Annotated in this window: 49 protein-coding genes and 2 pseudogenes (2 of these 51 cut by a window edge); 16 read left to right on the top strand and 35 right to left on the bottom strand. The window is 71.1% G+C overall.

The window, feature by feature from the left end:
* The 4 genes from MRBLWS13_RS15690 to MRBLWS13_RS15675 form a co-directional block, all read right to left on the bottom strand.
* Nucleotides 1–1984: the 5' portion of a CHAT domain-containing protein gene (locus MRBLWS13_RS15690; protein ID WP_349426263.1), read on the bottom strand. Its footprint begins 509 nt before the window's first position; 1984 of the gene's 2493 nt are visible here — the first part of the coding sequence; the start codon lies at nt 1982–1984; its stop codon lies off the left edge, out of view.
* Between the two features lie 69 nt (nt 1985–2053).
* On the bottom strand, nt 2054–3766 hold the full coding sequence (locus tag MRBLWS13_RS15685) for a S8/S53 family peptidase (protein WP_349426262.1): 1713 nt from the start codon (nt 3764–3766) through the stop codon (nt 2054–2056).
* A 71-nt stretch (nt 3767–3837) separates the two neighbouring features.
* A complete protein-coding gene (locus MRBLWS13_RS15680) occupies nt 3838–4305 on the bottom strand; it encodes a hypothetical protein (protein WP_349426261.1) in 468 nt (155 codons plus the stop codon).
* A complete protein-coding gene (locus MRBLWS13_RS15675; protein WP_349426260.1) occupies nt 4295–4912 on the bottom strand; it encodes a sigma-70 family RNA polymerase sigma factor in 618 nt (205 codons plus the stop codon). Before MRBLWS13_RS15675 ends, MRBLWS13_RS15680 begins: the two co-directional genes overlap by 11 nt.
* A gap of 124 nt (nt 4913–5036) precedes the next feature.
* On the opposite strand from MRBLWS13_RS15675, the gene MRBLWS13_RS15670 reads away from it, so the two are divergent.
* A complete protein-coding gene (locus tag MRBLWS13_RS15670) occupies nt 5037–5780 on the top strand; it encodes a GMP synthase (RefSeq protein ID WP_349426259.1) in 744 nt (247 codons plus the stop codon).
* Nucleotide 5781: 1 nt separating this feature from the next.
* Here the strand turns inward: MRBLWS13_RS15670 and MRBLWS13_RS15665 are convergent, their stop codons facing one another.
* The 4 genes from MRBLWS13_RS15665 to MRBLWS13_RS15650 form a co-directional block, all read right to left on the bottom strand.
* Nucleotides 5782–6582 (bottom strand): tryptophan-rich sensory protein, encoded by an 801-nt coding sequence (locus MRBLWS13_RS15665; RefSeq protein WP_349426258.1) that lies wholly within the window; start codon nt 6580–6582, stop codon nt 5782–5784.
* 76 nt (nt 6583–6658) lie between these two features.
* The gene (locus MRBLWS13_RS15660; protein WP_349426257.1) at nt 6659–7144 is read right to left on the bottom strand and encodes a glutaminase; all 486 of its coding nucleotides are present in this window, start codon (nt 7142–7144) and stop codon (nt 6659–6661) included.
* Nucleotides 7141–8340 (bottom strand): cation:proton antiporter, encoded by a 1200-nt coding sequence (locus MRBLWS13_RS15655; protein ID WP_349426256.1) that lies wholly within the window; start codon nt 8338–8340, stop codon nt 7141–7143. Before MRBLWS13_RS15655 ends, MRBLWS13_RS15660 begins: the two co-directional genes overlap by 4 nt.
* A gap of 45 nt (nt 8341–8385) precedes the next feature.
* Nucleotides 8386–9561: an ABC transporter permease gene (locus tag MRBLWS13_RS15650; protein WP_349426255.1), complete on the bottom strand. Its 1176-nt coding sequence runs from the start codon at nt 9559–9561 to the stop codon at nt 8386–8388.
* Between the two features lie 65 nt (nt 9562–9626).
* Here MRBLWS13_RS15650 and MRBLWS13_RS15645 point away from each other — a divergent pair, with 65 nt between their 5' ends.
* Nucleotides 9627–10217 (top strand): TetR/AcrR family transcriptional regulator, encoded by a 591-nt coding sequence (locus tag MRBLWS13_RS15645; protein ID WP_349426254.1) that lies wholly within the window; start codon nt 9627–9629, stop codon nt 10215–10217.
* A gap of 27 nt (nt 10218–10244) precedes the next feature.
* Here the strand turns inward: MRBLWS13_RS15645 and MRBLWS13_RS15640 are convergent, their stop codons facing one another.
* The 6 genes from MRBLWS13_RS15640 to xylA form a co-directional block, all read right to left on the bottom strand.
* A complete protein-coding gene (locus tag MRBLWS13_RS15640) occupies nt 10245–11030 on the bottom strand; it encodes a GTP pyrophosphokinase family protein (RefSeq protein ID WP_349426253.1) in 786 nt (261 codons plus the stop codon).
* A gap of 73 nt (nt 11031–11103) precedes the next feature.
* Complete coding sequence (locus MRBLWS13_RS15635; RefSeq protein ID WP_349426252.1) at nt 11104–11949, bottom strand: transposase; 846 nt, start codon at nt 11947–11949, stop codon at nt 11104–11106.
* A 79-nt stretch (nt 11950–12028) separates the two neighbouring features.
* On the bottom strand, nt 12029–13141 hold the full coding sequence (locus MRBLWS13_RS15630; protein ID WP_349426251.1) for a methyltransferase domain-containing protein: 1113 nt from the start codon (nt 13139–13141) through the stop codon (nt 12029–12031).
* Nucleotides 13142–13315: 174 nt separating this feature from the next.
* Nucleotides 13316–14941: a LuxR C-terminal-related transcriptional regulator gene (locus tag MRBLWS13_RS15625; RefSeq protein ID WP_349426250.1), complete on the bottom strand. Its 1626-nt coding sequence runs from the start codon at nt 14939–14941 to the stop codon at nt 13316–13318.
* Between the two features lie 122 nt (nt 14942–15063).
* Nucleotides 15064–16368, bottom strand: a complete 1305-nt coding sequence (gene xylB, locus MRBLWS13_RS15620) for a xylulokinase (protein WP_349426249.1) — start codon at nt 16366–16368, stop codon at nt 15064–15066.
* Nucleotides 16369–16482: 114 nt separating this feature from the next.
* Nucleotides 16483–17670: a xylose isomerase gene (gene xylA / locus MRBLWS13_RS15615; protein ID WP_349426248.1), complete on the bottom strand. Its 1188-nt coding sequence runs from the start codon at nt 17668–17670 to the stop codon at nt 16483–16485.
* Between the two features lie 100 nt (nt 17671–17770).
* On the opposite strand from xylA, the gene MRBLWS13_RS15610 reads away from it, so the two are divergent.
* On the top strand, nt 17771–18934 hold the full coding sequence (locus MRBLWS13_RS15610) for an ROK family protein (protein ID WP_349426247.1): 1164 nt from the start codon (nt 17771–17773) through the stop codon (nt 18932–18934).
* A 16-nt stretch (nt 18935–18950) separates the two neighbouring features.
* Here the strand turns inward: MRBLWS13_RS15610 and MRBLWS13_RS15605 are convergent, their stop codons facing one another.
* The gene (locus tag MRBLWS13_RS15605) at nt 18951–19946 is read right to left on the bottom strand and encodes a LacI family DNA-binding transcriptional regulator (protein ID WP_349426246.1); all 996 of its coding nucleotides are present in this window, start codon (nt 19944–19946) and stop codon (nt 18951–18953) included.
* A gap of 175 nt (nt 19947–20121) precedes the next feature.
* Here MRBLWS13_RS15605 and MRBLWS13_RS15600 point away from each other — a divergent pair, with 175 nt between their 5' ends.
* From MRBLWS13_RS15600 to MRBLWS13_RS15585, 4 genes are read left to right on the top strand one after another with little or no spacing between them, the layout of a single operon-like run.
* Nucleotides 20122–21411, top strand: coding sequence for an extracellular solute-binding protein (locus tag MRBLWS13_RS15600; protein ID WP_349426245.1), 1290 nt, complete (start codon nt 20122–20124; stop codon nt 21409–21411).
* 17 nt (nt 21412–21428) lie between these two features.
* Entirely contained in the window at nt 21429–22427 is a 999-nt protein-coding gene (locus tag MRBLWS13_RS15595; protein WP_349426244.1) for a sugar ABC transporter permease, read from the top strand.
* Between the two features lie 14 nt (nt 22428–22441).
* Nucleotides 22442–23320, top strand: a complete 879-nt coding sequence (locus tag MRBLWS13_RS15590) for a carbohydrate ABC transporter permease (protein WP_349429083.1) — start codon at nt 22442–22444, stop codon at nt 23318–23320.
* Nucleotides 23317–25620 carry a glycoside hydrolase family 3 N-terminal domain-containing protein gene (locus tag MRBLWS13_RS15585; protein WP_349426243.1) on the top strand — a complete coding sequence of 768 codons (2304 nt, stop codon included), beginning with the start codon at nt 23317–23319 and terminating at the stop codon, nt 25618–25620. The genes MRBLWS13_RS15590 and MRBLWS13_RS15585 overlap by 4 nt, the downstream gene beginning before the upstream one ends.
* 75 nt (nt 25621–25695) lie before the next feature.
* Here the strand turns inward: MRBLWS13_RS15585 and MRBLWS13_RS15580 are convergent, their stop codons facing one another.
* The 5 genes from MRBLWS13_RS15580 to MRBLWS13_RS15560 form a co-directional block, all read right to left on the bottom strand.
* Nucleotides 25696–25830, bottom strand: a complete 135-nt coding sequence (locus MRBLWS13_RS15580; protein WP_349426242.1) for a hypothetical protein — start codon at nt 25828–25830, stop codon at nt 25696–25698.
* Nucleotides 25831–26006: 176 nt separating this feature from the next.
* Nucleotides 26007–27512 carry an alpha-L-arabinofuranosidase C-terminal domain-containing protein gene (locus MRBLWS13_RS15575; protein WP_349426241.1) on the bottom strand — a complete coding sequence of 502 codons (1506 nt, stop codon included), beginning with the start codon at nt 27510–27512 and terminating at the stop codon, nt 26007–26009.
* Nucleotides 27509–28618: a Gfo/Idh/MocA family oxidoreductase gene (locus tag MRBLWS13_RS15570; protein ID WP_349426240.1), complete on the bottom strand. Its 1110-nt coding sequence runs from the start codon at nt 28616–28618 to the stop codon at nt 27509–27511. The genes MRBLWS13_RS15575 and MRBLWS13_RS15570 overlap by 4 nt, the downstream gene beginning before the upstream one ends.
* Nucleotides 28615–29307, bottom strand: coding sequence for a ThuA domain-containing protein (locus tag MRBLWS13_RS15565; RefSeq protein ID WP_349426239.1), 693 nt, complete (start codon nt 29305–29307; stop codon nt 28615–28617). Before MRBLWS13_RS15565 ends, MRBLWS13_RS15570 begins: the two co-directional genes overlap by 4 nt.
* Complete coding sequence (locus MRBLWS13_RS15560; protein WP_349426238.1) at nt 29304–30521, bottom strand: Gfo/Idh/MocA family oxidoreductase; 1218 nt, start codon at nt 30519–30521, stop codon at nt 29304–29306. Before MRBLWS13_RS15560 ends, MRBLWS13_RS15565 begins: the two co-directional genes overlap by 4 nt.
* A 207-nt stretch (nt 30522–30728) precedes the next feature.
* On the opposite strand from MRBLWS13_RS15560, the gene MRBLWS13_RS15555 reads away from it, so the two are divergent.
* The 3 genes and pseudogenes from MRBLWS13_RS15555 to MRBLWS13_RS15545 all read left to right on the top strand — a co-directional run.
* The gene (locus tag MRBLWS13_RS15555; RefSeq protein ID WP_349426237.1) at nt 30729–31715 is read left to right on the top strand and encodes a substrate-binding domain-containing protein; all 987 of its coding nucleotides are present in this window, start codon (nt 30729–30731) and stop codon (nt 31713–31715) included.
* Nucleotides 31716–31959: 244 nt separating this feature from the next.
* On the top strand, nt 31960–33381 hold the full coding sequence (locus MRBLWS13_RS15550) for an aspartate aminotransferase family protein (RefSeq protein ID WP_349426236.1): 1422 nt from the start codon (nt 31960–31962) through the stop codon (nt 33379–33381).
* Between the two features lie 37 nt (nt 33382–33418).
* A pseudogene (locus MRBLWS13_RS15545) lies at nt 33419–33709 on the top strand (hypothetical protein); the annotation flags it as partial.
* A gap of 234 nt (nt 33710–33943) precedes the next feature.
* On the opposite strand, the gene MRBLWS13_RS15540 reads toward MRBLWS13_RS15545, so the two are convergent.
* Both MRBLWS13_RS15540 and MRBLWS13_RS15535 read right to left on the bottom strand, forming a co-directional pair.
* The gene (locus MRBLWS13_RS15540) at nt 33944–34270 is read right to left on the bottom strand and encodes an ATP-dependent DNA ligase (protein ID WP_349426235.1); all 327 of its coding nucleotides are present in this window, start codon (nt 34268–34270) and stop codon (nt 33944–33946) included.
* A gap of 20 nt (nt 34271–34290) precedes the next feature.
* Nucleotides 34291–34866, bottom strand: coding sequence for a helix-turn-helix domain-containing protein (locus MRBLWS13_RS15535; RefSeq protein WP_349426234.1), 576 nt, complete (start codon nt 34864–34866; stop codon nt 34291–34293).
* 51 nt (nt 34867–34917) lie between these two features.
* On the opposite strand from MRBLWS13_RS15535, the gene MRBLWS13_RS15530 reads away from it, so the two are divergent.
* Entirely contained in the window at nt 34918–35448 is a 531-nt protein-coding gene (locus MRBLWS13_RS15530) for an SDR family oxidoreductase (protein ID WP_349429082.1), read from the top strand.
* Between the two features lie 117 nt (nt 35449–35565).
* On the opposite strand, the gene MRBLWS13_RS15525 is transcribed toward MRBLWS13_RS15530, so the two are convergent.
* The 4 genes and pseudogenes from MRBLWS13_RS15525 to MRBLWS13_RS15510 all read right to left on the bottom strand — a co-directional run.
* Complete coding sequence (locus tag MRBLWS13_RS15525) at nt 35566–37125, bottom strand: SLC13 family permease (RefSeq protein ID WP_349426233.1); 1560 nt, start codon at nt 37123–37125, stop codon at nt 35566–35568.
* Between the two features lie 74 nt (nt 37126–37199).
* Nucleotides 37200–39239 carry an NAD(P)-binding protein gene (locus MRBLWS13_RS15520; protein WP_349426232.1) on the bottom strand — a complete coding sequence of 680 codons (2040 nt, stop codon included), beginning with the start codon at nt 39237–39239 and terminating at the stop codon, nt 37200–37202.
* A 220-nt stretch (nt 39240–39459) separates the two neighbouring features.
* Nucleotides 39460–40620: a cystathionine gamma-synthase gene (locus tag MRBLWS13_RS15515; RefSeq protein ID WP_349426231.1), complete on the bottom strand. Its 1161-nt coding sequence runs from the start codon at nt 40618–40620 to the stop codon at nt 39460–39462.
* Between the two features lie 206 nt (nt 40621–40826).
* Nucleotides 40827–41774 (bottom strand): annotated as a pseudogene (locus MRBLWS13_RS15510) (pyridoxal-phosphate dependent enzyme); the annotation flags it as partial.
* A 361-nt stretch (nt 41775–42135) separates the two neighbouring features.
* Here MRBLWS13_RS15510 and MRBLWS13_RS15505 point away from each other — a divergent pair.
* Nucleotides 42136–42741 carry a hypothetical protein gene (locus tag MRBLWS13_RS15505; RefSeq protein ID WP_349426230.1) on the top strand — a complete coding sequence of 202 codons (606 nt, stop codon included), beginning with the start codon at nt 42136–42138 and terminating at the stop codon, nt 42739–42741.
* A gap of 130 nt (nt 42742–42871) precedes the next feature.
* On the opposite strand, the gene MRBLWS13_RS15500 is transcribed toward MRBLWS13_RS15505, so the two are convergent.
* On the bottom strand, nt 42872–45004 hold the full coding sequence (locus tag MRBLWS13_RS15500) for a DEAD/DEAH box helicase (protein ID WP_349426229.1): 2133 nt from the start codon (nt 45002–45004) through the stop codon (nt 42872–42874).
* 668 nt (nt 45005–45672) lie between these two features.
* On the opposite strand from MRBLWS13_RS15500, the gene MRBLWS13_RS15495 reads away from it, so the two are divergent.
* Both MRBLWS13_RS15495 and yidC read left to right on the top strand, forming a co-directional pair.
* Nucleotides 45673–46002, top strand: a complete 330-nt coding sequence (locus tag MRBLWS13_RS15495) for a DUF6412 domain-containing protein (RefSeq protein WP_349426228.1) — start codon at nt 45673–45675, stop codon at nt 46000–46002.
* A gap of 100 nt (nt 46003–46102) precedes the next feature.
* Nucleotides 46103–46855: a membrane protein insertase YidC gene (yidC, locus tag MRBLWS13_RS15490; RefSeq protein ID WP_349426227.1), complete on the top strand. Its 753-nt coding sequence runs from the start codon at nt 46103–46105 to the stop codon at nt 46853–46855.
* On the opposite strand, the gene MRBLWS13_RS15485 is transcribed toward yidC, so the two are convergent.
* From MRBLWS13_RS15485 to MRBLWS13_RS15475, 3 genes are read right to left on the bottom strand one after another with little or no spacing between them, the layout of a single operon-like run.
* Nucleotides 46834–47022 (bottom strand): DUF2871 family protein, encoded by a 189-nt coding sequence (locus tag MRBLWS13_RS15485; protein ID WP_349429081.1) that lies wholly within the window; start codon nt 47020–47022, stop codon nt 46834–46836. The genes yidC and MRBLWS13_RS15485 overlap by 22 nt on opposite strands.
* Complete coding sequence (locus MRBLWS13_RS15480) at nt 47022–47288, bottom strand: hypothetical protein (protein WP_349429124.1); 267 nt, start codon at nt 47286–47288, stop codon at nt 47022–47024. The genes MRBLWS13_RS15485 and MRBLWS13_RS15480 overlap by 1 nt, the downstream gene beginning before the upstream one ends.
* A gap of 13 nt (nt 47289–47301) precedes the next feature.
* Nucleotides 47302–47925: a helix-turn-helix domain-containing protein gene (locus tag MRBLWS13_RS15475; RefSeq protein ID WP_349426226.1), complete on the bottom strand. Its 624-nt coding sequence runs from the start codon at nt 47923–47925 to the stop codon at nt 47302–47304.
* Between the two features lie 129 nt (nt 47926–48054).
* Here MRBLWS13_RS15475 and MRBLWS13_RS15470 point away from each other — a divergent pair, with 129 nt between their 5' ends.
* Both MRBLWS13_RS15470 and MRBLWS13_RS15465 read left to right on the top strand, forming a co-directional pair.
* Nucleotides 48055–48861 (top strand): sugar phosphate isomerase/epimerase, encoded by an 807-nt coding sequence (locus tag MRBLWS13_RS15470; RefSeq protein WP_349426225.1) that lies wholly within the window; start codon nt 48055–48057, stop codon nt 48859–48861.
* Nucleotides 48861–49988 (top strand): Gfo/Idh/MocA family oxidoreductase, encoded by a 1128-nt coding sequence (locus tag MRBLWS13_RS15465; protein ID WP_349426224.1) that lies wholly within the window; start codon nt 48861–48863, stop codon nt 49986–49988. Before MRBLWS13_RS15470 ends, MRBLWS13_RS15465 begins: the two co-directional genes overlap by 1 nt.
* Before the next feature lie 211 nt (nt 49989–50199).
* On the opposite strand, the gene iolD is transcribed toward MRBLWS13_RS15465, so the two are convergent.
* The 5 genes in view from iolD to iolC are tightly spaced (at most 41 nt apart) and all read right to left on the bottom strand, a layout consistent with a single transcriptional unit that may run on beyond the window.
* Entirely contained in the window at nt 50200–52113 is a 1914-nt protein-coding gene (gene iolD / locus MRBLWS13_RS15460) for a 3D-(3,5/4)-trihydroxycyclohexane-1,2-dione acylhydrolase (decyclizing) (protein WP_349426223.1), read from the bottom strand.
* Nucleotides 52113–53027: a 5-deoxy-glucuronate isomerase gene (gene iolB, locus MRBLWS13_RS15455; RefSeq protein WP_349426222.1), complete on the bottom strand. Its 915-nt coding sequence runs from the start codon at nt 53025–53027 to the stop codon at nt 52113–52115. The genes iolD and iolB overlap by 1 nt, the downstream gene beginning before the upstream one ends.
* Nucleotides 53028–53068: 41 nt before the next feature.
* Complete coding sequence (locus MRBLWS13_RS15450; RefSeq protein WP_349426221.1) at nt 53069–54622, bottom strand: CoA-acylating methylmalonate-semialdehyde dehydrogenase; 1554 nt, start codon at nt 54620–54622, stop codon at nt 53069–53071.
* A gap of 28 nt (nt 54623–54650) precedes the next feature.
* Entirely contained in the window at nt 54651–55547 is an 897-nt protein-coding gene (locus MRBLWS13_RS15445) for a deoxyribose-phosphate aldolase (RefSeq protein WP_349426220.1), read from the bottom strand.
* Nucleotides 55544–56497, bottom strand: the 3' portion of a protein-coding gene (iolC, locus tag MRBLWS13_RS15440) for a 5-dehydro-2-deoxygluconokinase (RefSeq protein WP_349426219.1). It continues 6 nt past the right edge of the window; the window shows 954 of its 960 coding nt (coding positions 7–960); the start codon falls outside the window, past its right edge — the gene reads right to left on this strand; it ends in the stop codon at nt 55544–55546. Before iolC ends, MRBLWS13_RS15445 begins: the two co-directional genes overlap by 4 nt.

The raw sequence follows: 56497 nt of genomic DNA, 5'->3' as shown, positions 1-56497 counted from the left end.
GGCCGGCGGCGAACCCGGCAGTCGCGAGTCCTTCCGGCGCCGATCTGCGTGCCCGCACCCAACTGGATGCTGACGAGGCGAGGGTCACCGCGCGAGCGTTCAGCCCGGGAAGCATCGACCACGGGATGCCCGCGAGCACGCCGGGAGCGGTGATCAGGATGCGCCGTCCGTCCCCGTCACCGATCGCCGCGTCCACGAGCAGCCGCGAGAGCACCCGGAGCCGATCGTCGAGCGAGCTCCGCACCACTGCCGCCACCGGCCCCGTTCGGACGGATGCCGCCATGTCGAGGTCCGCACGCAGGCCCCGGAGCGCAGCTCGGACGCCGTGCCAATCCAGCGACAGGAACCGCGCTCCCGCCGCCGACGCGACCACGAGTCCGAGTCCCACACCGTCGAACACGTACGAAAGCGAGATCTCACCGGCGTCGAGCTCTCCGCGCAGGTCTTCGAGTTCTATCCGGTCGTTCAGCGTCCGTCCGGCGGTTGCGGACCATTGACGTTCCCGCGCCCGGTCACGGAGGAGAGAGGCGCGGGGCCCTGAGAGCCAGTCCGTCCCTCCGTCGTCCACGCGGAGGACCCGCAGCTCGGCGAGATCGGCGGCAAGCTCGGGGTCGGGCGGTGGTCGCAGTGGCACGATCTGCTGGTTCAGGTGACGGGCGCGCTCCGACCACTCGAAGACGACGCTCGGTCGGCCGGACCGCATCGCGGACGAGAGACCCACCGTGATGACCCCCAGCCCCTGCATCGTCGTCGACCCGGAGAGGTCGAGGCTGCCCACGGCGCGCCGAGTCGTCACCAGTAGGTCCAGGCCCCCCGCCGCGTGACGTCGGACTCCGCGTTCGTCGCCCCGAGCCCGTGCGCGCTCCGCACGGACTTCATGCACGAGCAGTCCGAGCTCCAGCGGCGCCCAGCGTGGCGTCCGGGGCACCCTGATGGTCTGCGGGTCGGCGCCCCGTCGCACGCGGGCGAGCAGCTCGCTCATCCGAAGCAGTGCCGCATCGCTGTGGTGCCCGTGTGCGTCGAGTGCATCCGCGACATCTGCCACCGTCGTCGTGCGGGGCAGGGCACGGGGCGTCGCCACCGGTGCACCGGACCGGTCGACACGGCCGATGGCCAGCTGCGCGCGCAGCTTGATCGCCTCCGCTCGCATCCCCCACCCGTCGCTGCCGATCGATCGGAATCGCCTCGCCGCCATCGACGCGACCCGTGCCGCACGTTCGGGCGAGTGGTTGAGCAGTGAGCGCGCGAGATGGAACTCCGCCTCGGCGCGGTCCTGCCGCGCGCCGTGCCGGGCGAACGTCCGCGCGACCGACTCGAGCGATCGCTCCGCCTCACCGACCAGCCCGGCGTCTCGGAGCACCTCGGCGCGGTCGAGCTCATTGATCGCGGCCCACACATCCGACTCCTCATCCAGAGGCGCGCGGACTCCCTGCATCAGCCGCAGCGCGCCGACGAGATCTCCGCCAAGCATGCGAACGTAGGCACGGTTATGCACCGCCTGGTCGGCCTCGAGGTCGAGCGCGGCGCCCCGGTAGGCCGCCTCGGCGTCGAGCAGATCCGCTGAGGCGTCGTCGAGTCGTCCTCGCCGCATGTTCACCATGCTGCGGTTCATGCGCATGTTAGCCGCCCGCACCGGATCACCGCTCAATCCGTCGATGCTGCGGGTGAGCGAGTCGGCGGCCGGATCCAGGTGGCCCCGCTCCATCTGGATCGAGCCGAGCTGCCCGTGGAGGATCGCCAGCGTCTCCGGGGCCAGTCCGGGCCGTGCGAGCGCTTCACGGCACAGTCGCTCCCCTTCGACCGCATCGGACTGCTGTGCGAGCAGGTAGGCGGTCGTTCCGGTGACGCGCGCCTCGAGATCCACATCGCCCGCGGCCGAGGCGGCACGGGCGGCGCGCGCCAGCACACGACGGGCGTCTGCGAAACGCCCTCGGTTCGCAAGGTGCACACCGCGCTGATACAGGTCGCGGGGGTCGGAGCTCACTCCCTCATGATGGCGAACTCGGCGCGGCTGCGGCATCCCCACGCGCGAACTGCGTGAGGATGCCGCGCTTCACGCTGTGCTGCCACCCTTGATCGAGCCGTCCAATTCCTCGAGGTCGTGGATCGCCTTGCCCGTCGCGGCCTCCACGGCGGCGACACCACCCGCACCGCCGGCCATCAGCACGGGAGTGAGGTGCGCGGCGATCAACCCCGCGACATAGGGGGCCGCGAACGACGTGCCGCTCCACACTGCGTACCCGCCACGCATGTCGTCGGGGTCGATGGTCTCCCGGACGCGGCCGTAGAGATCATCGCGTGAGCCCGCTTGCACGCCGCCGTTCAAAGGCGGGACGGTACTGACCACGGATGTGCCGGGCGCGTAGGCCGTGACCCATGGGCCGATATTGCTGTAGAGCGCGACGGATCGGAGGTTGGGGTTGAGCGCACCGATCGCGAGATGTCGTGCTCGCTCGCCCTCCGTCTCATCGATCCGCAGGTCGGTGTCGCCGGTCCACGGCCACAGCGCTGCGGGGAAGGTGGGGCGATCGGTCGCGTCATTGCCGGCAGAGCACACCACCGCGCAGCCCTGATCGCGCAAGCGCCGAAGTGCGCTGTAGAGGCGCGTGCTGTACAGACCGTCCTCCGGGGTCTCGTGGTAGTAGCCCAGCGACAGATTGAGCACATCGATGTGGCGGTCCCCGCCTTCACCGTCATGCTCGACCCAGTCGGCCAGTTCCTCGATCGCTTCGATCAACTCGCTCTCGAGGACGGTTCCGTTGCTGTCGGCGACCCGTATCGAAATGAGATCGGCGTCGGGTGCGATCTGGCGGATGATGCCCGATACGAACGTCCCGTGTCCTGCCCCGCCATCCAGGTATCCGTCCAACGCACCTGCCTGATCTCCGTCGACCTCAGGATCCGTCGCCGGGTTCTCGACGCCCAGGATGGTCGTGCCGATGACGGTCGGCACACGCCTTCGCACGATCGGCCTGCTGGACGCTGCGACGCCTTCGCCAGGCTCCCCCGGCAGCCACTTGTGGCTTCCGCAGCCGGTGTCGACGATCGCGACCACCGGCCGACGAGCGTCCTTCGGAGGGTCGTCGGACCGGCGGGGCTCGGGACCGATGTACGAGACCATCTCGAGGCCGCCGGTGCCGGGGTCGGAGTATCCGCCCGTTCCACTCGGGTTGGTCTTGGAGTGCGGATTCGTCTTGGAATGCGGATTGGTCTTGGAGTGGGGGTTCGTCTTGGAGTGCGGGTTGATGCCGATGGGGTCGATCGACAGCACATGGTCGAGCCCGACCTGCCGCAGCGGGTGGTCGGTCGGCAGTTCGAAGCGCCGCCGATCCGCAACGCGCGAGATCCCGCGCGCGGAGGCCTTCGCCGCGTCCAGCGACTGCTCTCTCCGCTCGCCGCCCCGCACCGCGAGCGCGCGCGCGTGCTGCAGCAGGCGCCACGCGTCCACCGGAGGGACGGGCTCGTCGTCGCGTCCTTCCTTCGGCGCTGGGAAGATGCGCGCGCGCGTCAGCTCGGCTCCGCTGCGTGTGCTCACGGCCTCCTCGGCCACTTCCCAGCCGAGTTCCGCTCCGGCTGCCGTGAGAGTCTCGATCGCGGCATCCGTGCGACCCGTGATGATGAGGTGTCCGGGCGCGTAGACGGTGCTGAACGCCTGGATGCCGGGCACCGGATCGCGGGTGGGCTCAAGCGGCACGCCCCTGGGCTCATCCGCTGCCTCACGCTCACGCCACGGGCGCAACGGTCGTTCGCGGTCATCGTCAACCATGTCTTCTCCTCACACAGCGGATCCGCGGCCCCCAGGCCGCGGCATCCGTTTCTCGTACTTCGAACTGCTTGTCAGACCTCGAACTGAGGCGTCTGGAAGTCGTGCAGCGCGCCGTCGGCGTCGCGCACGACGAGACGGAGTCGCGCCACCCCTGGCGTGACCTCGTCGAAGGCGAACCGTCCGTGCTCGCCCGGTTCCGCAGACCATTCGCGGTCGCCCTGCACCAGCCGGATGGCGAGTGCGGCGGCATCCACCCATCCGTCCACACGCCGATCGCCGCTCTCGGTGGCGGTCACGTGCAGCAGCACGCTGGTCGTGCCGTCGCTGAACTGCAGCGTCGCGGTGTCGGTCTCGCCGCGGACGGCGGCGAGGGTCCCCTCGACGAGCGTCAGCAGCGCGTACTCGCGCGACAGGTCCTCGACGGCGACGGCGGCGACCATCCGGTCGACCAGCTCGGCCGGCACCGGATCCACGTCCTCCCACATCCGGCGCATACGTGCGAAGAGCGCGGCGTCGGCCGCGAAGTCCTCAGTTTCCATCGTCGTCACCTCTCCATCCGTCGTCCTCGAGGACGGCGCGAAGCTTTGCGAGGCAGCGCTGGCGGGTCGGTCCGATCGATCCGATGGGCATCGCGAGGTCCTCTGCGATGCGGGCATAGTCGGGGCGGTCCTCGAACGCGACGATCCGCAGCAGGCGCTGGCATCGATCGTTGAGCGTGGCGACCGCCGTCCAGAGGCGACGGTTCTCGTCGCCCTGCGCCGCGGTCTGCTCGGCGGATTCGTGGACAGGAAGGTGCGGTTCGAGCGACTCGGCCTCGGTGGCATCGGCGCGCCGATGCTGCTTGCCGACCCGCCACGCCTCGCGGCGCGCGCACATCGTGAGCCAACCCGACACCGCGAGCGGGTCGTTGATGGTCTCGTGACGGCGTACGAGCGTCAGCCAGGTCGTCTGCACGACGTCCTGGGCCAGCGCAGGGTCGACTCCGTACGCCCGCACGACGTGCCACAGCGGCGGCGTCATCAGGCGGACGAGCTCGTCCATCGCACGGCTGTCACCTTCACGCCACCGCACGAAGAGTGCGGCGGCGCGCTCCCATCGCGCCGGCTCCGCGGAGTCGACGGATGGCTCGGCGCCGGCCTGCGTCATAGCGCCCATTCTGTCCACACCATGCCCGAGCGCGATAGTGCGGGTTTGATACACGAATACCGGGCGAAGACGGCGGATGTCGCCGCTTTCGCGCGTGCTCGGACCGGAGACCTAGAATTCCTGCATGACGACCGCGCCGCTGCTCTATGTCTGCGTGCGCCCGCAGCTGGGCGCGGCAGCCGCCGAGTACGAGTCGTTCCGGGCCGCGATGCGCCTCGACGAGAGCCTACTCGGACGTCACGACCTCGTGCGCGAACCGCTGCCCGACGACGTCTTCGAGCGGTACGCGGGCTTTCTCATCGGCGGCAGCCCGTTCAACGTCACCGACCCGGAGTCGACGAAGACCGACGCGCAGCGCCGCCTCGAGGCCGACCTCGCGCGCATCGCCGAAGCCACGGCCGACGGCGCAGGGCCCGCGTCGCTGTTCACCTGCTACGGCATCGGCATCGCGACGCGCACACTCGGCGGCACCGTCAGCCGCGCGTTCCCCGAAGACACCGGGCCGGTGGCCGTGCAACTCACCGCGGGTGCCGCGACCGACCCGCTGTTCGGCGCCCTGGCACACCGCTTCACCGCGCTCACCGCGCACAAGGAGGGCACCGAGTCGCTCCCGCCCGGTGCGGTCCTGCTGGCGCGGAACGACGGGTGCCCCATCCAGGCGTATCGCGTGGGCGACAGACTCTACGCGACCCAGTTCCACCCCGAGCCGACCACCAAGGCGTTCACCGAGCGCATGGCCGTGTACCGCGACGACGGCTACTTCGACTCCGCGGACTACGAAGTCATCGCCGGACGTGTGCTCGCGGCATCCGTCACGGAGCCTGCCCGTCTGCTGCGCGCCTTCGCCGACCGGTTCTCGTCGGTCTGACTCAGGTCTCGGCGTTTCGCATGGCCGTCGCCTCGCGCAATATGGTTCCGATGACGCCGGCGGCGAGGATCAGGACGGCGACGACCACAGCCGTCCAGCCGATCGCGACGCTGGAGGGCTCGCCCGTGAGGCGGCCCACCGCGAGCCAGCTGAGCCCCCACGCCAGGGCAAGCGCGGGCGCCAGTCGCCAGCGGCTCGCCGCCTCGATGCCGAGCCCCACCACACCCACGACGATGAGCACGATGACGCCCCACAGCGCGGCGGCATCCTCCCACTCCGGCGGCGCGATGGACGTCAGCCACGCGGCGATGTTCGCGACGGTCGCCAGCGTCACCCACCCGAGGTGCAGGCCGGTGACGCCGTCGACCAGCAGCCGGTCCGCCCAGCCGTCGGCCGGCTCGATGACGGTGCGGTGGAAGGTGACGCCGAGGAGGGCCAGCAGCACGATGATCGCCAGCACGGTGAGTGCCAGCGAACCGAACTGGGCGGTGACCAGCCACAGACCGTTGAGAGCCATGGTTCCGGCGATGAGCCAGCCGAGCGCGCGCTGTCGGTCACTGCCACGCTGCCGCGGCAGCGCCTGCCAGATCGTGTAGGCGAAGAGGCCGATGTAGATCACCGACCAGATCGAGAACGCCGGGCTCGCGGGGGCGAGATACGAGCCGTCCTCATCGAGTGCGCCGTCCTGCAGGTCCTGGACCGGCGTGCCGCCGAACAGACCGGTGCCGACCATCGCGGCGACGATCATGAAGCAGAACGCGCTGATGACGACGATCTGTCGTGTGAGATCTCGTGCGGCCATGCTCACACGCTAGGGCGAACCCCCGCCTCGGGCGAGCGCATTGACAGGCTGTCGTCCGGCCGATATCGGACCGGCGTCACGCGCCGGCCGGAGGTTCGAGCAGCAGGGCCACCCGCTCGGCGAGATACGCCTCCAAGGACATGAGTCCTCCTGCCGCACTCCACCGCACGCGCGCGACGCCGGCGGCCGCGACGAGCGGGCCTGACTCTCCGCCGGCATCGACGAGGTCGGGCTGCAGCATCCGCCATCCGATGTGCACGGTCTCGCCCTCCGCGAACCCGCCGCGGCGAGCGGCGGCGGCGAGCTCGGCGCGCTGCCGCTGGGACTCGGCGGTATAGCCGCGCCGGGCCTCCTGCCGGGCGCGGACGATGTCTCCCGTCGCGAGCACGCCGTCGTCGGTCAGCAGCAGCACGCCCAAATGCCACGCGGCACCCCAGCGCTCGACGCGGGGGGCGCGCGCGACCCCGAGGATGCGCCGCGGCACGACGAGCTCGCCGAGCGCTTCGCGCGGCGCCTCGGCGAGCCGCGCGCGGGCGGCGTTGAAGAGCTCGAGGGCGCTCACGCCATGTCGTCCTCGAGAGCCGGCGTGGCCTTCAGCCGCTCGCCGCGCAGCGCCATGCCGATGAGGGGGAACAGGAGAACCGACAGCATGCCGCCGGCGACGAGCACGGTCTGGTGCGAGGTCGTCAGGATGTCCTCGTCGACGCCGATCTGCGTGACCGCGACGATGATGGGCAGCCCGGTGGCGCCGAGCAGCGCGATGGACAGCCGATCGCGCCGTGACGATCCTTCGGGTGCGGCGAGGGTCGACGGCAGCCCACGCACCAGCAGCAGCGCCACGAGTACGACCGGGACCAGCAGGAACGTGGCCGGCTCCTCGAGGAGCGCCTCGAGGTCGAAGGTGACACCCGTGTAGATGAAGAAGATCGGCACGAGGAAGCCGAACGCGACGCCCTCGATCTTGCTCTCGACCGCCTCGCGGTCGGGTTCGGACGCATCGCGCATGAGGAGGCGCCAGATGATGCCGGCGGTGAAGGCGCCGAGCAGCATGTCGAGGTCGAGGACGATGCTGAGCGCGACGAGCGCCGCGAGGATGACGAAGACCACTCGGATCGCGAACTGCCCGGACGTGTGCAGGGTGGAGCTCACGAACGCGTGCATCGCGCCCCGCGGCACTCTGAAAGCGAGCCAGATGGCGAGTGCCGCGAACCCGGCGAAGACGGCGAGCACGACGGTGGACAGGCCGGGCTCGCGGCCGCCGAGGAAGATCGAGATCGCGATGAGCGGGCCGAACTCGCCGACCGCGCCGATGGCGGCTACGGCCTTGCCGAACGGCGTGGGCAGCTCGCCGGCGTCGCGGAGGATGGGCAGGAGGGTTCCGAGCGCCGTCGAGCACAGCGCGACGCCGATCACGATCGCCGCCTCCCCGGACGCGAGCAGGAAGCCCGCGGCGATGCCGGCGGCGAGGCTGATGAGCCACCCGAGGGAGGCGCGGCGGCCCAGGCGGCCGCGGAAGGAGCCGAATTCGATCTCGGTGCCCGCGACGAAGAAGAGCATCGCGAGCCCGAACTCCGACAGCGCGTCGACGAACTCGCTCGGCACCGCCCACCCGAGAACGGCAGGGCCGACCAGGATGCCGAGCAGGAGCTCGAACACCACCACGGGGACGCGCATCCACCGACCGATCCCCCGCGCCAGCAGCGGCGCGAGGACCGCCAGGATCGGGATCACCAGCAGTGTCGGTTCGAGGTCGTCCACGCGAACAGACTAGCCAGCGCGAGGCGCTCGGATACGAGCGACGGGTCAGCGCACGAGCGGCTCGGCGGGTTCGAGCGGCGCCGCCGAGGTCGCCGGCTCCGCGGGCTCGAGCTGACGCTCGGGCGGCGTGAGCTCGGCGCGCGTGCGCTGGTGTCCGATGAGCGCGAGCACGACACCGCCCACGAGCCAGGCGCCCAGGATGATCCACTGCGCCGCGGTGGCGGCATCCGGGAAGTACATCACCGACCGCAGCAGCGTCGCCGACGCGCCCGGCACGAAGAACTGGCCGACCGCACCCCACGGCTCGGGCAGGAACTGCGGTGGCATCGCGGCGCCGGCGATCGGGTTGGCGATGAACATCGTGATGATTGCGCCGACAGCGATGCCGGGAGGACCCATCAGCGCCGCGAGGCCGATGATGAGCGCCGACGTGGCGCTCACGCCGAGCCCGATGACGGTGGCGTTCAGCAGCCAGTCGCCGGTCAGCATCCCGAACCAGGTCTGCATCACGAGCGTGATCAGCGCCCCCGCGGCAACACCGAAGACGACGAGCCCGATGAGGCGCCGCACGACGCCCTGCACAAGCAGCGTCAGCAGGATGCCGCCCAGCATGCCGCCCAGCACGAGCGGGAAGACGGAGGCCGCGAGACCCGCGCCCGTGCTGTCGCCCTCGGCGAGAGGGACGACGTCGGTGACGGTCACGGTCGGGATCTCGGGCGGTGCGCCCGCAGCGCCCTCGGGCAGCTGCGGCCGCTGGCCGGATTGCAGTGCGCCGACGATCGCCTGCAGTTGATCGGTGAGCGCCGTCTTGGCCGCGGTGTCGATCTGCGACTGCAGCTGCGTCGCCACACCGCGCAGCGCTTGTGCGGCGACGGGGCTCGCAGCGGTCGCGATCAGCACCTCGGGCCCGTCGCCGAGCAGGATGGCGCCGTAGAGCTCGCGGGATTCGATCTGAGCCACGGCGTCGTCGCGGGAGTCGACCTCGCTGAGGTCGAAGGGCGCAGGGTCCTGCTCGGCGAGCTTGTCTTCGACGGCACTCACGGCCTCGGTCGGTCCGGAGATGCCGACGGGCAGGTTCTGCGGCTGCGATGTGGCGGCCGGCCAGACGAAGGCCATCACGATGACGGCGACGATGACGGATCCGAGGAGCCCGAACGCCGCAGCGACGGGCCAGCGGGTGGGGCGCGCCGGGGTGTCCCGGCTCTCGCGGTGAAGGGACATCGCGACCTCCTTAAAGAGAATAGCTGTTCTGTTTGCAACCATAACAGAATCGCTATTCTGTTTCCATGCCCAGAGTCTCGGACGCGTACCGCGAAGCCCGCCGTGACGAGATCGCACGTGCCGCCCTGCGGGTCCTCGAGCGCAACGGCGTGCGCGACACCTCCATCGCCGACATCGTCGAAGAGTCGGGTCTGTCGACCGGGGCGATCTACTCGCACTTCTCCAACAAAGCCGAACTCGCCCGCTACGTCGTGGGGCGCTTCCTGCTGCCTCGCATAGACGCCCTGGAGGCGGCCGGCGCTCGCGGCGAGATGGTCACGCCGCGCCAGGCGCTGCGCGGCATGCTGTCGACCTTCAGCGAGGCCGGGCTGTCAACCCCGCTCGTGCTCCAGTTCTGGGGCGAGGCGATGGTGGAGCCCGGACTGCACGAAGAGATGCTCCGCACCGCCGGGCGCCTCCGTGCGTCGCTCTCACTCGCCATCGGGCCATGGGCGCGTACGCAGACGACGGACGAGGCGGATGCCGAGACCCTGGCCGCCGACACCGCGCGGTCGATCGCGGCCCTGGCGCAGGGATACATCGCGAACACCGCGGTGTTCGGCGCGCGCGCCGTCGACGACTACCTCACCAGCGCCGGCGCCGTCCTCGCGAGCTGACCTCGCCCGCCGGTCCGTCGACCGGTGTCAGACCGGGCGGACCTCGTCGTCGCCGTGCGGGGCCGCGGGCGCCGGCGCGGGAGCGATGCGCTCGGTGATCTCGCGGACGGCCAGCGGTGCCGTCTGCCCGGCGCTGCCGCCGCGGATCTGCCGGTGCAGGCGCTCCATGCGAGCGTCGAGCTCGGCGGCAGTGTCGGCGGCGTCCTTGAGGCTCGCCAGCAGCTCATCGGGCACGCGCGTGGCGTACTTGTAGTAGATCTTGTGCTCGAGGCTCGCCCAGAAGTCCATCGCGATGGTGCGGAACTGCACCTCGACCGGCACCTCGATGCGCCCGGTCGAGAGGAAGACCGGCACCTCGAGGATCGCGTGCAGGCTCTTGTAGCCGTTGGACTTGGGCGAGGCGATGTAGTCCTTGACCTGCAGCACCCGCACGTCGTCCTGAGCGGTCAGCAGGTCGAAGAGACGATACACGTCGGCGGTGAAGCTGCACGTGATGCGGATGCCCGCGATGTCGGTGATGCGCCGCCGGATCGACGCGAAGTCGCCGTCGATGCCCTTGCGCTGCACCTTCTCGACGAGGCTGTCGGGCGACTTCACGCGACTCGAGACGTGCTCGATCGGGTTGTAGTCGTGCGTCAGCAGGAACTCGTCGCGCAGGATCCCGATCTTCGTCTCGACCTCCTGCAGCCCGAAGCGGTACTCCATCATGAAACGCTGCAGTTCGTCGCGCAGCTCCCTGAGCTCGCTCGGGGAGACCGTGATCTCACCGTCGTCGGACGCCGTCGCGGGCACCAGAGGTGCGGGAGTCGCCATGCGATTCACGCTAGGCGGCGGTCCTACGAGAGTCCTGTGAAAGACGGATGCCGCGCCTCGGCGCCGCAGGACCTCACTCGTCGTCGAGGGCGCGCTGCGCGCGCTCGGACTCCTTCGCCGCATCGCGCGCCTTCGCCGCCGCGTCGGCGTGCTCGCGCTCGACGGCGTCGAGCTTCTCGGCGGCGCTCTGCTCGTCCTTCTCGAGCGCGGCGAGGTCGCGGCGCAGGTCGTCGATGCGCTCGCGCACGTGGTCGACGCGCTCCTGCGCCTTCGCGCGGCGGGCATCGACCCGGGCGAGTTCGCGCTCCGCCTCGTTCGCCAGGCGTTCCGCCTCTCGCGCGGCCTTCTCCGCGGCCTTGCGGGCGCGGCGCTCCGCGAGGTCGTCGCGCGGCGGCGGCGTGACGACGCCGGGCACCGACCCGCCCACCGCGTCGGCGATCGTGTCGGGCTCGATGTCACCGGCCTCCAGCGGTGTGATGAGACGGCCCGTCAGGACGGCAGCGGCGGCTGCGGCATCCATCACCGCCGCATTGATGGTCTTCTCGACGTCCTCACGCGCGGCGGCGCTCAGCGTGCCACCGGCGTTCTCGGCGAGGCCCACCGCCTGCTTCGCGAGCGCGGCGACGAGCTGGCGCCGCTGCTTGCCCAGGCGCGCCAGCTCGGCGCCGTCGAGGTCGTCCTGCGCCTCGCGAAGCGCCGCCGACAGGTCGATCGCGTCGGCCAGCTGCCCCTCGCGGGCGAGCAGGTTGACGGCCCACGCCGCGACGGTCGGCTTGCGCAGCGCCTTGATCCGCTTGGCGACGGCTCCGGCAGCCATGCCGGCGCGCGCATTGCGGCTGGCCGTGAACTCCGACGGCGGCAGGGCGTAGAGCTCAGCTGCTACGGCGTCCAGCTCTGCGTCTGCGTCGGCCTCCGGCATCCGCCCATTCTTGCGTTCGGAAACCGCCGAAGACCAGACCTCCGCACGTACTCGACGCGCGGAGGCCTGCTCTCCCGCGTCAGACGATCTCGTAGAAGCGCCAGAGCCCGAACTCGGGGACGAGCACGCGGATGTCGCTCCAGCCCGCCGCGTGCGCATACCCGCGCAGCGTGGCGGGACGCATCACGGTGCCCGTGGCGGCGCTCGGGCGATGCGACCTGCCATCGGGCAGGCAAACGAAGAGACTGAAGCCGTACAGCAGCCGCTCGAGCTCGCTCGCGTCGGGGGTGAAGCGCTCCTCGGTCGCCTCGTCCATGATCACCACGACGCCGTCGTCTCGCACAGCCTCCCGCGCGGCGGCGAGGACCGCCACGGGGTGGGGCATGTCATGCAGGCACTCGAACGCGAACACGGCGTCGAAGCGGCCCTGCGCGGCGACGAGTGCGGCGTCGGAGAGCAGGAACTCGACGCGGTCGGCGACCCCGGCCTCGACGGCGTTCCGCCGCGCCATCTCGACCGACGCATCGTCGATGTCGAACCCGACCACGCGCAGCTGCGGATAGACCTTCGCGAGCGCGATCGACGACCAGCCTCCGCCGGCGCCGAGATCGGCGATGCGAGCCCGCGGACGCCGCAGCACGTCGTCGAGCCGATCGATCCCCGCGAAGACGGACGGCAACCGGTCGAACCACGGGCGGTTCATGTCCGCCTGGGCCTCACGGGCGTGCGCGCCGAGCTGCTCCCAGCTCACCCCGCCGCCCGTCCGGTACGCCTCCAGCAGAGCGTCCAGCTGTCCGGAGACGGCCGCCGCCATGCGTGCGAGGGGTTCGAGGTACGACAGGCTGTCGCGGTCCAGCAGGACCTCGCCCACGCCGGGCGCGAGGAGGAAGCGCCGGGAGTCGGCGAGGCTCCCGCCAGAGCCTTCCCGCGACGGCGCTTCTTCGGACAGCAGAACGCCGCTCGCGGCCTGCTGCTCGAGCCACTCCCGGGCGTAGCGCGCGTCGCAGCCCGTCCGCGCGGCGAGCTCACTCGCGGTGAGTCCGCCGCTGCGCGACAGCTCGGCGTACCACCCGAGCTGGGAGCCCAGGTGGATGGCCATGATGTCGAACCAGCCGAGCGTCGCGCCCATGAGCCGGTCGGCGAACTCGGCCGTCGCGTCCGGAGCTGTTTCGGTGATCGTCGTGGTGGACATCGTCGTCTCCTTCGTGAATGTCCTTCGGATGTCTGGACACGACGCTACGGAGCGCACGGTCGTCGGCGCGTCGGGCGAACCACGCAACCTCGCCCGCGCGCTCTGCACCATTCGGTGCACGTTGCTGCGCTCCGACGCGGTGCCGCGGCGGCGATCAGCGGGACCGACGACGGATCAGCGCCCGCGGCGGCTGGTCTGCTCGTGCCACCACGCCGCCGCCGCCGTGCGCGAGCCCACCTCGAGCTTGATGTAGATGTTGGCGAGGTGCCGGCTCACGGTCTTCTCGCTGATGTAGAGTTCGTCCGCGATCTGCCGATTCGCCTTGCCCTGCGCGACGAGCTCGACGATCTCGCGCTCCCGCGCCGTCAGAGGACCGCCGTCGACCGGAACCGAGCCGGAGCGGACGACCACCGGCGGCGCGCCGAGACGCTCGAAGATAACGCCCGCCTGGTCGCGCAGCTGCCCGGCGAGCGCCGCATCACCGCGCTGCTCCTGCGCGGAGGCGAGCCAGTACAGCACGTTCGCCTGCTCCCACGGCTGCCGCAGCCGCCGGAAGAGCTCGAGGGCGGCGTGCAGCCGGCTGATCGCGCCGTCGGCATCCCCGGCGTGGAGCATCGCCATACCGCCGGCATGCGCGGCCCAGGCCCGGAATCCGTCGCTGCCGAAGACGCTGGCGTCGGCCTCGAGCTCGTCGAGCAGCTGCCGCGCCCATTCCGGCCGCCCGGTGGCGAGCGCGATCTCGACACCCGGACGCAGCAACCGCGCACGCCCCATGCGGTCGCGCTGCTCGAGCGACGTCGTGATCATCGCCGCGGCGCGCGCCGGCTCGCCTTCTGCGAGCACCAGCAGGGCCTCACCGGGGACGGGATCGACGCCCGCCGATCGCGCCTGGCCGTACGCGGCGCGCGCCCCCGCCGCGTCACCGCGCAGCCGGCGGATCTCGCCCAGCTGGTGCCAGCCCTCGCCCGCGACCCACGGATGGTCGGATCCGAGATCGTCGCATGCCCGCTCCAGCGCCGCCTCGGCGGCATCCCACTCCCCGCTCGCCGACTGCAGTTCGAGCCGGTGGACGCGGCAGACGCCCGCGTACACGACATGCGCGCCGCGCGCCGCGCACCATGCCTCGGCGGCGCGCGTCCAGTCGGCCATGCGGCGGAAGTCGGCGAGCTCATGGCAGACGTGGATCGTCGTGCAGAGCACGTCGCCCGCCCACTCCGGCTCGAGCTCGTCCGACACGACGCACAGCATCGCCTCGTCGAGCTGGGCGAAGCCGTCCGCGGTGCGTCCGGCGCGGATCGCGTGCATCCCCGATACGACGGCGCTCAGTGCCGACACCGCCGGAAGCTGCAGCTCGGCGGCCAGCTGCTGCATGCGCGAGACGCTCTCCGCGGGCCAGAGGGCTCCGGTGCCGTCGAGATCCATGCTCGCGGCCAGGTAGACGTCGTACGCGTGGCCCCGCCCGTCGGGGAGGTCGGCGAGAATCCGATGGGCCCGCCGAGCCCACGCGGTGCCGACGGTCAGCTCGGCGCGCGTGAGTCGCGCCAAGGCGATGACGAGAGCCGTTTCGGCCGCGGCCATCTCGGCGCCGTCGCGCGTGAGCATCCGGAAGGCGGACTCGAGGTGCTCCAGGCCCGCCTCCTGGCGACCGAGCCACCACTCGCACGACGCGAGCGCGCGGACGTCGTCGCCGGTGGCCGCCTCCCCATCCCGGGCCGCCGCGAAGCCGTCCCGTGCCGTCTCCCAGTCACCGGACCGATATGCCGCCCGAGCCCGTTCGAGCTCGGCGATCGTGTCCGCCATGCGGGAATGGTACCGCCGCACCGCCGCCACCGCCCGGTGCGGACGCAGGCCCGGGCGCGCGACCCTCGACCCATTGCAGAGGATGAGGGCGCTCGCGCCGTACGACCGGAGGTCCCCGGCGATCAGGCGGAGAGGACGGATGCCGCCTGCCGCGCGGCGCCGAGGGCGACGTACTCCCCCGGCTCGGGCACCTCGACGGGAAGCCCCAGCACCAGCGGCGCGATCTCACGCACGGCCGCCGACTGGGCGCCCCCGCCGACGAGCAGAGCGCGCTCCAGCGGAACGCCCAGGCCGCGCAGCGCCGCGAGTCCGGCGGCGAGCCCCGACAGCATGCCCTCGACCGCGGCACGGGCGAGGTTCTCGCGGGTCGTCGAGGCGAGAGTCATGCCGGTGAGCGATGCCGTCGCGTCGGGCAGGTTCGGCGTGCGCTCGCCCTCGAAGTACGGCACCAGCTGCAGGCCCGCGGCGCCCGGCTGGGCGGCGAGGGCCAGGCGCGAGAGCTCCGCGTGGTCGACGCCGAGCACGCGCGCGATCGCGTCGAGCACGCGTGCGGCGTTGAGCGTCGCGACCAGGGGCAGGAATCGTCCGGTGCAGTCCGCGAACCCGGCGACCGTGCCGGTCGGGTCGGTCGTGCGCTCCTCGCTCACCGCGAAGACCGTTCCGCTCGTGCCGATCGAGACGACCACATCGCCGGGACCCGCCGCGAGGCCGAGCGCCGCGCCCGCGTTGTCGCCGGCACCGCCGCCGACACGGCGGCCGTCGGCATCCGTCACCCATTCGTCGGGACCGAGCACCCGCGGTAGCACCGCATCGTGACCGAGCGCCGCGACCAGGAGTTCGCGATCGTAGCCGCCGGTCGCAGGGTCCCAGTAGCCGGTGCCCGAGGCGTCCGACCGGTCGGTGACGAGCTCGTCGAGGATCGGGCCCCGTGGCGACGCGCCCGCGGGGCCGAAGCCGCGCATGCGCCAGGTGAGCCAGTCGTGCGGGAGGGCGACGGCGGCGACACGAGCCGCGTTCTCGGGCTCATGGTCGCGCAGCCACCGCAGCTTCGTGATCGTGAAGGATGCCACCGGCACGAGCCCGGTCCGCCGCGCGAGCTCATCCGCGCCGAACTCCGCCGTGAGGTCGGCCGCCGCCTGCGCCGAGCGGGTGTCGTTCCACAGCAGGGCGTCGCGGACCACGCGCCCGTCGGCATCGACCGCGACCATGCCGTGCTGCTGGCCGCCGACCGCCCAGGCCTCGACGTCGTCCACGCCTCCGGCATCCGCGATCGCCGCCTGCAGCGCCGTCCACCACGCCTCGGGATCGACCGAGGTGCCGTCGGGGTGCGACGCACGCCCCTGCCGCACGACGGCGCCCGACGCGGCATCCGTGATCACGATCTTGCACGACTGCGTCGACGAGTCGACGCCCATCACGAGGGTCATCTGCGCTCCTTCACGCGTCTTCTCCCCCGTTCACTTGCGCTGAATGTACGTCGCGACGCGTGATTCGCGTACGTTCAGCGCAAGTGAACAGGGAGGGAGAGGGAACCGGGTGCGTCAGCGGGCGCCGAGCAGGTGCTCGGTCGCGAGCTGCTGCAGCCGGACGAAGCCGAAGCCCTTGCCGCCGAGGTACACGTCGGTGTCGAAGTCCTCGTACGCGGAGCGGTCGGCGAGGAAGTCGTCGTACGACTCGCCCTCGTTGAGCGTCGGAATCGACAGCTCGGCGACGCGGGCGGCCTCGAGCGCCTCCTGCACCTCGGGGTCGGCGCGGAAGGCCGCAGCGCGCTCCTTGAGCAGCAGGTAGGTGCGCATGTTCGCGGCGGCCGAGTCCCAGACGCCCGTCTCGTCCTCGGTGCGCGACGGCTTGTAGTCGAAGTGGCGCGGGCCGTCGTAGGCGGGGACTCCGCCGGGGCCGCCGTTCTCGAGCAGGTCGACGAGCGCGAACGCGTTGTGCAGGTCGCCGTGGCCGAACACGAGGTCCTGGTCGTACTTGATGCCGCGCTGGCCGTTGAGGTCGATGTGGAAGAGTTTGCCGTGGTACAGCGCCTGAGCGATGCCGGCGGCGAAGTTCAGGCCCGCCATCTGCTCGTGGCCGACCTCGGGGTTGAGGCCCACGAGCTCGGGGCGCTCGAGCGAGTCGATGAACGCGATGGCGTGCCCGAGCGTCGGCAGCAGGATGTCGCCGCGGGGCTCGTTGGGCTTCGGCTCGATCGCGAAGCGGATGTCGTAGCCCTTGTCGGTGACGTAGTCGCCGAGCAGGTTCACGGCCTCGCGGTAGCGCTCGAGCGCCGCGCGGATGTCCTTCGCCGAGTCGTACTCGGCGCCCTCGCGGCCGCCCCACATGACGAAGGTCTTGGCGCCCAGCTCGGCACCGAGGTCGAGCTGGCGGAACACCTTGCGCAGCGCGAACCGGCGCACCTGGCGGTCGTTCGACGTGAACCCGCCGTCCTTGAAGACGGGGGCTGAGAAGAGGTTGGTCGTCACCATCGGCACGATGAGGCCGGTGTCGGCGAGTGCGCCCTTGAGGCGGTCGATCTGGGTCTGGCGCTCGGCATCCGTCGAGCCGAAGGCGAACAGGTCGTCGTCATGGAAGGTGAGGCCGTAGGCACCGAGCTCGGCGAGCTTCTCGACGGCGTGGACGACGTCGAGCGCGGGGCGGGTCGGTCCGCCGAAGGGGTCGGTGCCGTTGTAGCCGATGGTCCAGAGACCGAACGAGAACTTGTCGGCGCGGGTAGGGGTGGGCATGACGCTCCTTTGCGAGAAATGTTGCTGACGACAACCTATACCAGAACCGATGCCGCGTCCACTGTGCGATCGCGTCCCGGGTCGCCTCTACAGTGAGGGTATGAACGAGCCGGTGGGCAGTCGCCAAGCGAACCTGTCGCGGCTGCTGCGCCTGGCGCACCTGGACGGTCCCGTCTCGCGCGCGACACTGACCGGAGCGACCGGCCTCAACCGCTCGACGATCGCCGACCTCGTCGGAGACCTCGTCGCCCTGGGAGTCGTGGAGGAGCGCGCGCCCGACCCGAGCCGCCGCGTCGGTCGGCCGTCTCCGCTGGTGGCGCCGCACCCGCGCGTCGTGACGATAGCGGTGAACCCAGAGGTCGACGCGCTCTCGATGGCGGCCGTCGGGCTGGATCGCACAGTGCGTCGGCGCGAGCGCCTCGAGATGTCCGGCCTGCTGGGCCCCGAGCGGACGGCGCAGCTGATCGGCGAGCGCATCGACGCGTGGCGCGAGGACGACCTCGCCGAGGCGGCGATCGCGGGGATCGGCGTCGCGGTGCCGGGACTCGTCCGGGCTTCCGACGGCCTGGTGCGAGACGCGCCGCACCTGAAGTGGAGCGACACCGCCCTGCGCGAGCTCATCGAGACCGCGACGGGCCTTCCCACCGTGGTCGGCAACGACGCGGCGCTGGGCGTGCTCGCGGAGCACCTGTTCGGCGCCGCGCGCGGCATCGACGACGTGGTCTACCTCAACGGCGGCGCGAGCGGCATCGGCGGCGGCTTGATCGTGCACGGGATGCCGGTGGCCGGCGCCTCGGGCTACTCCGGCGAATTCGGGCAGAACCGCCCCGGCATCGCGTCGAGCGCCGATCGCCGCGCGAGTGGCGGCGTGCTCGAGGACGAGGTGAGCCGCGCACGCCTGCTCGCCGTCCTCGGTCGCGACAACGCCGACGAGCCTGCCCTCGCCGAGATGCTGCGCGCGGCGCGCTCGCCCGAGGTCCGCGACGAGATCGCACGGCAGCGCCGCATCCTGTCCACAGCCTTGGCCAATGCCGTCAACGTGCTCAATCCGGCCGTCGTGGTGCTCGGCGGGTTCCTGGCGATGCTCGCCACCGATGACCTGGACGGGTTCACCGAGGCGGTCGTCGCCCAGACCATGCCGGCGAACGGCGAGGACCTCGAGATCCGGCCGGCGGCACTCGCCGAGGATCGCCTGCTCATCGGCGCCGCCGAGGCCGCGTTCGCGGAGCTGCTGCGCGATCCGGCGGGTGTCGCGCTGAACTGAGCGGGCTCGGTCGTCGTCAGAGCGGCGGAGCGGTGGTGCCCCGCGGGATGAGCCGCGTCGGCAGCGTCACGTGCGTCGCCGCCGGCGTCTCGCCGTCCATGAGGGTGACCAGCAGCCGCGCCGCTTCGGCGCCCAGGGTCTGCATGGGCTGGCGGACCGTCGACAGGGCCGGCGTCGACTTGGAGGCCTCCGGGATGTCGTCGAATCCGATGATGGAGAGGTCACGCGGCACACCGAGCCCCAGCTCCGCGGCGACCTTCACGATCTCCATCGCCGAGATGTCGTTGGCGGCGAAGACGGCGGTGGGGCGATCGCCGCGTCGGAGCATCTCGAGTGCGGCGACGCGCACGGCGTCCTGGCGGTAGCTCCCCGAGCCGACCAGAGCCGGGTCGACCGTGATGCCGGCATCCGTCAGCGCCCGCCGGTACCCTGCGTCGCGCGCGATCGACGAACGCAGGTCCGGGCGGCCGGCGATGAAGCCGATCCGCGTATGGCCGAGCTCCAGAAGGTGTCGCGTCGCCTGCAGGGCGCCGCCGTAGCTGTCGGATTCGACGGTGGGCAGGTCGGCCGGCCCGGTATGCGGATCGATGGCGACCACGGGGACCTCGGCGCCGACGTTGACCACCGTGGGCGTGACCATGATGGCGCCGTCGATGAGCGTGCCGCTCAGGCGCGAGAGCGAGCGCCGCTCCCACCCCTCCGCCGAGCCGTGCGAGCCCGAGTACGCGAGGAGGTCGTAGCGCGAGTCGCGCAGCGCCTGCCCGACGCCCTTCAGGATCTCGGCGCTGAACGGCTCGAAGTCGGCGACCAGCACCCCGATCACACCCGTCGTGCGCGAGCGCATGCTGCTGGCGATGAGGCTCGACTCGTAGCCGAGTTCCGCGACGACGGCGAGGACGCGGTCGGCCGTCTCACTGGCCACGCCGTAGCGGCCGTTGACCGCCTTCGACACGGTGGCGACGGAGACGCCGGCCGCAGCGGCGACATCCGTGATGGTGGGACGACGCTTCATGATCTCGATAGCGTAACGGCATTGAAACCGTTTTCGAAAACGTTTGACAAACTATTTGTTGCGCACGCACACTTTTGCTTGCTCGGTCGCAGCGCCGAGCAGTGCGCGACCCGATCGCGCCGACCACCGCACCCCGGAGCAGAGGTGCTCCTCGATGAAGAGAAACGGGAATCACATGATGGGCAAGAGAATCCTCGCGGGTTCCGCAGCACTCGTCGTCGGCGCGCTCGCGCTCGCCGGCTGCAGTGCCGGCGGCTCCGACGAGAACAGCGACGGCAACGTCGAGATGACGCTCTGGCAGAACTCGACGACCGGTCCTGGCCAGCAGTTCTGGAAGGACGCGATCGCCGCGTTCGAGGAGGAGAACCCCGGCGTCACGATCAAGATGCAGTCGGTCCAGAACGAGGACATGGACGGAAAGCTGCAGACGGCTCTGAACGCGGGCGACGCGCCCGACATCTTCCTGCAGCGCGGCGGCGGCAAGATGACCGCGATGGTCAACGCCGGCCAGCTGATGGATCTGACCGACCTGATCGCGGACGACGTCAAGAGCGAGATCCCCGAGGGCTCGTTCGCCGCAGAGACGTATCAGGACAAGGTGTGGGCGATGCCACTCTCGGTGCTGCCCGGTGGGTTCTTCTACAGCCAGGACGCCTTCGACAACGCCGGGATCACCGAGACCCCCGAGACCATCGACGACCTTAAGACCGCGGTGACGAGCCTCGAGGAGACGGGCATCGAGCCGATCGCCCTCGGCGCGAAGGCCGCGTGGCCTGCCGCCCACTGGTACTACTTCTTCGCGATCCGCGAGTGCAGCCCCGAGGTCATCGAGGAGACGGGCGACACGAAGGACTTCAGCGACGAGTGCTGGCTGCGCGCCGGTGAGGACCTGGAGGACTTCGCGGCGATCAACCCCTTCAACGACGGGTTCCTCACCACGGAGCCGCAGCAGGGTGCAGGCAGCTCGGCCGGCCTCATCGCCAACCGCCAGGCCGCGATGGAGCTCATGGGCGCATGGGACCCGGGTGTGATCGCATCGCTGACGCCCGACGAGAAGCCGCTCCCCGACCTCGCGTGGTTCCCGTTCCCCGAGATCTCGGGCGGCGACGGTGAGCCGGGCTCGATGATGGGCGGCGTCGACGGATACTCGTGCTCGGTCGATGCCCCGGAGGAGTGCGCGGACTTCCTGAACTTCGTCGCCAGCGCCGAGCAGCAGACGGCGTACTACAAGGCGTTCAACTCGCCTCCGGTCAACACGGTGGCGCAGGAAGCGGTCACCGAGCCGTACCTCCAGCAGATCCTCGAGGCCTACAACAACGCTCCGTTCGTCTCGCAGTGGCTCGACACGGTGCTCGGCCAGAACGTCGGCAACGCCCTCAACGTCGCGGTCGTCGACATGCTCGCCGGCAACAGCGACCCGCAGAAGCTCGTCGACGCGGTCAACGCGGCAGGCAAGCAGGGCTGATCGTGTCTACCCGCGAGATGTCTTCTGACGCTCGCGGCCTTGCAGAGCACGACGGGGGCGGCACCACGCCGCCCCCGTCGGTGCCGCAGGGCCGCCGGCGCCCCCGAGGCCTAGGCTGGGCCGGCCGCCTCGAGGTCATGATCCTGGTGGGGCCGGCCCTGATCTTCTTCGTCGGCTTCGTGATCTTCCCGGTCATCATGGCCGCGTACTACGGGTTCTTCCGCTGGTCCGGCTTCGGCCCGGCGACCGAGTTCATCGGCCTGCAGAACTACGTCACGATCTTCACCGATCCGATCTTCCAGCAGGCGCTGGGGCACAACGCCTTCATCGTCGTCGCATCGCTCGTGCTCCAGGGCCCGGTCGCGATCCTGCTGGCGCTGCTGCTCAACCGCAGGATGCGCGGTCAGTCCGTGATCCGTGTGCTCATCTTCGTCCCCTACGTGATCGCCGAGGTCATCGTCGGCACCGGGTTCAGCCTCATGCTGGCCACGAACGGAGCGGTGAACGGCTTCCTCGAGAAGGTCGGACTCAGCTGGCTCGCGCAGGACTGGCTCGCCGACCCCAGCATCGCGATCTGGACGCTCATGGCGATCCTCACTTGGAAGTACATCGGGTTCGCCGTGATCCTCTTCCTCGCCGGGCTCCAGGGGATTCCGCAGGAGCTGTACGAGGCCGCCGCGATCGACGGCGCGTCCTACTGGCAGATCCAGCGGACGATCACCCTCCCGCTGCTGGGGCCGACGCTTCGCATCTGGGCGTTCCTCTCCATCATCGGCGCGCTGCAGCTCTTCGACCTCGTCTACATCATCTGGGGTCAGTACGTGTCGTCCGTCGCGGGCACCAACACGATGGCGATCTACATGGTCGCGACCGGACGCAACTCCGGGAACTTCGGGTACGGCAGCGCCGTCGCCGTCGTCATCTTCGTCATCTCCCTGGTGGTCGCCCTGATCTACCAGCGCACGATCCTGCGCCGTGACACCGCGGGGGCCATCACAGAGAGGGGCGTCAAGTGAGCTCCACGGACTCGATGAGCACCCGGACCATCACCCTTCGCGACACGGTGCCCGGACGCCGCCGCGACGTCAACAAGCTCCCGTGGGGCAGCCCAGCGGTGTACTTCATCGCCCTGGTCATCATCGCGCTGATGCTCGGCCCCGTGCTGTACATCATCATCGGCGGCTTCCGCACGAACTCCGAGATCACCGTCGACCCGTCCGGCCTGCCGGTGAGCTGGAACCCGCAGAACTACATCGACGTCCTCACCAGCGGACTGTTCTGGACCGAGGTGCTGAACTCGACGATGGTCGCCCTCGCGACGACCGTCGGCGCGGTCGCGCTGGGGTTGATGGCGAGCTACGTCATCGCCCGGTACAGCTTCGCCGGTCGCGGGGCGCTGTACGCGCTGTTCGCCGCCGGCCTGATGTTCCCGATCACGGTGGCGATCACGCCGCTGTACATCGTGGTGCGCAACCTCGGGCTCATGAACACGCTCCCGGGCGTCATCCTGCCGCAGATCGCGTTCGCACTGCCGACGACGATCATCATCCTCGTCCCGTTCCTGAGGGCGATCCCCGACGAGATCCAGGAGGCCGCCTACATCGACGGATGCGGACGCCTGTCGTTCTTCTGGCGCATGGTGCTCCCGCTCGCGGTGCCCGGTGTCATCACCGTCGGCATCCTCGCCTTCATCGGAAGCTGGAACGGCTACCTGCTGCCGCTGTTCATCCTGAACGACGAGGCGCAGTTCACCCTCCCGCTGGGTGTCCAGGCGTTCTCGTCGCAGTACTCCGTCGATACGGCGAAGGTGCTCGCCTTCACGTCGCTGTCGATGCTGCCCGCGCTGGTGTTCTTCAGCCTGTTCGAGCGGCGGATCGTCGGCGGCCTGACGGGGGCGGTCAAGGGATGAGCGACGTCGTGATGTCCGCGGTCTCGCCGCGGGTGCAGTCCCTCCACGCGCAGATGACGCTGGACGAGAAGCTCGCGCAGCTCGTCGGCTACTGGGTCGACAAGGGCGGCGAGGTCGTCGCGCCGATGGCCGGCGAGCGGGGCAACACCGGCCCGTACGAGGAGGCGACGGCCCATGGCCTCGGTCACCTCACCCGCGTGTACGGCACGCGACCGGTGGATCCGATCGCGCGGGCCGAGTGGCTCTGGGCGGAGCAGCGGCGCCTGCGCGCCGAGACCCGCCTGGGCATTCCGGCGATCGTGCACGAGGAGTGCCTGACCGGGCTCGCGGCGTGGAAGGCCGCGACGTTCCCGACGCCGCTGGCGTGGGGCGCCGCGTTCGACCCGGAGCTGACCGAGGAGGTCGGTGCGGCGATCGGGCGATCCATGGCCGCACTCGGGATCCACCAGGGCCTCGCCCCCGTGCTCGACGTCGTCACCGACCCCCGCTGGGGCCGCGTCGACGAGTGCATCGCCGAGGATCCCTACGTCGTCGGCACGATCGGCACCGCCTACGTGCGCGGGCTGCAGTCGGCCGGGGTCGATGCGACCCTCAAGCACTTCGCCGGATACTCCGCGTCGCAGGCAGGCCGCAACCACGCCCCCGTGCAGATGGGGCGACGGCGGCTGCAGGACGTCGTGCTGCCTCCGTTCGAGATGGCGATCCGCGACGGCGGCGTGCAGTCGGTCATGAACTCGTACGCCGAGATCGACGGGGTCCCCGTGGCCTCCGACCCCACCCTGCTCACCGGACTGCTGCGGGACGAGTGGGGGTTCGAGGGCACGGTCGTCGCCGACTACTTCTCGGTCGCGTTCCTGCACTCGCTCCACGGTGTCGCCGCCGATCTCGGCGAGGCCGCGGTGCTCGCCCTCCGCGCCGGCATCGACATCGAGCTGCCCACCGCGGACGCGTTCGCGGCGCCGCTGCGGGCCCGGCTCGCCGCGCATCCCGAGGAGGTCGAGCTCGTCGACCGTGCCGTGCTGCGCGTCCTCGCACAGAAGGAGCGTCTCGGTCTGCTCGATGCCGACTTCGAGTCACCGCCGACCGAGATCGACCTGGACGATCCCGCGCTGCGTGCCCTAGCCCGGCGGGCCGCCGAGGAATCGGTCGTGCTGCTGACCAACGACGGACTGCTGCCGCTCTCGGCTCCCGGACGGATCGCGCTGATCGGCCCCAACGCCGACTCGGCCGAATCGCTCATGGGGTGCTACTCCTTCGCGAACCACGTGCTCGCGCATCACCCGGGCACGCCGCTCGGCTTCGAGATGCCGACCATCGCCGAGGCGCTGCGCGGCGAGTTCGCCAGTGCGCACGTGGTGCTGGAGCGCGGCTGCGAGGTCGAGGATCCCGACACCAGCGGGATCGCCGCAGCGGCGGAGGCGGCGGCAGCCGCTGACGTCGCGATCGTCGTCGTCGGCGATCGGGCCGGCCTGTTCGGCCGCGGCACCGTAGGCGAGGGCAACGACGTCGACGACCTCGAGCTGCCCGGCGCACAGCGCCGTCTCGTCGAGGCGGTCATCGCGACCGGCACGCCGACGACCGTCGTGGTGGTCTCCGGGCGCCCGTACGCGATCGGCTGGATGCTCGAGGGGCCGGACGCCGCGAACGCGGTGCTGCAGGCCTTCTTCCCGGGCGAGGAGGGCGGTCCCGCCATCGCGGGGATCCTGTCCGGCCGCACGGAGCCGTCGGGGCGCCTCCCCGTATCGCTCCCCCGGTCGGCGGGCGCCCAGCCCTACACCTACCTGCACCCGGTGCTGGGCGGCCCGACCGAGATCACGAGCGCCGACAACACCCCGGCCGTGCCCTTCGGCCACGGTCTGACGTACACGACGTTCGAGCGCGGATCGCTGATCGCGACGGATGCCGCGACCGACGGCATCCTGGACGTGTCGGTCGTCGTCACCAACACCGGAGACCGGCCGGGAACGGATGTCGTCCAGCTGTACGCGCGGGACCGGGTGGCGTCGGTCACGCGTCCGGTCGCGCAGCTGCTCGCGTATCAGCGGGTGTCGCTGGAGCCGGGCGAGTCGGTGTCGGTGAGCTTCGCCGTGCCGGCCACGCGCCTGGCGTTCACCGGGCGCGAAGGTCGCCGCATCGTCGAGCCGGGCGAGATCGACCTCTGGGTCGGCCCCTCGTGCGCGCAGCGCGACGCAGAGGTCCGGGTCGAGCTGACCGGCGACGTCCACGTCGTCACGGCAGCAGATCCCCGGGCCGCGACGGCCACGGTCCTGGCCGACGCGGACGCCCTGCCCGTGCGCTGACCCGGATTGCGAGGAGGGCCCCGCGGCGATGCGCCGCGGGGCCCTCCTCGCCTCTTCAACAGGTCAACCGCGCTTCTACAGGAGATCCAGCACGCGGTCCTCCTGCACAAGGCCGGTTGACCTGTCGGCGAAGGGACCGTGGGATGCCGTGAGCCCGGCTCCGGCATCCCGGCCGGCCGCGATGCGATGCGCCGTGAGGCCCTCGTTCACGCGCCTTCAACAGGTCAACCGCGCTTCCACAGGAGATACCGCGCGGGGATCTCCTGCACAAGGCCGGTTGACCTGTCGGCGAAGGGACCGTGGGATGCCGCGAGCCCGCGCTCGACCAACAGAACAGGGCCCCGCGGCGATGCGCCGCGGGGCCCTGTTCGTGGCGCGTACGCCCGCTACGCCAGGTCGAGCTCGACGGTGGCGAAGGAGTGCGGCGGCAGCGAGACGGTCAGCACACCCGCGTCGAGCGACGTGTCGAGCGGCGCCGGCGCCACGGCGTCGGGGGTCTCGGGCGTGTTGTGGGAGGCGGCATCCGTCCCCGTCAGCACCCGGGCACGCCGCACGGTGGCCGTGCGCCCGCGCAGGTCGACGCGCACGTCGAGCGGCGCGTCGAGCGACAGGTTCGAGAGCGACACGAGCGCTGAGCCGTCGGTGGTCGACGCCGACACCGACAGGCCGGGCACATCGTCCGCCGCCGTCGGCGACGACAGCACGTGCGCCGCCAGCGCGGTCGCGTCGTGGTGCCCGCGGTTCATCTCGAACACGTGGTAGGTCGGGGTGAGCACCATCGCGCCGTCGTCGTCGGTGAGGATCATCGCCTGCAGCACGTTCAGGGTCTGCGCGATGTTCGCCATCTTGAGGCGCCCGGCGTGGCGGTGGAAGGCGTCGAAGTGGACGGCGGCGACCAGGGCGTCGCGCACGGTGTTCTGCTGGAACAGGAAGCCGGGGTTGGTGCCGGGCTCGACGTTCCACCAGGTGCCCCACTCGTCGAGGATGAGGCCCACCTTGCGGTCGGGGTCGTACGAGTCCATGACGGCCTCGTGCCGGCGGATGACCCGCTCGATGTCGATCGCCTTGCGCATCGTGCCGTAGTACTGCTCGGCGTCGAACTCCGTCGCCGGCTCGGTGTTGATGCCCGCGCCGGCGTGCGAGTAGTAGTGGAACGAGACGCCCTGGAACACCGGCGACGGGTTCGACCCGCAGGTGAGGCATCCGAGCGACTCCATGAGCGCGCGGGTCCAGGTGATGTCGTCGTCGGATGCGCCGGCCGCGATGCGGTACAGGTCGTTGCCGCCGTGGTTGCGGCAGAAGGTGCCGTAGCGGCGAGCCTCGAGCGCGTACTGCTCGGCGGTCATGTTGCCGCCGCAGCCCCACGCCTCGTTGCCGATGCCCCAGAACGGCACCTTCCAGGGTTCGTCGCGCCCGTTCTCGCGCCGCAGCCGCGCCATCGGGCTGTCGCCGTCGCGCGTGAGGTATTCGACCCACTCGCTCATCTCGCGCACCGTGCCGCTGCCGACGTTGCCGTTGACGTACGCGTCGGCGCCGAGCATCTCGCACAGGTCCATGAACTCGTGCGTGCCGAAGTGGTTGTTCTCGACGACATCGCCCCAGTGCGTGTTGATCATCTGCGGCCGGTTCTCGCGGGGTCCGATCCCGTCGCGCCAGTGATACTCGTCGGCGAAGCAGCCGCCGGGCCAGCGCAGATTCGGGATGCCGAGCGCCCGCAGCGCCTCGACCACGTCGGAGCGGATGCCGCGCACGTTCGGGATCGCGGAGTCCTCGCCGACCCAGAACCCGCCGTAGATGCAACGGCCGAGGTGCTCTGCGAAGTGGCCGTAGAGGTGGCGGCTGATGACGTCGCCGGGGACGTCGAGGTCGATGACGGCGCGGGCCGTGGTCACAGGCTTCTCCATTCGGATGCGGGGGTCAGGGGGACGAGGGACGGGCGCTCCGCCGTGGTGCGCAGCGGGACGCGCACGCCGGACGCGGCCGAGTCCGACAGGGCCGTCATGATCTCGAGGACGTGCAGCGCGATCGCGCCACTCGCTCTGCCCGGCCCGGCGACGAAGTCGAGCAGGCCGATGCCCCGGCCGGCATCCGCGTACCCGGCCGACGGCTCCAGGGTCTGCCACGAGCCGCCACGGGGGTGGAACTGCACGTCGCCGGCGAACATGTTGGGGTCGGGCACGATCAGCGACCCGTCGACGCCGTGCACCTCGATCGGCGCCGCGGTCGAGCGGACGCCGTCGAAGCTCATGGTCACGGTCGAGATCGCTCCGGATGCGTGATGCAGGATGCCGGTCAGGTGGGTGTCGACGTCGACGCCGATGCTCTCCCCCGCCCGGGGCCCGGCGCCGATCACACGGACGTCGCGCGAGCGCGACGCGGCGCCCGAGACGGCCTCGACGGGTCCGAGCAGCTGCACGAGCGATGTGACGTAGTAGGGACCCATGTCGAGCAGCGGCCCGCCGCCCTCGCGGTAGTAGAAGTCGGGATGCGGATGCCACGACTCGTGGCCCGCCGAGATCCACATGGCGGATGCCGACACCGGCCGCCCGATCCGCCCCTCGTCGATCGCCGCGCGCGCGGTCTGCACGCCGGTGCCGAGCACGGTGTCGGGCGCACCCCCGACGCGGACGCCCGCGGCGGCTGCGGCATCCATCACCCGCGTCGCATCCGCGAGCGTCGCCGCCAGCGGCTTCTCGCCGAAGACGTCCTTGCCGTGCGCGATAGCGGCCAGAGCCACCTCGGCGTGTGCGGCGGGGATCGTGAGGTTGAGGACCGTGCCGACGCCGGGATCGGCGAGCATCTCGTCGGTGCCGAGCGCGCGGCAGCCCGGGATGCTCTCGGCCGCTGCCTGCGCTCGGGAGGCGTCGAGGTCGGCGACCGCGGCGATCCGCACGCCCTCCGCGCCCAGGAGCGTGTCGAGGTACTGGCGCGAGATGACGCCGAGCCCGACGATGCCGATGTCGGTCGCGGTGCCGGGGCCGACGCTGCCCGGGGTCATCGCGCCGCCCACAGGATGCCGCGCTCGATGATGGTGCGGACGTTGGCGTCCTGCAGCACGTCGAGGCTGTGACCGGGCGTCGACACGAAGACGCGCCCCTGGCCCCAGTCCCGCGTCCACACGGCCGGCGACGTGATGGGCCGGTGCCACGGGTGATACGGCTGCACCGGGTGAGTGGTCGTGGCGAGCACGTCGATGAGGTCGTCGTAGAGCACCCAGTACTGCTCGGTGGTGAGCGGGAAGTCGTCGATGCCGGCGGTGATCTCGTGCCGGCGGCCGAGGTCGGTGATCTCGACGGTGTAGTCCAGGTAGTTGTCGGTCTGGTCGCCGTGCACCTCGTCGGGGTGCTTCGAGGGGTGGGTGGCGAACTGGCCGCCCACGAGCTGCAGGTAGTCAGAGCTCGCGCGGAAAGAGTCGGCGATGCCGCCGTGCCATCCGGCGAGCCCGGTGCCGGCGGCGACGGCCTCGCGGAGCCCGCGCACCGCCTCGTTCGACGCCTGCGACATCGTGACGGACTGCAGCACGAGGTCGGTCCCGGCCATGCGGTCGGCGTCGGCATACACCTCAGGGTCCTCTTCGACGGTGACGTCGAAGCCGCTGTCACGGAGGAACGGCAGGAACAGCTCGGTCGCCTCGACCGGGTGATGGCCGTCCCATCCGCCACGGACGACGAGAGCGGTGCGGGTCATGAGAGGTTCCCTTCCACGGGGCGTTCGGGGGCGTCGACGGCGCCGGCGGCGACCGTCGTCAGGATGCTGTCGTGCGCGGCGCTCTGCTCGACCGCGGCGAGCACGCGCTGCACCTGGGTCGCGTCGGCGAAGGTGGGCGACACGGGGATCTCGCCGGCGACGGCGCGCACGAAGTCGACGGCCTGGTGCGTGAACAGGTGCTCGTACCCGAGTCCGTGGCCGACGGGCCACCACGCGCCGGCATACGGATGCTGCGCCTCGGTGACCTGCACGCGCCGGAAGCCCTGCGCGACATCGTCGGCGGCGTCGTACACCTCGAGCTCGTTCATCCGCTCGAAGTCGAACGCGATCGCGCCGCGGTCGCCGTTGATCTCGATGCGGTTGGCGTTGCGGCGTCCGGTCGCCAGGCGCGTCGCCTCGAAGACGCCGAGGGCGCCGCCGTCGAACCGGGCGGTGAACGCCGCCGCGTCGTCGACGGTGACCGGGAGCCGGTCGGAGGTGTCGGCGGCGACGCCGCCCAGGCCCTCCACCGCCCCGCGACGCGGTCGCGACGTGACGAAGGTGCGCAGGGTCGCCGAGACCGCCGTGATGTCCTGGCCGGTGAGCCACTGCGCGGTGTCGATGCTGTGTGCGCCGATGTCGCCCAGCGCGCCCGAACCCGCCCGATCACGGTCCAGCCGCCAGGTGTGGGGCGCGTCGGGGTCGCTCAGCCAGTCCTGCAGGTACTGCGCCCGCACGTGCCGGATCTCGCCGACGCGACCCGCCGCGATGAGCTCCCGCGCGAGGGTGAGTGCGGGGGTGCGGCGGTAGCTGAAGCCGCACATGGCGACGACGCCGGCGCGGGATGCGGCATCCGTCATCTCCTCCGCCTCGGCGACCGAGTTCGCCAGCGGCTTCTCGCACAGCACGTGCTTTCCGGCGGCGAGCGCGGCGAGCGCGATCTCGGCGTGGGTCTGGCCGGGGGTGCAGATGTCGATCACGTCGATGTCGTCGCGTTCGACGGCCTCGCGCCAGTCGACCGAGTGCTCCGGCCACTCCCAGCGCGCTGCGGCCTCGGCGGTCGCGTCGGCGCGATGCCCGACGAGCAGCGCCGGCTGTGGAGTCAGCGGCAGGTCGAAGAAGCGCGGCGCGGTGCGCCAGGCATGGGTGTGCATGCGGCCCATGAAGCCGGTGCCGATCAGTGCGATCCGCAGCGGCGATGTCGTCGTCGTCATCGGGTGTGCCCTTTCCAGCCACAGACGATGCCATCGCCCGCTCGGCGTCGCGACAATGTTGCGCAAAACCTCCGGTGTGCGCGAAAGTGATGCAGTGCCCGTGAGACGTCATCCGATCGCCGAGACCGTGGGGATCACCCGCGGTCTCGGCGGTCGGATGACGTCTCACGGGGAAGCGTCAAGCGCAGGCGGCCGGTGTCTGCGCGCGTGAGCCTCGCAGCCGTGGCGGCGGCAGCGGGGGTCAGCGTAGCGACGGCATCCCGCGCGCTGTCCGGCCGCGGTGATCTCGCCGCCGCAACCCGGCGTCGCGTGCTGACGACCGCCCGCACTCTCGGCTATACGCGTGACCCGGCCGTCGGCGGGCGGCCGCCGGGATCCGCGCGCCTGGTCGACCTGGTGCTCGGCTGGTTCCACAACGCCTACTCCGACGAGGTGACCGCCGGCGCCCGCAGCGCCGCGGCCGCCGCCGGCTACGACCTCGTGCTGACCGAGGAACGCGACACCCCCGACGACGACTGGCCGATGCGCATCCGCAGGCGCGGCTCGGCGGGCGTGGTGCTGGGACTCATCTCGCCGACGGCGTCGCAGCTCGCGGCGCTGAACGATGCCGAGATCCCGGTCGTGCTGATGGATCCGCAGGCCGAGACGTCGCGCGGGCTCACGAGCGTTCGCACGACCGACCGCGAGGGCGGCGCAGCAGCGGCGATGCACCTGGCAGAGCGCGGCGCCACCCGCTTCGCGGTGGTGCTGGGGTCGCCGCCGTACCGTTACGGCCGCGCACGCAACACCGGCTTCCGCGAGGCGCTGCGACTCGTCCGCCCGGACGCCGACCTGGTCGCGGTGCAGGCCGACTGGGGCGGAGCGGCGGCGCGCGAGGCCGCGCTGCCCGTCCTGCGCGGGCTCCGGCCGGGCGATCGGCTCGGCGTCTTCGCGTGCTCCGACGAGATGGCGGCGGGCGTGTACTCCGCAGCCGCGGCGACGGGGCGGCGCATCCCCGACGACGTGCTCGTCGTCGGCTTCGACGACCTGCGCGGCGCCCGCTGGCTCACCCCGCCGCTCACCACCGTGCGCCAGCCGATCCGCGAGATGGCGGCGGCCGCCGTCACGGCGCTCACCGAGGCCGCCTCCGGCGCTCCTCTGCCCCCGTCGCCCCTCGTGCTCGCGACGCAGCTCATCGAGCGCGGCTCGACCTGAGTCGCTGACCCTGCCCCGCGACCCTCCTCGCGCGTTCGGGGCGCACGAGTGTCGTCCGGGGCGTACGGCGTGCGCCCCGAACGTCACTCCCGCGCCCCAAAAACCGCCCGAAGGACGATGGATGCCGGAGACCCGGAGGTCCGGACGGTCCGGCGACTGCGGCATCCGAACCGGACGAAACGTCCCATCCGCGCCCGCGGGGCACGCGAGTAGCGTGGGAAGCACGTCCGACGGAAGGCTCCACATGTCGATCTCGACCGAACGCCACGCCCGCACCGACCGCGCCGCGAGGAGCGAGTCCGAGCTGCAGCAGATGGCGAAAGACCACCTGTGGATGCACTTCGCCCGCCAGTCGGTGATGACGGACGGCCCCGGCGTTCCGATCATCGTCAAGGGTGAGGGCCACCACATCTGGGACTCCCAGGGCAGGCAGTACATCGACGGTCTCGCCGGCCTGTTCGTCGTGGCCGCCGGTCACGGTCGCCGGCGCCTTGCGGAGGTCGCCGCGAAGCAGGCCGAGCAGCTCGCCTTCTTCCCCATCTGGTCATACGCGCACCCGGCCGCCATCGAGCTCGCCGACCGCCTGGCCGACTACGCGCCCGGCGACCTCAACAAGGTGTTCTTCTCCACCGGCGGCGGCGAAGCCGTCGAGACCGCGTTCAAGCTCGCCAAGTACTACTGGAAGATCCAGGGCCAGCCCACCAAGCACAAGGTCATCTCGCGCTCGGTCGCGTACCACGGCACCCCGCAGGGCGCCCTCGCGATCACCGGCATCCCGGCCATGAAGTCGATGTTCGAACCGGTGACGCCCGGCGGCTTCCGGGTGCCGAACACCAACTTCTATCGCGCCGCCGACATGGGCGCGCCCGCCGACGACCTCGAGACCTTCGGCGTGTGGGCCGCGGACCGCATCGAGGAGATGATCCTCTTCGAAGGCCCCGACACCGTGGCGGCGGTCTTCCTCGAGCCGGTGCAGAACTCCGGCGGCTGCTTCCCGCCGCCCCCCGGATACTTCCAGCGGGTGCGTCAGATCTGCGACAAGTACGACGTGCTGCTCGTCTCGGACGAGGTCATCTGCGCCTTCGGCCGCATCGGCCACATGTTCGCATGCGACGCCTACGGCTACGTGCCCGACATGATCACGTGCGCCAAGGCCATGACCAGCGGCTACTCGCCGATCGGCGCGACCATCGTGAGCGACCGCATATACGAGCCCTTCGCTCACGGTGACCGCGCGTTCTACCACGGCTACACCTTCGGCGGTCACCCGGTGTCGGCCGCGGTCGCGCTCGAGAACCTCGACATCTTCGAGGAGGAGGGGCTCAACGAGCGGGTGCGCGAGTACTCGCCGGTGTTCCGGTCGACGCTCGAGAAGCTCAACGATCTGCCCATCGTCGGCGACGTGCGCGGCGACGGCTACTTCTTCGGGATCGAGCTCGTCAAGGACAAGGCAACGAAGGAGACCTTCGACGACGACGAGTCCGAGCGGCTGCTGCGCGGGTTCCTCTCCAAGGCGCTGTTCGATGCCGGTCTCTACTGCCGCGCCGACGACCGCGGCGACCCCGTCATCCAGCTCGCGCCGCCCCTGACGGTCGGCCCGAAGGAGTTCGACGAGATCGAGCAGATCCTCCGCAGCGTGCTCACGGAGGCGTGGACGCGGCTCTGAGGCATCGGCAGGCGGTCGCGAGGGTTAGTGTTGGCGCGTGGGCACGATCTACTACGGCGGCGGCGCGATGCCGATCCATATCGAGGACCGCGCATTGGCGCACCTCAAGGTCGTGATTGCGACCAAGCTCCGACGCGATGAGAGCTTCACCGTCTCGTGGGCCCACCCCGAGGATCAGCCGCGGGGGCGCAGCACGATCTGGCTGCACCCGTCGATCCCGCTCCGGTTCGTCTTCGACGACCCCGAGCCCTCCGAGCTCAGCCGCCAGTGGATCGAGGAGCTTGCGAACTCCGCCAGCTCGACCGGCGGCATCCTGCTGGTCGCAGAGCACTTCGACACCGGTCCGGCGCCGGTCGCCGACGGCGCAGGAGCGGCGGCGCTCGAAGCGGGAGCCGACGTGTCACTCGGCAAAGTCGACGTGGAGCACATCGACGTCGACCGCCTCACCGTCGGCGGCACCGAGGTGACAGGCGAGGACGTCCCGTCCTAGGCGACCACTCCGTCGCCCGCGCCGGTCACCGATCTCGGCGGGGATCGGCATCCCGAAGGTCGCGGCGCACCCTCAAGAGGGCTCGGGCTGCGACGACTCGTCTCCTTCGGCAGGCTCGGGAAGGATCGTGAGCCCGTTCGGCCCGCTCGCGGCGAGCATCAGCTCCTCGACCCAGCGGCGGTTGATGCGCGGCTGACGGCTTCCGAAGAAGTGGAACTGGATCGGCACCGACGGGTGGATCCAGAAGCTGCGGCGACCGCTGCCGTCGCCGATCTCGACGTCGAACATGAAGGGCTCGGAACGGCGCAGCTTGTTCATCACAACGATGCGGAGATGGGCCAGCGTGCGGTCGTCGATGTCCACCGAATTGGCGTTCGTGTCGTAGATGAACCGTCCCATGGCAGGAGCCTAGCGCTGCATCACCGCGGTGCGAATGCAGCGGCGAAGAGGGCGCGGGCACGGCGCGCGACGTCCGGTCGCTGCGCGGTGTCGGAGCGGGCGAGCTCGGTCGCCAGCATGCCGGTCGCCAGCGTCACGTCGTCCGTCTCGATGTGGCTCCCGATGCGGCCGGCGGCACGGTCGCGGGCGACGAGACGCTCCACCAGGGCCCGGAACCGGGCTCCGAGCACAGCCACCCGCGTATCGGTGAGATCGGCGGTGATCAGCTCGATGAAGGCTGTCGAGACGACCACCTGGTCGACGACCCGGTCCAGCAGGTCGTCGACCGTCCGCTCGGAGGCCGACGTGTACTCCTCGAGCTCGCGCACGTTGTCTTCGAAGACTGCGACGGCGAGGGCGGTGCGGTCGGGGAAGTGGCGGTAGAGGCTGCCCTGCCCCACGCCCGCGCGCTTGGCGACGGCGCTGAACGGCGCGCCCAGGCCGCCTTCGGCGTACACCTCGCGCGCGGCGGCGATGAGGGCGCGACGGTTGTCGGCGGCGGCGGCGGGGCCGCGATTCTGGCGGGGCCGCGCACGGGGGGATGCGGTGCTGGGCACGGGTGTAGCCTAGTACCGGACAAAGTTGTCCGGTAAGAGGGCGTTGTCCAGATCATCGAGGCGGCCGGCGACCGGATCGACGCTCTCGCCAACATCGCCGGGATCATGGATGACATGACCCCCGTCGGCGAGGTCACCGACGCCGTCTGGGATCGCGTGTTCCGCGTGAACGTCACCGGCACCATGAAGCTGATGCGCGCCGTCATCCCCGCCATGCTCGCGCAGGGCAGCGGGTCGATCGTGAACACCTCGTCCGAGGCATCCCTGCGCGGCTCGTCCGCGGGCGCCGCCTACACCGCGTCGAAGCACGCCGTCGTCGGCCTCACGAAGTCGAGCGCGTTCATGTACGGCCCCAGCGGCATCCGCGTCAACGCCGTCGCGCCGGGCGCCGTGATCACCAACATCGAGGCGAAGTTCAACTCGGCGCTGGGCGCCGACCGCGTGCGCACGGGCATGGCTGTCATGGCGCCGCCGGTGACGCCCGACCGCCTCGCCGCGTCGATCACCTTCCTGCTGAGCGACGACGGCATCAACGTCAACGGCCAGAACCTCGCCAGCGACGGCGGCTGGTCGGCCGCGTAAGAATCCGCGACGTCCCGGCTGACCCGAGCCGCCGAGGCGTCGCGCACCACGTGCTCCCCTGTCGCGATCTGCGACGCCGATCCGCGGATCGCGACAGGCGAGCGCACAACTGGACGGCTAGAACGGCCAGATGAGCGGCACGTAGAGGACCGCGACCGCCAAGAAGAACAGCGCGAGCGGCAGCCCCAGCTTCCAGTAGTCGCCGAACCGGTAGCCCGCCGGCTCCATCACCATGAGGTTCGCGGGCGTCGCGATGGGCGTGAGGAACGCCGCCGCACCCGCGACCGCGAGCGCCATCATGAAGGGCTGCACCGACAGGTCCAGCGCGTGCGCGACCGAGATGGCGATCGGCGCCACGATGAGCACCGTGGCGGTGTTGCTGATCAGCTGACCGAGCACCAGCGTGATCCCGCACAGCGCGAGCAGCGCCACGTGGGGGCCCGCCTCGCCCAGCAGCGACAGCATGCCCTCTGCGACCAGGTCGGCCGTGCCGGTGCTGATGAATGCCGTCGACAGTGGGATCATGCCCGCGATGAGCACGACGGTCGTCCACGAGATCGCGTGGTACGCCGCCGTCACCGTGACGGTGCGCGTGAGCACGAGTGCGCACGCCGCCAGCAGCGCGGCCACCGCCGGCGGTACGAGGCCGGTCGCGAGGAGCACGATCATCGCCAGGAGGATGCCGATCGCGCGCTTGGCGCCGCGCCCGAGCGGCACCGACCGGCGCAGCTGCGCCGGATCGTCGACCACCAGCACACCGGGCTCCTGCGTCCGCCGCGTCAGGTCGTCCCACGCCCCCTGGAGCAGGAGCGCGTCGCCGGACTGCACGATGAACTCGGTGCCTTTCAGGTGCTCGTCGCCTCGTCGCGCCGCCAGCACGACGAGGTCACCGTCGGGCGTCGTCATCCCGGCGCACACCCGCTCGCCGATCAGCGGCGACCGCGGCGCGACGACGACCTCTGTCACCCCGGAGTCCGGGCCGAGGAGCACGCCGGTGTCGAGCGTCAGCGAATACTGCTGGCGCAGCATGCGCGCGTGCCGCACCAGGTCGACGGGCATGATCGCACCCTTCCGCTCCGGCACCAGCCGACCGCCGAGCAGCAGGATCACGACGGTGCCGAGCAGCACCGGGATGCCGACGAGCGCGAACTCGAAGAACCCGAACTCCCTCCCTCCCGCGCCGGCGGCGAACTCCGAGACGATGATGTTGACCGGCGTGCCGGTCAGCAGGAGCAGCGAGCCGGCGGACGCCGCGAAGGCGAGCGGCATGAGCAGCTTCGACGACGCGATGCCGGCACGCGATGCGACCACGACGACCAGCGGGAGCAGCGCGGCGACGGCGCCGTTGATGCTGATGAGGGCGGTCAGGACCGCCACCAGCAGCGAGATCACGGTGACGAGCGTGGCGCGCTTGGTGCCGGCGCGGCCGATCACCTTCTGGCCCGCCCAGGCGGTGACGCCAGTCGCGTCGAGCGACTCGCTCACGACGAACAGTGCCGCGATGAACAGCACGGTCGGATCGCCGAAGCCCGCCAGGGCCTGCGGCAGGGTGAGGACGCCGGTGAAGAACAGGGCGAGCGCGACGGCGATCGCGACGATCCCGATCGGCACGCGGTTGCTCACGAACGCGATCACCGCGAGCACCAGGATGACGAGGGTTGCGGTGACGGGGTCCACGCGCCCAGCGTAGCCACCGGCCCCGCACCAGGTCGGTCGGCTGCCTGCTCGCTGGGCCCGGTCGGACCGCCGCGTCAGCCGCGCAGCGTCGCCAGCCCCGCGACGTCGTACGCGAGCTCGACGGCCTCGAAGAGCGCCGCATCGATCGTGCGAGGTGCGAATGCATCGCCGATTGTCACGACCCGCGGCGCGGCCGGCGTGTCCGTGACCAGGCCAGGGATGCCGACCGACGCACGCGGCTCGACGGCCACCACCGCGTCGACGCCCGGGATCATCTCCACGGCGCCGGTCAGCGTGTCGCGCACCGTCACGGCGCCCGGCTCGATCCGCTCCACGAGGTGTGCCGGGCGGCGCTGGAACCCGCCGTGCGCACCGAGGCGCTCGAGCAGCAGCGGCCGGTCGTATCCGGCCCCGATGTGCGGGAAAACGGTCTCGAACGGCGTCACGAGCTCGAGCTCGTCGACGCGCTCGAGCAGAGTGAGCACGATCCCGGCGGCGTACGCCGTGCCGTCGGCATCCACCACCGCGATCCGCCGGCCGAGCGGCACTTCGGCCGCGGGTGCGACCGCAGTGAAGGCGTCGGTGGTGCCCTCGGCGGGGAAACCTCCGGCGTACGCGCCGCCAAGGGCGAGCGAGGTGGTCACCGGGGCGATGGCGCCGGTCGCGACAACGATGCCGTCCGCACCTTCGGCCCGCAGCAGGCCGGCGTCCGCGTCGACCCCGAGCCGCACCGTCACGCCGAGGGCCGCGAGGTCGCGCTCGAGGTCGTCGACGAGCAGCCCGACGCTCTCGCGCCCCGGCACCCGGCGGGCGAGGCGCAGCTGGCCGCCGAGTCCGTCCGCGCGCTCGACGAGGGTGACCGCATGCCCGTCGGTGGCGAGCTCGACGGCGGCGCGCATCCCGGCCGGGCCGCCGCCCACGACGATCCACCGCTGCGGCGACGACGCGCCCGGCCGCTCGCCCCGCTCGAGCTCGCGCCCGGCGAGCGGGTTGACCGTGCACGACATCGCGAGTCCGCGGCTGCCGCGGCCGAGGCATCCCTGATTCAGGCGGATGCAGTGACGGATGCCGGACTCGCCCCTGTCGACGGGCTCGACTCCGATCAGCTTGCGGCCGAGGTCGGGGTCGGCGATCTGGGCGCGGGTGAGCGCGACCATGTCGGCGATGCCGGAGGCGACGACCTCCTCCGCGTCCTCGACCGAGCGGGCGGCGCCGACGCCGAACACGGGGACGTCGGGGTTCGCGGCCTTCACCGCGGCGACGTCGTCGCGCAGCCAGGCGTACGGCATAGGCGAGGACGGGAACACGTAGTGCACGTTGTGGTAGCCGCCGGCCGCGAGGTCGAGGAAGTCGATGCGGGCCTCTGCACGCAGGCGTGCGACGACCTCGCGCATGCCGGCGCCGTCGATCCCGTCGGGGTGGAACTCGTTCGCGACGATGCGGATGCCGACGGTGAAGTCGTCGCCCACCCACTCCCGCACGGCGCGCAGCACCTCGCGCGGAAATCGCGTGCGTCCTTCGAGGTCGCCGCCGTACTCGTCTCCACGGGCGTTGTAGAGCGGCGAGAGGAACTGATGCAGCAGGTAGCCGTGTGCCATGTGGATCTCGACGCCGTCGAATCCGCCGTCGCGCGCGTGCACCGCCGACAGCGCCCAGCCGTCGATGAACGCCGCGATGTCGGCGCGATCCATCTCGCGGGTCGCGTGCGCGGTCGACGGCGACAGGACGCGCGACGGCGCGTATACCGCCCGCGGACCTTCTGGACCGTCGGGCTGCGCCTGCGCGCCGTGGTGGTTGAGCTGCACGAAGATCTTCGCGCCCGCCTCGTGGACGGCATCCGTCATCCGCTTCGATGCGGCGACGCCCTCGGGGCGGTACGCGTCCTCGAAGCCGCGGATCGAACCGGTCGGGTGCACGAAGTGGTTGCCGGCCACGAACAGCCCGCAGCTGCCCTGCGCACGGCGCACGTAGTACGCGGTCTCGCGGTCGGACTCGACCCGGTCGGAGTACTGCTTCGAGTGCGCGGTCTGCATGATGCGGTTCGGCACCTCGACGGCGCCGATCCGCAGCGGCTGCGCGAGGACGGAGGAGCGGATGCCGGGGCGCGCGGTCATGCCTCCGAGCCTAGGACCGCCCCTCTCACCTTCCCGCCCCGCGCCTCACCGCTCGCCGCGCTCGCGTGCTCGCGTCCCCGCGCCTCACCGTCCCCGTTGACTTGCGCTATACGTACGGCGTGTGAGGCGTGTCGCGTACGTTCAGCGCATGTCAACAAAGGGACGCGGGGACACCGGGTGGCCGCGGCGCGGGGCGCGGGGCGCGGGGCGCGGGCCCGGGTCAGAGGCCGGCGAGGGCCTGGTCGAGGTCGGCGAGGAGGTCGGCGACCGACTCGATGCCGACTGACAGGCGCACCACCTCGGGCGGGACGGCGAGCTCGGTGCCGCGCACCGAGGCGTGCGTCATCTCGTCGGGGTAGTTCATGAGCGACTCGACGCCCCCGAGCGATTCGGCCAGCTGGAACAGGCGCGTCGACTCGGCGAAGCGGCGGGCGGATGCGGCATCCGCCAGCGCGACCGAGACGATGCCGCCGAACCCGCTCATCTGCCGCGCGGCGACCTCGTGCCCGGGGTGCGACGGCAGGCCGGGGTAGTACACGCGCTCGACCGCCTCGTGGCCCGACAGGAACTCGGCGATCGCGTGCGCGTTCTCGCTGTGCCGTCGCATGCGCAGGGCCAGCGTCTTGACGCCGCGGGTGGTGAGCCACGCGTCGAGGGGGCCGGAGACGGCGCCCACGGCGAACTGCAGGAACTTCGCCTCGCCGTACAGGGCCTCGTCGTTGAGCACGAGCGCGCCGCCGACGACGTCCGAGTGGCCGCCGAGATACTTCGTGGTCGAGTGCACCACCACGTCGGCGCCGAAGGCCAGCGGCTGCTGCAGCGCGGGCGACGCGAAGGTGTTGTCGACCACGACGAGGGCGCCAGCGTCATGGCCGAGCCTCACGAGCCCGGCGATGTCGGTGATGCGCAGCAGGGGGTTGCTGGGGGTCTCGACCCACACGATGCGCGCCGGGCGCTCCTCGAGGGCCGCGCGCACCGCGCCGAGGTCGCTCATGTCGACCACGCGCACGCCGATGCCCCACGCGCCGAGCACGCGCGCGATGAGCCGATAGGTGCCGCCGTAGACGTCGTTGCCGAGCAGCACCTCGTCGCCGGGCTTGAGGGCGGCGCGCAGCAGCGCATCCTCGGCGGCGAGTCCCGACGCGAACGACAGGGCATGCGCGCCGCCTTCGAGCGCGGCGAGCTGCGTCTCGAGAGCGGTGCGGGTCGGGTTGCCGCTGCGACCGTACTCGTAGCCCTCGCGGAGCCCGCCGATGCCGTCCTGCGCGTACGTCGTGGAGAAGTGCACCGGCGGGATCACGGCCCCGGTGGTGGGGTCGAAGGCCTGACCGGCGTGCACCGCGCGGGTCTCGAAACCGGAGTCGTTCGTGGGCTCGGTCATGCGGGTGCTCCTTCGTGGGTGGATCCGGATGCCTCGGGGCCAAGGTGTGCGCCGCGTGCAGGCGTTTCGTCTCGCTCGTTCCTCGCTCGCTCAACGACCGGGACCTGCGCGGATGCCTCGGGGCCAAGGTGTGCGCCGCGTGCAGGCGCTTCGTCTCGCTCGTTCCTCGCTCGCTCAACGAGCGTGGGTTCGGCGCGGCTCACCTCGAACCCGTGGTCCCGCATCCAGTCGTCGTCGTAGAAGCGGTTGAGGTAGCCGCGGCCGTGGTCGGGCAGCAGCACGACGACCACGTCGTCGGCAGGCAGCTCGCGGGCGGTGCGCAGCGCGGCGACGACCGCCATCCCGCTCGATCCCCCGACCAGGAGACCCTCCTCGCGGGCGAGACGGCGGGTCATCTCGAACGTCTCGGCATCGGAGACGCGATGGATCTCGTCGGGCACCGCGGGGTCGTAGCTGTCGGGCCAGAAGTCCTCGCCGACGCCCTCGACGAGGTAGCCGTGGAGCGGGCCGCCCGAGTAGATCGAGCCCTCGGGGTCGGCGCCGATCACCCGCACCGTGCCGCCCGACACCTCGTGCAGGTACCGGCCCGTGCCGGTGATGGTGCCGCCGGTGCCGATGCCGGCGACGAAATGCGTCACGCGACCGTCGGTGTCGCGCCAGATCTCCGGCCCCGTCGTCTCGTAGTGGCTCAGCGGCCCGTTCGGATTCGCGAACTGGTTCGGCTTGAACGCGCCGGGGATCTCGCGGACGAGCCGATCCGACACGCTGTAGTACGAGCGCGGGTCTTCGGGCGGCACGCTCGTGTCGGTCACCACGACCTCGGCGCCGTAGGCCCGCAGCACGTCGACCTTCGGACCCGCGAACTTGTCAGGCACCACGAAGATCATGCGATAGCCGCGCTGCACCGCCACGAGCGCGAGGCCCACGCCGGTGTTGCCGCTCGTGGGTTCGATGATCGTGCCGCCGGGTTCGAGCAGACCGTCGCGTTCGGCGGCGTCGATGATTCGGCGGGCGATGCGATCCTTGGCGGAGCCGCCGGGACTGAAGTACTCGACCTTGGCCAGCACGGTGGCGGCGATGCCGTCGGTGACACGGGTCAGGCGGACGAGGGGGGTGTTGCCGACGAGGTCGGCCACGCTCTGGGCGTAACGCACGATGAGTCCTGGAGTGTTGCCCGCGCGGGAGCGCGGAAGGTTGGCGGGGTCGCGGAGGTCTGTGCGAAGCGAACGCTTCAGCAGCAGGGGCGACAACACCGACAGGTCAACACGGGCGCCAGTCTAGGCGCTCACCGGGGGCGGCGTCGAGGACGCCGTTGGCGGCCACGGCGCAGAGACGCCGATAACGGATGCCGCGACACGGCGACACGCGGCGTCACACGGGGTCATGCCGGGCCGGCGTGGATGCGGCCTCTCGCGCGGGGCCGGTGTGTCTCGACCCGAATCCGGGCCGCCACCGGCGCGCGGGCCTAGCATGCGGCCAAGACCCCTGTGGAGGAATCGGATGCCGCATCCCCGTGTGACACGCGAATCGCCGCCGCGGGGCGCCCGCGCCGCCCGAGTGCTGGCGGGGCTCGCCGTCGCCGCCGCGCTCACGCTCCTGGCCGGCTGCGGCAACGGCGGGATCCCGATCCCGACCGCTCTGCCGACGACGCTTCCGACGGGCGTGCCCACGACCCTGCCCACGGACCTCCCCACGCGGACGCCGATCCTGCCGACGCGGACGCCTGTGCCCACGGCGGAGCCGACTCTCGAGCCGACCGTCGAGCCGACGCCTGAGCCGACCGTGGCACCGGAACCCACGCCTGAACCCACACCCGAGCCCGAACCCGAACCCGAACCCGAACCCGAACCGACGGTGGTGCCCGAGCCGGCGCCCACGGTGGTTCCCGAGCTCACGGCAACGCCCGAGCCGGAGCAGACGGCGACACGCACGCCGACGCCCAGCGCGTCACCGTCGCCCTCGCAGACGTCGTCTCCGTCGCCTACCGCGGAGGCGGGCGATACCACCGCGTCACCGATGAACTGGGTTCCATGGGTCGTTGTGCTCATCCTGCTGGTAGCCGGCGCTGTGATCTACCTCATCGTGCGCCGGCCACGACCGACACCGCCGACCAGCGGCTGAGCAGCGGCGCCACGTTTCTCCTCGATCTGCGGCGCCTCCTCAACGACCGCGACCGGCGCGCGGCCGCGGCGTCGCCCCGGTCGCTGAGCGAACGCCAGCGAGACGAAGCGCGCGAACAGTGGGCCCGGTGTCAGCCGCGGAGTGCCAGGGCGAACGGAAGCACGGCAGCGGCACCGGCGCGGCGCAGCTCGCGCGCGGCGACGGTGAGAGTCCAGCCGCTGTCCACCCGGTCGTCGACCAGCAGAACGGGACCCGCAGGGATGTCGAGGCCCGCGGCCGAGAACCGGTCCCACACCCCCGCCAGCCGGAACGCGCTGTTCCCACCCGGCTGACCCGTGGGTCCGCCGTCGACGAGGTCGAGCGACCCGAGGAAGGGCAGGCGCCCGACCTCGGCGATGCCGCGGGCGAGCGAGTCCACCAGCTGCGGCTTGGCGCGCGACGGCATCGCCACCACCGCTACCGGGCGCGTCTCCCAGCCCCATTCGGCGAGGACGCGCACGCACGCGCCGAGCACGTTGGGCGGAACGGGCGCATCCGCGGCGGCGGCGGCGAAGAGATCGCGCAGGACGCCGCCCCAGCCGAGGTCGGTGAGACGTGCGAGCGCGCGACCCTCGCCGGCCTGCTCGTCCACGGCGATGCGGCCCTTGACGGGCACGCCCAGCCGATCGGCGCCGGTGGGCCACTGCCGTCGCGTCTCGATCGGCACGCCGACGCGGTCGAGAGCCGCGGCCGCGGCATCCGTCGCTCCCTCGGCGATCGCGGTCGGGAACCAGGTGCCCGCACAGTTGTCGCACCGGCCGCAGGGCACGGCGGTGTCGTCGTCGAGGGACCGCTGCAGGAACTCCATGCGGCAGCCCGAGGTCTCTTCGTACTCGACCATGTGCTCCTGCTCGGCGACGCGCTCGGCAGCGATGCGGCGATAGCGCTCCTCGTCGTAGGTCCACGCCTCGCCGGTCGCCGTCCATCCGCCGCGCACGCGCGCCACCGCACCGTCGACATCCAGCACCTTCAGCAGCAGCTCGAGGGGCGTGCGGCGGATGTCGACCACCGCCTCCAGCGCGGGCGTCGACATCGGCGCGGTCGCGGCTGAAAGCGCCGACAGCACGCGCTCGGCGCGCTCACGGTCGGGCATCGACGCCGTTGCGAAGTACTGCCAGATCTCGCGGTCCTCGGTGCCGGGGAGGAGCAGCACATCGGCGGACTCGGTGGCACGCCCGGCGCGGCCGACCTGCTGGTAGTAGGACACCGGCGACGACGGAGCACCGAGGTGCACCACGAAGCCGAGGTCGGGCTTGTCGAAGCCCATGCCGAGTGCGCTGGTCGCCACGAGAGCCTTGACGCGATTGTCTTTGAGGAGCGCCTCGGACTCCTCACGCTCGTCGGTGTCCGTCTGCCCGGTATAGGCCCGGACGTCGTAGCCGCGTTCACGGAGGAGGCGGGCGGTGTCGTTCGCCGCCGCGACCGTCAGCGTGTAGATGATCCCCGAGCCGGGGAGATCGCCCAGGTGGCTGATCAGCCAGGCCAGCCGGCTCGGCGAGTTGGGCAGACGCAGCACCCCCAACCGGAGCGAGGCCCGTGCCAGCGGACCTCGGATGGTGACCACGCCTGCGGATGCGGCATCCGCTCCCCCGCCCGAGGCGCTGCCGGCATCCAACTGCTCGGCGACGTCGGACACCACGCGGCTGTTGGCCGTCGCGGTGGTCGCGAGCACGGGGACACCGGCGGGCATCCGGGCGATCAGATCGCGCAGGCGCCGGTAGTCGGGCCGGAAGTCGTGCCCCCAGTCGCTGATGCAGTGCGCCTCGTCGACGACGAGCAGTCCGATGCGGGCGACAAGCTGCGGCAGCTGCTCATCTCGGAAGGACGGGTTGTTGAGGCGCTCCGGCGAAACGAGGAGCACGTCGACCTCGTCGCGCTCGAGCCGGCCGAGCACGTCGCCCCATTCGTGCGCGTTCGTGGAGTCGATCTTGACCGCGCGCACCCCGGCTCGTGCGGCGGCCGCGATCTGGTCGCGCATCAGCGCGAGAAGCGGGGAGACGAGCACCGTGGGTCCGGTACCTCGACGGCGCAGGAGAAGCGTCGAGACGAAGTAGACGGCCGACTTGCCCCACCCGGTGCGCTGCACCACGAGCGCACGCCGGCGGTCGTCGACGAGCGCCTCGATCGCCTCGTACTGCCCGTCGTGGAAATCGGCGTCGTCGCGCCCGACGAGCGCGCGCAGCACCTCGAGGGCTCCGGTGCGGGTATCGGTCGTCGCGGTCACGCCCTCCACCCTGCCTCATGCCGCCGACGCCAGGGGCGTCACATGAGCCGCGGTGGGGATGGCGCGATCTCCAGTCCGTCTGTGGAGGAAAGGCACCATCGCTTGCTCGACGCCCCTGCATTGGTGCGCTGCCGCTTCGCTCCGCCCGCCCGTCCGCGTCGCTCCGCCCGCCGTGCGCGTCGCTCCACCCGCCGTCTCCTCCCCGCGAGGCTGGGCTTGTCGGCGTCGCCGTCGGCGTGGCGTCGCGGGTCCAGCCGCGTCGCGGGCGTCGGCGGAGTCGCTGCCGTGGCGGCGGGTCGTGTTCGTTTTGGCACTGAACTTCCGGTTCACAGACCATCACTGAACTTCCGGTTCACAGACCATCACTGAACCTCCGGTTCACACACGATGACGTGCAGGACTCGACCATCTGTGCGAACCGGAAGTTCAACGACCCAGCGTGAACCGGAAGTTCAACGACCCAGCGTGAACCGGAAGTTCAACGACCCAGCGTGAACCGGAAGTTCAACGACCCAGCGTGAACCGGAAGTTCAGCGACCCAGTGTGAACCGGAAGTTCATCGGCGTCTACGAGAGGGTCCCGCCCCGCGACGCGCACGATCCGGCGCCGCGCGGCTCGATCCCGCTCGACGTCGGGTGTTACCGTGAAGCCGGCGGGAGGAGGCGGCAGTGCTCGAATCGATCGGCGTCGCGCTTCGCCTGATTCTCGAGGTCTTCGCCGTCGCGCTGCGCCCGCTGGCAGAGCTCCTCGCCACCGTCGCGACGCCCGGCGCCGGCGGGCTCACGGTCGCGGCGGCCACCGCTGCCGCAGTCTCCCTCGCCGCGCTCGCTCGGCTTGCTGTCGCCGTCGCGCTCCGCGCCGAGCCTGTCCGCGCCGTCGTCGCGACAGCCCACCCGCGCCGCGCGATCGGCGACTTCACGCGACTCACCCAGAGCCATCCCGACGCTCCGGGGCACTCCCGTCCGCGCGCACCCGGGTTCGCGGCACTGGCCGCGTAGCCCGACGCACGTCCGACCCCGTACCCGCGGGGCGCTTCCACGTCCGCCGGCGCCGTCGTGGCCACATGCCACGAACCGACACCAGACGAACGGACACACCTTGGACCTCTACGCCTTTCCGCCCATCGCCGCGATCCTCGACGCGGCCTACTCCCTCCTCATGGGCCTCTCGGCCCTGCTCGAGCCCCTCGCCGGATCCGCCGCGGCCGCGGCATCCGTCGTCCTTCTCACCCTGTTCGTCCGTACCGCGCTGGTGCCTGCCGGCATCGCACAGGCGAAGGCGGAGCAGATGCGCAGCCGCCTGGCCCCGAGGCTCAGAGAGCTGCAGCGGCGCCACAAGCGCGACCCCGAACGTCTGCAGCGCGAGACGATGAAGCTGTACGCCGACGAGAAGGCCTCGCCCTTCGCCGGGTGCCTGCCGATGCTCGCGCAAGCGCCCGTCGTGGCCATCGTGTACGCGCTGTTCCTTCACACCGCGATCGCGGGGCACGCCAACGCCCTGCTGGTCGAGCAGCTGTTCGGTGTGCCGCTGGGGGCCAGCCTGGTCGGAGCGGTCGCGACCGGCGCAGCGACAGGTTCGACCTGGGGCGTCTTCGCAGGAGTGCTCGCGGTGATCGTCGTCGTCGCTGAGCTCACGCGCCGCGCATTCCAGCCGCCGGTCGACGGATCACCGGATGCCGAGCCCTGGGCGGGTGCGGGGATGGCACGAGTGGCGGGGCTGCTGCAATTCACGACCGCGGTCTTCGCGCTGTTCGTCCCCTTGGCGGCCGCCCTGTACCTCGCCGTCACCGTCTCGTGGACGCTGGCGCAGCGGCTGGTGCTCCGGCGCCTCTACCCCCTGGCGGCGACCTGAGCCTGCGGCATCCGCTCCTCCGGCGCCGACGTGCGGCGCAGAGCGCGACCGAGAGCCGGGCAAAGCAGCACCATGCCCGCCGTGAGCAGGATGTGCCCGGTGCCGGCGATGCCCGAAATCGCGTTCGACGACTCGAGCCCGAGGACGGTGAGCGAACCGTGCCAGATCAGCGTCGCGGAGGTGAGGATGACAACGGCCGCTCGAGGACCGGCAGATGGGTGGCGTACAGGGCGACGAAGGCCCCGGTGGCCGCCTGGAATCCGAGGTCGGGGCGGTCCAGCAGCGTCATCACGGCGATCGGGACCGTCATCGCCACGGCGGCGCGCAGTCCGATCGCCCACCGCGGCGCGGGTGCCGGTGCGAGGCGGAAGAGGCTCGACACCGCGTGGGTCAGGTCGGCGGCGAACCGGCGACCGCTGCTCTTGCGGGGCATGCGTTCGTCCTGCTCAAGCCGACGGCTCGGTCGCGGTGCTCCCGCTGAGCAACTGATCGAGCAGGGTGAGTGCGGCGTCCTGCGGCGCGTCCACGTCGAGCAGCCACTGGGTCTGCAGGCCGTCGGATGCCGCGATCACGAGTGCGGCGACGGCCATCGGGTCGACGTCGGACCGGATGCGTCCGGTCGCCTGGTTGCGGCGCACGCGCGCGGCGAGATCGGCGCGGACGCGGGCGAAGCGGGTGGTGGCGAACTCCCGTGCGGCCGGATGCCCCTCCTCGAGGGCCGACGCCACGAGCGTCGAGTAGAGCTGCACGAGTCCCTGCACCTCGCGGTTCGACTCGGTCCAGCCGCGCAGCATCTCCACCGGCGTCATGTCAGCGTCGGCCGGGTGCTCGTCGTCGCCGCGACGCTCGGACTCGCGGTACACCTCGACGAGCAGCTCTTCGAGCGAGCCGAAGTAGTGCTTCAGTGCGGCGTGGGTGACGCCGACCTCCTCGGCGATGGCGCGCAGGCTCGTGCGGTCGGAACCGCGCCGCGCGAACACCTCGATGGCCCGGTCGAGGATCTCCTGGCGGCGGGCCACGCCCTTCGCGTACGACCCACGCAGGGCCGGCTGGTGCTCCTCATCCGCCATGCGACCCATGCTACCGAATAAAAACCTCCACCTGGAGGTTTTCGTGGTAGCGTGATGCGGTCCGGGCGATCCCCGCCCGTCGACGCCACTCAGACACCCGTCAAAGCAGACAACGAAGGAGCGCGACCGATGCCGGTCCAGACATCCATCCAGCTGTTCACCGTCAAGGACGCACTCGAGGCCGACCTCGACGGCACCCTCGCCGAGCTCGCCTCCCGCGGCTTCACCGCCGCCGAGCCCTACGACTTCGTGCGGCGGGCCGAGCCCCTCGCCGCCGCCCTCAAGGCCAACGGCATCGCCGCGCCCACCGGTCACGCGTTCCTCGCGTCGTCCTCGTTCGTCAACCCCGACGGCACGACGACGACTCGTCCCGTTCCCACTCCCGAGGCCGTCTTCGACGCCGCGGACATCCTCGGCATGACGACGGTCATCGAGCCCTACACCGACCCCGCCCTCTGGCAGAGCCGGGAGCACATCGCCGAGATCGCCCGGCAGCTCAACGCCGCCGCCGAGATCGGCGCCGCGCGCGGCATCCGCGTCGGCTACCACAACCACGCCCACGAGCTCGAGACGACCTTCGACGGCAAGACCGGCCTCGAGGTCCTCGCCGACCTGCTCGATGAGCGCGTCGTGCTCGAGGTCGACCTGTACTGGGTCGCCCGCGCCGGCGTCGCCTCGCCGACGCTGCTGCAGACGCTCGGCGACCGCGTGATCGCCGTGCACGTCAAGGACGGCACGCTCGACCCCGAGGCCGTCGCGGCCTACCCGCCAGCCGACCAGGTCCCCGCGGGCCAGGGCGTCGTGCCCCTCGAGGAGGCGCTGGCCGCGGCATCCGCTCTCGAGGTCGCGATCGTCGAGTTCGACCACTTCCACGGCGACCTGTTCGACGCCGTCGAGCAGAGCCGCGTCTTCCTCGACGAGAAGGTCGCCGTCTGATGGCCGCCTCTTCCGGAGCCGTCGGCGTCGGCATCATCGGCGCAGGCAACATCAGCGACCAGTACCTGACGCACCTCACCAGCTTCCCCGACGTGCGCGTGATCGCCATCGGCGACGTGATCGAGGACCGCGCCAAGGCGCAGGCCGAGAAGTACGGCGTGCCGCGTGCCGGCGGCGTCGACGTCGTGCTGAACGACCCCGACATCGAGATCGTCGTCAACCTCACGATCCCGGCCGTGCACGTCGAGGTGTCGGAGGCGATCATCGCCGCCGGCAAGAACGTGTGGACCGAGAAGCCGATCGGCGTCGACCGCGAGGAATCCCAGCGACTGCTGCAGAAGGCGGATGCCGCCGGCCTGCGCGTCGGCGTTGCACCCGACACCGTGCTCGGACCGGGCGTGCAGACCGCGAAGCGTGCAATCGCCCGCGGCGACATCGGCCGCCCGCTGTTCGCGACGACGACCTTCCAGTGGCAGGGTCCGGAGCTCTGGCACCCGAACCCGGCGTTCCTGTACGCCAAGGGCGCCGGTCCGCTGCTCGACATGGGCCCGTACTACGTGTCCACCCTCGTGCACGTGTTCGGCCCGGTCGCCTCGGTCGCCGCGCTCGGCCTCCGCGGCGTCGAGACCCGCACCGTGAAGTCTGGAGAGCTCGCAGGCCAGGAGTTCCCCGTCGAGATCCCGTCGACGCTGTCGGTGCTGATGGAGTTCGAGCAGGGCGGTCAGGCGCAGAGCCTGTACAGCACCGACTCCCCGCTGCTGCGCCACGGCATCGTCGAGATCAACGGCACCGAGGGCACGATCGTGATCCCCGACCCGAACACCTTCGGCGGCGACATCACGATCACCCGCCCGCTCACCGACGTCTCCCTGCGGGAGCAGGAGATCCTCCAGGTGCCGCAGGAGGGCGTCCTCGCCGGTCGCGGCCTCGGTCTGCTCGACATGGCCCGCTCGATCCGCGACGGCCGCCCGCACATCGCCACCGGCGAGTTCGGCTACCACGTGCTCGACACGCTGCTGTCGATCGAAGAGGCCGCAGAATCGCGCACCTACGTCGAGGTGCAGAGCACCCTCGGCGAGGTCGGCTCGCTGGCCGCGGACTTCGACCCGCTCGCCTCCACGCTCTGACCCACACCGGTTCACTCGAGGACCCCCTGCCACGCGGCAGGGGGCCTTCGTCATGACGGGACGGATGCCGCGGCCTACGCCCGCGCCCGCGCCCGCGCCCGCGCCGAGATCACGTCCTCTCGCCGAGATCACACGCCGCGCGCGGTCGGAACGTGTGATGTCGACGACATCGTGTGCTGTGGACGCCACGCCGCACCGCGTGGGCCCGGCCTCAGCCGAGCAGCGGGCGCTGAGCCTTCTGCTGCGTCAGGTATGCGTCGCGGGCCTCCTGCGTGCTGTCGAGCGTCGAGACCTCGGCGACAGGCACATCCCACCAGCCGGCACCGTCGGGGGCGTAGATCAGCGGGTCGCTGTTGATGTGGATGAACGTGGACCGGTCGGATGCCTTCGCCTGCGCGACGGCCGCCTTCAGGTCGTCGATGGCGGAGGTGCCGGGCTCGACCTCGATGACGTCGAGGCCGTAGCTGCGCGCGTTCATCGCGAGATCGACGGGTAGGACCTTCCCGCCCTGGAAGTTGCGGGCCTCGCCGTCGTACTCGCGGTACCAGGTGCCGAAGCGCTCGGAGCCGACCGTCTCGGAGAGGTGCCCGATCGACGCGAAGCCGTGGTTCTGGATCAGCACCACGATGATCTTGATGCCCTCGGCGACCGCGGTCACGAGCTCGGTGTTGAGCATGAGGTACGACCCGTCGCCGACCATCACGATGACGTCGCGGTCGTCGCCGTCGGCGAGGAGCCCGCGCTTGGCCCCGAGCCCGCCCGCGATCTCGTAGCCCATGCACGAGAACGCGTACTCGACGTGGTAGCCCAGCGGGTCGCGGACGCGCCACAGCTTATGGAGGTCGCCCGGCAGCGAACCCGCGGCCTGCACGACGACATCCTCGGGGGCGCTGGCGGACTGCACCGCGCCGAGGATCTCGGGCTGGCCGGGCAGCGCGCGCCCCGAGGGCGCGAACGCCGCGTCGACCGCGGCATCCCACTCCGCCTTCTGGCGCGCGATGCGCTCGGCGTACCCGCCCGCGACCGCGAAGCCCTCGAGCTCGAGGGCGAGCGCCGCCAGCGCCTCGCGGGCGTCGGCGATCACGGGCAGCTGCGAGCCGTGCTTGTACGCGTCGAACGAGGCGACGTTGATGTTGACGAACACGACATCGGGGTTCTGGAACGCGGTGCGCGACGCGGTGGTGAAGTCGCTGTAGCGCGTGCCGATGCCGATGATGACGTCGGCCTCGGCGGCGAGGCGATTGGCCGCGAGCGTGCCGGTCGCTCCGACCCCTCCGAGGTTCTGCGGGTGGTCCCAGTTCAGGGCTCCGCCGCCGGCCTGCGTGGTGCCGACCGGGATGCCGGTGGCCTCGACGAGCGCGCGGAGCTGGTCTTCGGCGCCGGAGTAGATCACGCCGCCGCCCGCGACGATGAAGGGGTTCTTCGCGCCGCGGATCGCCGCGACGGCACGAGCCAGTGCACCGCGCTCGGGCAGCGGACGACGGAGGTGCCACTCGCGGTCCTGCAGGAACTCGGCGGGCACGTCGAGCGCCTCGGCCTGCACGTCCTCGGGGAGGGCGATCGTCACGGCGCCCGTCTCGACGGGGTCGGTGAGCACCCGCATCGCCGCGAGGGCGATCGAGTACAGCTGCTCGGGCCGCTGCACGCGGTCGAAGAACCGAGACAGCGGGCGGAACGCGTCGTTCACGGTCAGGCCGATGTCCCACGGCTGCTCGAGCTGCTGCAGCACGGGGTCGGCGACCCGGGTCGCGAAGGTGTCGCTGGGAAGCAGCAGCGCCGGGAGGCGATTGGCTGTCGCGAGGGCGGCGGCGGTCAGCATGTTCGCCGCGCCCGGACCCACCGAGGCGGCCGACGCGTACGTTCCGCGTCGCCGGTGCATGCGCGCGTAGCCGACGGCCTGATGCACCATCGCCTGCTCGTTGCGGGCCTGGTGGTACGGCATCAGGGAGGGGTCCTCGACGTTCAGCTGCTTGAGCGCCTGGCCGATGCCCGCGACATTGCCGTGGCCGAAGATGCCGAACATGCCGGGGATCGTGCGCTCGCGGATCTCGCCGTCGACGGTCCACTGGTGGGCCAGGAACTCCACGAGCGCCTGGCTGACCGTCATCCGTTTCGTCGCGCCCATCAGTTGCGACCCTCCTTGTGCTCGGTGAACGGCAGCCGCTCGTCGATGCTCTGCCCGGTCCAGGTGTCGCGCACCCAGGCGTGCGCGGGGTCGTCGCTGATCAGCCACTCGCGCTCAGGATCGGGGCCGGCCATGACGTTGAGGTAGTACAGGTCGTAGCCCGGAGCCGCGACGGCCGGTCCGTGATACCCGAAGGGCACGAGCGCGATGTCGCCCGTGCGCACCATCGCGTTGATGTCGATCTCACCCGCGGGCGAGGAGTAGGTGCTGAACATGCCGAAAGCGGCATCCGCCGCCGACGGCGCCCCCGCCACCGGCGCCGTCTCGAAGTAGTAGATCTCCTCGAGGCGCGACTCGTGACCGGGCACGTGCTCGTCGTGCTTGTGCGGCGGGTACGACGACCAGTTCTCAGCCGGCGTGATCACCTCGCACACGATGAGACGGGCCGCGTCGATCGCGCGCGGGGTGCCGAAGTTGTGCACCTGGCGGCTCGAGCGCCCCGCCCCCCGCAGTTCGACGAAGGTGTCGGATGGCGGGACGTACTGCCAGTGCCGCACCTCGGTCGTCGGCGCCTCGGCGATCGCCACGCGCCCGCGGCCGCGGATCTCCGCCGTCGTTCCCGTCGGGAGGTACAGCACGTCCGTCGGGCCGTCGAACACGGAGCGCCGGCCGCGCAGTCGGGTCTCCCACTCCCCCGGGTCGTGGCGGTGCAGCACATTGAACGATCCGGCGAGCGGGACGACGATCCGCTCCACACTCCGGTCGTCGAGCGTCAGCGACTGTCCCTCTGCAATCTCGGCGACACGGATGCCGGTGTGCTGCCATCCGGCAATCGATGCGTCCACGACGCTCTCCCACCCCTCACGGGCGAGGTCGCCGCGGCGGTGGAACCAGCGCTGGTCCGTAGTGCTCATCTCGTGCTCTCGTGAATCGATCGTATGGACGGATGCCGAGGTCAGTTGTTCTGGGGGAAGCCGAGGTTGATGCCGCCGTGGTGGGCGGGGTCGAGCCAGCGGCTGGTGATGGCTTTCTCGCGGGTGTAGAAGTCGAAGCCGTGGACGCCGTAGGCCTTGGCGTCGCCGAACAGCGACTGCTTCCAGCCGCCGAAGGAGTGGTACGCGACCGGAACCGGGATGGGCACGTTGATGCCGATCATGCCGACCTGCACCTCGTTCTGGAAGCGGCGGGCGGCGCCGCCGTCGTTGGTGAAGATGGCGGTGCCGTTGCCGAACCGGCCCGAGTTGATCAGCTCGAGACCCTCGTCGTACGAGTTGACGCGGACGATGGAGAGGACGGGTCCGAAGATCTCCTCCTGGTACGCGCGGCTGGTGGTGGGGATGTCGTCGATCAGGGTGGGGCCGAAGAAGAACCCATCCTCATGCCCCTCTACCTGGAAGCCGCGGCCGTCGACGACGATGGTTGCGCCGTCCTGCTCGGCGATGTCGACGTAGCTCGAGACCTTGTCGCGGTGGATGTCGGTGATCAGCGGCCCCATGTCGGGCTCCACGCCGTCCACCCCGGCACCGTTGCCGATCTTCAGCTTCGCGATGCGTTCGGTGATCTTGCTGATGAGGTCATCGGCGACCGGTTCCACGGCGAGCACGACGCTGATGGCCATGCAGCGTTCCCCGGCGGCACCGTAGCCGGCGTTGACGGCCTGGTCGGCGACCAGGTCCAGGTCCGCGTCGGGCAGCACCAGCATGTGGTTCTTCGCACCACCCAGCGCCTGCACTCGCTTGCCATGCCTCGAGGCGGTCTCGTAGATGTACTGCGCGATCGGCGTGGACCCGACGAAACTGATGGACTGCACGTCGGGGCTTTCCAGCAGCCCGTCGACCGCGAGCTTGTCGCCCTGCAGCACCGTGAACACCCCGTCCGGCAGTCCCGCCTCCTGCCACAGCGCCGCCAGCCACAGCGCCGCGGACGGGTCCTTCTCCGACGGCTTCAGCACCACCGCGTTGCCCGCGGCGATCGCGATCGGGAAGAACCACATCGGCACCATCGCCGGGAAATTGAACGGGCTGATCACCCCCACCACCCCGAGCGGCTGCTTCAGCGAGTACACATCGATCCCGGTCGAGGCGTTCTCGCTGAACGCGCCCTTGAGGAAGTGCGGGAAACCGGTCGCCAGCTCCACGACCTCCTGGCCACGCAGGATCTCGCCCATGGCGTCGGAGACGACCTTGCCGTGCTCGGCCGTGATGATCTCGGCCAGCTCCCGCTTGCGGGCGTTCAGCAGCTCGCGGAAGCTGAACAGCACCGACTGCCGTCGGGCGATGGAGAACTGCGACCAAACCTCGTATCCGCGCAGGGCCGACGCGATCGCCGCGTCGATCTCCGCCTCATCCGCCAACGCCACCCGCGCCGACACCACACCCGTCGCCGGATTGAACACCGGCGCCGTCCGCCCCGACGACGACGGCACCTCCACACCATCGATCCAATGCGAGATCACCCGCACATCGGCGTCGACGTCGGTCTGCGTGGGGGTGGTCTCGGTGATGCTCATAGGTGTGGTCCTTCGTGAGGGGAGGGGTTCAGAGGTCGGTGTGGACGAGGCCAGCCGCGATGTCCACGGCGGCGGCGACGTCGTCATCGGGCGGGTAGAGGAGTGTGCGGCCGACGGTCAGCCCGCGGACGCCGGGAAGCGACAGCGCGTCCTCCCACGACGCGAACGTCTCGTCGGGATCCACGCCCGAGTCGCCGCCGAGCAGCAGCGTCGGCATGGTGGTGGCCGCCATGACGCGCTCCATGTCGTCGACGACGGGCAGCTTCATCCACGTATTCGCGCTGGACGCGCCCAGGCCGGAGGCGATCGCGATCGACAGGATGACGGCATCCGTCGACAGGTCGTTGACGACCCGACCGGCGCTGCGGGTGCTGAGGAAGGGCTCGAGCATGATCGGCAGGCCCGCGGTCGACGCCTCGGTGACGGCACCGGCCATCGCCGTGAGCGTCGAGACGGTGCCGGGGTCGGCGAGATCGATGCGCACGAGCGTCTTGGCGAAGTCGATGCCCGAAGCCACCATCGTGCGCACGTCGTAAGCCGTCATGCGGTCGTCCAGCTCGAACGATGCGCCACGCAGGCCGCCGCGGTTCATCGAGCCGACGACGATCTTGTCGTCGAGGAGGCCGAGTGCGGCGAGGTCGTCGACGATGTCGGGCGTGCCCAGCACGCCGTCGACGCCCGGTCGGCTCAGCGCCGTGGCCAGCCGGTCGAGCAGGTCGTAGCGGTCGGCCATCGCGGTCGGATTGCCGCCCACCGCGAGGGCGCCGCGGGCGGGATGATCGGCGGCGACGATGAAGAGGCGTCCGTCGCCGCGCAGCACGTCGCGACGTCGGCGGACGGTGAGGGCGTCGCGGATCGCCTCCGGCCGGGTCGCCCGGATGTCCCGGAGGCGGGTGAAGTCGTCCTCGGTGAGGAACTGGGTCATCGCAGCGCCCCCGCGTCGAGGATCGCCGTGACCTCCGCCTCGATGGGCATGGCCGTGGAGCACTCCAGGCGGGACGCGACGATCGCGCCGGCGACGTTCGCGAAGCGGAGGATGCGTTCGAGGTCCCACCCCGCGAGCAGGCCGTGGCAGAGGGCGCCGCCGAACGCGTCTCCGGCGCCCAGGCCGTTCACGACCTCCACGGGATACGGCGGCACGACGACGGACTCGTCGCGCGTCTTCGCCAGCACGCCCTTCGGCCCCTGCTTCACGATCGCGAGCTCGACCCCGCGCTCCAGCAGCGCGTCCGCCGCGTGCTCGGGCTCGGTCTCACCGACCGCGACCTCGCACTCCTCGCGGTTGCCCACGGCGACGGTCGCATGCTCGAGGGCCCGCGCCATCTGGACGCTCGCCTCCGCCGGCTCGGCCCAGAACATGGGGCGGTAATCGAGATCGAAGACGGTGTGTCCGCTGGTTCGCGCCTGAAGAGCCGCGTGGTGGGCGGCGCGGCTGGGCTCCTGGCTGAGCCCCGTCGCGGTGAACCACAGGATGCCGGCCGAGCGCACGGCGTCGAGGTCGAGCTCTGCCGGTGCGACGTCCAGGTCGGGCGCCTTCGGCTCGCGGTAGAAGTACAGCGGGAAGTCGTCGGGCGGGAAGATCTCGCAGAAGGTGATGGGCGTCTTCAGCGTCTGGTTCACCCGCACGTAGCGGTTGTCCACGCCGAGGCGAGCGAGCTCCGCCAGAAGATAGCGGCCGAAGGGGTCGTCGCCGACGCCCGAGATCAGCGCGACGCGCCGACCGTGTCGCGCGGCGGCGACGCTGACGTTCGCGGCACTGCCGCCGAGGAACTTGCCGAAGGTCTGCACCTCCTCGAGCCCCACGCCGGACTGGAGTGGGTAGATGTCGACACCCAGCCGCCCGAAGGCGAGGACGTCGAACGCAGGGTTGCTCTC

Source organism: Microbacterium sp. LWS13-1.2 (assembly GCF_040144835.1).
Lineage (GTDB): Bacteria > Actinomycetota > Actinomycetes > Actinomycetales > Microbacteriaceae > Microbacterium.
Note: the sequence above shows the minus strand (reverse complement) of the source record. Positions and strands in the feature narration are given on the sequence as shown.

What these genes read in the sequence shown, in the direction of transcription:
- MRBLWS13_RS15635 (WP_349426252.1), bottom strand. Translation starts at nt 11,949, where the DNA reads ATGCCGGAGGCCGACGCAGACGCAGAGCTGGACGCCGTAGCAGCTGAG.
- MRBLWS13_RS15480 (WP_349429124.1), bottom strand. Translation starts at nt 47,288, where the DNA reads ATGCCCCGCAAGAGCAGCGGTCGCCGGTTCGCCGCCGACCTGACCCAC.
- MRBLWS13_RS15520 (WP_349426232.1), bottom strand. Translation starts at nt 39,239, where the DNA reads ATGACCGCGCGCCCCGGCATCCGCTCCTCCGTCCTCGCGCAGCCGCTG.
- MRBLWS13_RS15595 (WP_349426244.1), top strand. Translation starts at nt 21,429, where the DNA reads ATGTCTTCTGACGCTCGCGGCCTTGCAGAGCACGACGGGGGCGGCACC.
- MRBLWS13_RS15445 (WP_349426220.1), bottom strand. Translation starts at nt 55,547, where the DNA reads ATGACCCAGTTCCTCACCGAGGACGACTTCACCCGCCTCCGGGACATC.
- xylA (WP_349426248.1), bottom strand. Translation starts at nt 17,670, where the DNA reads ATGCCCACCCCTACCCGCGCCGACAAGTTCTCGTTCGGTCTCTGGACC.
- MRBLWS13_RS15665 (WP_349426258.1), bottom strand. Translation starts at nt 6,582, where the DNA reads ATGGCCGCACGAGATCTCACACGACAGATCGTCGTCATCAGCGCGTTC.
- MRBLWS13_RS15450 (WP_349426221.1), bottom strand. Translation starts at nt 54,622, where the DNA reads ATGAGCATCACCGAGACCACCCCCACGCAGACCGACGTCGACGCCGAT.
- MRBLWS13_RS15565 (WP_349426239.1), bottom strand. Translation starts at nt 29,307, where the DNA reads ATGACCCGCACCGCTCTCGTCGTCCGTGGCGGATGGGACGGCCATCAC.
- MRBLWS13_RS15645 (WP_349426254.1), top strand. Translation starts at nt 9,627, where the DNA reads ATGCCCAGAGTCTCGGACGCGTACCGCGAAGCCCGCCGTGACGAGATC.
- MRBLWS13_RS15585 (WP_349426243.1), top strand. Translation starts at nt 23,317, where the DNA reads ATGAGCGACGTCGTGATGTCCGCGGTCTCGCCGCGGGTGCAGTCCCTC.
- iolB (WP_349426222.1), bottom strand. Translation starts at nt 53,027, where the DNA reads ATGAGCACTACGGACCAGCGCTGGTTCCACCGCCGCGGCGACCTCGCC.
- MRBLWS13_RS15470 (WP_349426225.1), top strand. Translation starts at nt 48,055, where the DNA reads ATGCCGGTCCAGACATCCATCCAGCTGTTCACCGTCAAGGACGCACTC.
- MRBLWS13_RS15590 (WP_349429083.1), top strand. Translation starts at nt 22,442, where the DNA reads ATGAGCACCCGGACCATCACCCTTCGCGACACGGTGCCCGGACGCCGC.
- MRBLWS13_RS15625 (WP_349426250.1), bottom strand. Translation starts at nt 14,941, where the DNA reads ATGGCGGACACGATCGCCGAGCTCGAACGGGCTCGGGCGGCATATCGG.
- MRBLWS13_RS15570 (WP_349426240.1), bottom strand. Translation starts at nt 28,618, where the DNA reads ATGACCCCGGGCAGCGTCGGCCCCGGCACCGCGACCGACATCGGCATC.
- MRBLWS13_RS15610 (WP_349426247.1), top strand. Translation starts at nt 17,771, where the DNA reads ATGAACGAGCCGGTGGGCAGTCGCCAAGCGAACCTGTCGCGGCTGCTG.
- MRBLWS13_RS15680 (WP_349426261.1), bottom strand. Translation starts at nt 4,305, where the DNA reads ATGGAAACTGAGGACTTCGCGGCCGACGCCGCGCTCTTCGCACGTATG.
- MRBLWS13_RS15475 (WP_349426226.1), bottom strand. Translation starts at nt 47,925, where the DNA reads ATGGCGGATGAGGAGCACCAGCCGGCCCTGCGTGGGTCGTACGCGAAG.
- MRBLWS13_RS15515 (WP_349426231.1), bottom strand. Translation starts at nt 40,620, where the DNA reads ATGACCGAGCCCACGAACGACTCCGGTTTCGAGACCCGCGCGGTGCAC.
- MRBLWS13_RS15670 (WP_349426259.1), top strand. Translation starts at nt 5,037, where the DNA reads ATGACGACCGCGCCGCTGCTCTATGTCTGCGTGCGCCCGCAGCTGGGC.
- xylB (WP_349426249.1), bottom strand. Translation starts at nt 16,368, where the DNA reads ATGACCCTCGTGATGGGCGTCGACTCGTCGACGCAGTCGTGCAAGATC.
- iolD (WP_349426223.1), bottom strand. Translation starts at nt 52,113, where the DNA reads ATGGGCGCGACGAAACGGATGACGGTCAGCCAGGCGCTCGTGGAGTTC.
- MRBLWS13_RS15560 (WP_349426238.1), bottom strand. Translation starts at nt 30,521, where the DNA reads ATGACGACGACGACATCGCCGCTGCGGATCGCACTGATCGGCACCGGC.
- MRBLWS13_RS15640 (WP_349426253.1), bottom strand. Translation starts at nt 11,030, where the DNA reads ATGGCGACTCCCGCACCTCTGGTGCCCGCGACGGCGTCCGACGACGGT.
- MRBLWS13_RS15675 (WP_349426260.1), bottom strand. Translation starts at nt 4,912, where the DNA reads ATGACGCAGGCCGGCGCCGAGCCATCCGTCGACTCCGCGGAGCCGGCG.
- MRBLWS13_RS15650 (WP_349426255.1), bottom strand. Translation starts at nt 9,561, where the DNA reads ATGTCCCTTCACCGCGAGAGCCGGGACACCCCGGCGCGCCCCACCCGC.
- MRBLWS13_RS15540 (WP_349426235.1), bottom strand. Translation starts at nt 34,270, where the DNA reads ATGGGACGGTTCATCTACGACACGAACGCCAATTCGGTGGACATCGAC.
- MRBLWS13_RS15605 (WP_349426246.1), bottom strand. Translation starts at nt 19,946, where the DNA reads ATGAAGCGTCGTCCCACCATCACGGATGTCGCCGCTGCGGCCGGCGTC.
- MRBLWS13_RS15685 (WP_349426262.1), bottom strand. Translation starts at nt 3,766, where the DNA reads ATGGTTGACGATGACCGCGAACGACCGTTGCGCCCGTGGCGTGAGCGT.
- MRBLWS13_RS15630 (WP_349426251.1), bottom strand. Translation starts at nt 13,141, where the DNA reads ATGTCCACCACGACGATCACCGAAACAGCTCCGGACGCGACGGCCGAG.
- MRBLWS13_RS15465 (WP_349426224.1), top strand. Translation starts at nt 48,861, where the DNA reads ATGGCCGCCTCTTCCGGAGCCGTCGGCGTCGGCATCATCGGCGCAGGC.
- MRBLWS13_RS15600 (WP_349426245.1), top strand. Translation starts at nt 20,122, where the DNA reads ATGATGGGCAAGAGAATCCTCGCGGGTTCCGCAGCACTCGTCGTCGGC.
- MRBLWS13_RS15550 (WP_349426236.1), top strand. Translation starts at nt 31,960, where the DNA reads ATGTCGATCTCGACCGAACGCCACGCCCGCACCGACCGCGCCGCGAGG.